Below are 56220 nucleotides of genomic sequence, written 5' to 3'. Positions count from 1 at the left end.
TTCTTGCGATCTTTAGCCGGAATGACGGATAAAGGATCGAAACCGTGTTGAGGATCGTCTTCAATGCCCTGTACCTGGCCTGCAACTTTGCACGGAATGTCTTCAATCATGGATTCAGGCAACCGACGCACCCCAGAATGCCCAGCGATGAGTGACTGCCAGACGTGCTGAACGCCGCAACCAAGGGGACTCACGATACCCATCCCCGTAACGACAATACGCCGCTTCAAATCATTCATATATCTCTCCTGATGTCGTCATGCTAACCATGATGGTTTCTGTTTTATGAGCGGAGTGAAGGTGTGTGAAAATACAGATAGTCCGCAAGACTAGCAGCCGGGGCTGAATTTCTGAGTGCTATCGCCCGCGTTTTTACGCTGTAGATATTCATGGCGATAGCGAATAAGAGGGGAGGCGGAAGGTCCAGGCACCATGACATACTTTTCTGGCGTGATAGGCTGCCCCGTGGCCTTATCAACCATTATCGGCTGCACCATTCGCTGGGTCTCTTTATCGACCAACTGAACCTGCCGGCCTTCAGGCGCAAAATGACGGTTACCCCATTCGGCCAGCGCCAGCATGACGGGGCGAAAATCACGGCCGCGTTCGGTCAGGTGATATTCATAACGTGGAGGGGCGCTGTTGTAACACACTTTTTCAAGCAGGCCATCTTCCACAAGCTGCTTGAGCCGGCGTGACAGAATATTTGGTGCAACGTTTGCGCTTTTCTGGAACTCATCAAAACGGGTAAAACCCGCCATAGCATCACGTAAAATCATCAGGCTCCAGCTGTCACCAATGCGCCCCAGGCTTCGGGCGATAGGACAGGGTGCTTCGCAAAGCGGCTGGTTCTTCATTCTTATCTCCAACATTATTTTGCAAAACACACTCGCATGGTAACTATCAAAATGCAAGTTACTGGTGGCGAAGTTGATTTTAAGCTGTAAAGGAATCAGACAAGCAGCATGGGATCAGTTAAGCGGTGAGCACAAAAGCTGTTCGCTGACGAAATCAATGAAGGCACGAATACGCGTACTGACCGCTCTGTCGCTGTAATAAACGGCGCTGAAAGGCATTTCGACAGGAAGACGTTTATCGGCAAGAACTTCAACCAGTTCGCCGCTTTTAAGTTCTTTATTGATCATGTAATCCGACAAACAGGCTATACCATTACCGCTCAGACAGAGCTGTTTTAGCGTTTCTCCACTGTTTGATGTTAACCCACATTCAGCCTCATATAACTGCCCATCACCGGATGCTATAGGCCAGGTATTTAATGACACCGGCTCAGTGAATCCCAGGCACACATGTTTTTCCAGGTCAGTCACCTTTCCTGGCTTACCGTTACGGGCAAGATAGTCTGGTGAGGCAATCATTTTACGATAGCTGCTGAACAGAGGGCGGGCGCGCAGACTGGAATCAGTCAATTTACCCACCCGGATAGCGACATCAACTTTTCGCTCAATCAAATTAATGAATGTTTCGCTGGAGACCAGTGATAGCGTAATTTCCGGGTAGCGCTCGCGAAAGGGCTTGATCATCGGCATCAGGAAATGGAGCATGACGGGCGTGGCAGCATCAATGCGCAGCATGCCTCGCGGCGTTAGTTTCGCTTCCATTACTTCAGTCTCTGCTGCCGCCATTTCCTGCAGCACCCCCTGAATCCGTCGAAAATAACGCTCACCCTCTTCAGTGAGGCTAAGCTGACGAGTAGTGCGGTTAAGAAGGTTAACGCCCAGTTTGCTCTCCAGTTTTTTTACCGCCCGACTGACGGCTGAGTTTGCCTGACCGAGTCGTTCAGCCGCGCGGCTAAAGCTACCGCTCTCGACGACGGCAACGAAAATAGTGAGTTCTTCAGAGCTGGCTTTCATTGTTGCACCTGTAGCAATAGTTAGCGCTTATTATAAATACCCTTGCATTTAATCACGCTCTGCCTGGTACAGCCACATTTCAAATGTTGATGAGCACTTACTTACTTGAAACTGGTTCTTTTCTGTCATTCAACGTTGAAACTCTGCGCTAAAATCCCTATAACTGAATGACTACTCCATGCGATGGAGGGTTCGTGAAGAGGTCAGAATCTGAAAGTGCCGAAGAATACCTATGCCATGCGATACGTTGCCGGACAGCCTGCGGAGCGCATTATGCCGCCCGGGTCGTTTGCGACTATCGGTAAGGCGTTGCCCGCTGGCGTACCTTTGAGCAGCGAAGACAAAATTCGCGTTCTGGTATGGAATATCTTCAAACAACAGCGGGCGGAGTGGCTGTCGGTACTGCAAAACTTTGGTAAAGATGCTCATCTCGTCTTGTTACAAGAAGCGCAAACGACGCCAGAACTGGTCAGGTTTGCGACCACTAACTATCTCGCTGCCGACCAGGTTCCCGCCTTTGTCTTGCCACAACATCCCTCGGGTGTCATGACGCTTTCCTCCGCCCATCCGGTCTATTGTTGCCCTTTGCGTGAGCGTGAGCCTATTTTACGTCTGGCAAAATCGGCGCTGGTAACGGTTTACCCCTTACCCGATATGCGCAATTTGATGGTGGTCAATGTACATGCGGTGAACTTCAGCCTTGGGGTGGATGTATACAGTAAACAGCTGCTGCCGATTGGTGACCAGATCCTGCGCCATAATGGCCCGGTTATCATGGCGGGTGACTTTAATGCCTGGAGTCGCCCACGTATGAATGCGCTGTTTCGCTTCTCACGCGAAATGTCTCTGCGGCAGGTACGTTTTACTGATGACAATCGCCGCCGGGCGTTTGGTCGTCCTCTGGATTTTGTTTTTTATCGCGGTCTGAACGTGCACGAAGCGTCAGTGCTGGTGACCCGCGCCTCCGATCATAATCCGCTACTCGTAGAATTCAGTCCCGGCAAGCCTGAGTAATAATGGTGTGTCAGGTCTGCCGTCGGGCAGGCCATATGCACTGGTGCTGCCCTTTCTTCTCACTCAATAAGGACAACACAATGACTACAGGTTCCCATCATGACAATGTCGAAAAACAGTTTGGCGATCGGGCCAATGCCTATTTAACCAGCGCTGTGCATGCTTCCGGGCGCGATTTACAGCGTCTGGCAGAGCGTCTCAGCGCATTTCCGCATGCGCATGTCCTGGATATGGGATGTGGCGCTGGGCATGCGAGCTTTGCTGCCGCAGGTCAGGCAGCACAGGTCACGGCTTACGATCTCTCCAGTCAAATGCTGGAGGTGGTAGCCGCTGCGGCAAAGGAGAAGGGGCTGAGCAATGTTATGACGCGTCAGGGATATGCTGAAGCTCTGCCGTTTGAGAACGAATCGTTCGACGTCGTAATCAGTCGCTATTCTGCACACCACTGGCACGATGTCGGGCAGGCGCTGCGGGAAGTGAGGCGTGTTCTGAAGCCCGGCGGCACGGTCATAATTATGGATATTATGTCCCCCGGCCACCCGGTGCGTGATATCTGGCTGCAGACCATTGAAGCGCTGCGCGATACTTCACATGTACGAAACTATTCCAGCGGTGAGTGGCTGACGTTGTTGAACGACGCCGGACTGGTCACCCGCAATCTCATTACCGATCGTCTGACGCTGGAGTTTAGCTCCTGGATTGCACGTATGCGTACGCCGAAAACGCTGAGCGATGCGATCAGAATGTATCAACAAAGTGCCTCTACGGAGGTGAAGAATTATTTTGAGCTGACCGGGGATGGGTCATTTGCCAGTGATACCATCATGGCGGAAGCAGTGAAAATCGCATAATAAAAAAGGCACCGGGGGAGCGGTGCCTTTTTTGCTTAAGCCTGTTTATCAGGAGTCCGGCGAACTGCTGTTGTTCACAAACAACGTCAGCTGATCGCCTGGCCGCAGATTCGCTGTATCACTGTTCCAACGCATCACGTCCTGGATATTAACGCCGTGACGCTTAGCGATACTGGAGAGCGAATCTCCTTTGCGTACGCGGTAAGTAATGCTGTCAGCATTGCTGGCAAGACGCTGCGCGCTTGTACCTGCACCTACTGTCAGATTCTGACCTACCTTCAGGTTTGCTCCGCGCAGACTGTTCCATTGCTGGAGGTCTTTCGCGGTGACACCCAGGCGTGAAGCAATGCCGGATAATGTATCACCTGAACGTACTTTATAGCTGCGGCTGCTCAATGGCGTATTGTCCGCAACTAACGTTGGCTGGACAGCAGCAATTTCACCGGATGCCAGAGACTCACGCAGTTGATCGGCGTGTTTCTGCGGCACCATAACGTATTGCGGCCCGCTTGCACCTAAGGTTGACCCCTTAACGCCAGCGTTAAAGGTCTTAAGTTTGCTTACCGAAATACCAGCCATATCCGCCAACTGACCAACCTCTACAGGGCTGCTCAATCTGACTCGCGCCAACGCACGACTTTCGTCTGACGAAGGCAGGCTTACACCGTACTGTTTGCTGTTTTTAAGTATGTCACTCAACGCCAGCATTTTTGGTACGTAAATTTTGGTTTCCTGTGGCAGTGAAAGCGACCAGAAATCCGTGGGTTTACCCCGCGCTTTATTCGCTTTCATTGCCTTCAGTACACGACCCTCACCGCTGTTATAAGCCGCGACGGTTAACAGCCAGTCGCCATCAAACATGCGATTTAAACGCTGCATCATGTCGAGCGCGGCGGTTGTAGAGGCCACAACGTCACGACGCGCATCGTAGCTGCGAGTCTGTTTTAAACCATAATTACGACCCGTGCTCGGTATGATCTGCCAAATGCCAGCGGCGTTACGACCAGACGTTGCGTGTGGGTCAAAAGCGCTCTCCACTATGGGTAGTAGTACCAGTTCCATGGGCATGTTACGTTTTTTAACTTGCCCTGCTATCCAGTACATATACGGCTCTGCCCGTAAAGTTACATCGTGGAGATAGCTCTTATTTCTCAAATACTTCTGTTTCTGCTCGCGAATCCGGGTATTTTCCGGAATTCCCATCTTTAGCTCGTCGCTTATGGAAGCCCACAAGTCCTGTTCCTGCCCGGAGAGTGTCCCATCGTCCATCCACCGTGCCTGACTTGTAAACTTCCCTGCTTCCCCTTGACCAGCTGCAGAAAGGCTCTGTGCGTGCTGTTGTACGGCGCCATCGTGGTTAGACGACTGGCACCCCACAAGCAGGACAGAGGCGAATAATATCGCTTTTGCCTTCATGTGTGTGTCAATAGTTGCTTAAAAGACGAGCGATCATAACGGCGAAGTTTTAAAAAGGCAACCCGCAATTGTCAGAAGTTATCTTTCTTTGACCTTAACCAGCCAAATCGCGCATTAGCTTGTTGCAACTTTGTTTCTTTATTTATTACATCAATTAAATCAGTATCTTGTGTGCGTAAAAATATATTAATTTCACGCTCTTTTTTCAGAGTTGTGGGGAGTGTTTTTTGGTTTTTTGCACGTAACTCATTAACTTTTCGATAATATTCGTTAAGGTCCCGATCGTGCGGAAGGAGGCTCAAAGCAAACTTAATATTCCCTAAAGTATATTCATGTGCGCAACAAATAAGCGTATCTTCGGGAAGCGCATCAATCTTACAAAATGAGTCAAACATCTGATCTGCTGTGCCTTCGAAGAGCCGTCCACAGCCGCCAGAAAACATCGTATCGCCACAGAAAAGATAAGGTGCGCTAAAGTAACAGATATGTCCTAAAGTGTGACCTGGCGTGTGAATGACGCTGAAACTCAGCCCCAGCACATCGAGTTGATCCCCTTCACCAACAATCTTGTTTGCCCCTTTATTTCGTGTTTCCGCCGGGCCATACACCGCCAGCTCCGGGAACGTCTTCAGGAGATCTTTTACCCCGCCGACATGATCGTTGTGATGATGAGTGAGCAGGATGGCCTGCGGTTTCCAGCCATTTTCTTCAATGGCTTGCAGCACCGGGGCGGATTCACCCGGGTCGACAATCAGGCATCGGCCCTCATCTTCACTCAACACCCAGATGTAGTTGTCCTGAAAAGCGGGAATACTGGTAAGATTCATAAATACCTCTCAAAGCGTAGCGGAAGGTTGTGATGAAACCGGCAAGGACTCCTCGTAAATATACAGCACCAACCCAATGGGCAGAGCTGCCTAAAGGAGTGCATTACCGCGAAGCACTGGAAAAGCAACTTAAGCCATGGTTTGCAAAAATGTATGGGTTTCATTTGCTTAAGATTGGCAATCTCAGCGCGGAAATCAATGCCGAAAGTTGCGCTATCTCCCATCAGGTCAATGTGTCACTGACCGGTGAACCGGCTCATGTTCGTGCCGATCCTTTGCATTTACCGTTTGCGGCGAAGTCAGTCGATGCATGCTTACTGGCGCACACGTTGCCCTGGTGCCCGGATCCCCATCGACTTTTGCAGGAAGTAGATCGTGTATTGATCGATGATGGTTGGCTTGTGATCAGCGGTTTTAACCCGGTGAGTCTGTTAGGAATCGGCAAAATGATCCCGGTGATTCGGCGTTCATCTTCGGTCAGAAGCCGCATGTTTACATTGATGCGCCAGTTGGACTGGCTTGCACTGCTCAATTTTGAAGTAATGCATTACAGCCGTTTTCATGTGCTTCCCTGGACGAAACAGGGCGGCAAGTTGCTTGGTACGCACTTGCCAGCACTTGGCTGTATGCAGTTGATTGTCGCCCGTAAGCGTACGATTCCGCTTACGCCCACGCCAATGAAGATGCGCCGGAGCAAATCCCAGGTACGGCAGACGGTGGGGGCAACCAGGCAGACGCGTCAGCCCTGATTTTCGGTCTGATAACCGACGTCGTCACGGGTCGGACTCATGGCGGCGGCGCGTGCCAGTTCATCGCAGCGTTCGTTCTCCGGGTGGCCCGCATGTCCTTTAACCCATTCCCATTTGATTTGGTGCTGTCCAAGCGCAGCATCAAGGCGTTTCCACAGATCGACATTTTTAACCGGTTTCTTTTCTGCCGTTTTCCAGCCGCGTTTTTTCCAGTTGTGGATCCACTGGGTTATCCCCTGGCGAACGTACTGGCTGTCGGTACTGAGGGTCACTTCGCAATGTTCTTTCAGCGCTTCAAGGGCAACGATGGCGGCCATCAGTTCCATGCGATTGTTAGTCGTAAGGTGGTACCCTGCGCTGAACAATTTTTCATTCCCGCGATAACGTAAAATCGCGCCATAGCCACCGGGCCCTGGATTACCCAGGCAAGAACCGTCGGTGAAAATTTCTACCTGCTTGAGCATCTCTGGTAGACTTCCTGTATTAGAAATCGATATGTAAAACGACAAGTCTGACATAAATGACCGCTATGAGCACTGCAATTACACGCCAGATCGTTCTTGATACCGAAACCACCGGTATGAACCAAATCGGCGCCCATTACGAAGGGCACAAAATCATTGAGATAGGTGCCGTCGAGGTGATTAACCGTCGACTGACCGGTAACAACTATCACATCTACCTCAAACCCGACCGCCTGGTTGATCCTGAAGCGTTTGGCGTACACGGTATTGCCGATGAGTTTTTGCTGGATAAACCGGTGTTTGGTGATATCGCTGATGACTTTATTGACTACATCCGTGGTGCCGAACTGGTCATTCATAACGCGTCGTTTGATATCGGCTTTCTGGACTATGAATTCAGTAAACTTAACCGCGATATTCCTAAGACCAGCAGCTTCTGTAAGGTCACGGACAGCCTTGCACTCGCCCGTAAGATGTTCCCTGGCAAGCGTAACAGTCTGGATGCACTCTGTTCACGCTACGAAATAGACAACAGTAAACGTACGCTGCACGGCGCATTACTCGATTCCCAGATTCTGGCTGATGTCTATCTGCTGATGACCGGCGGACAAACTCTGATGTCCTTTTCCACTGAGAGAGAAGGACAGCAGCAGGGAGATGTTGGTGGAATTCAACGTGTTGTTCGCAAGGCGAGCCAGTTAAAGGTAGTTTTAGCCAGTGATGAGGAGTTGCTGAACCACGAATCGCGTCTTGATCTGGTGCAAAAGAAGGGTGGAAGCTGCCTCTGGCGCGCGTAACGCCTTCACTTTTGTCGAGAAAACGGTCCGTTGGGTTGTTTTTGCAGCAAACGATACAAATCGTCAGAAAAAGCGTTGACGGCCCTGAACACAATACGTAATATGCGCCTCGTTCCCCAACGGGAACATCGCGGAGCGGTAGTTCAGTCGGTTAGAATACCTGCCTGTCACGCAGGGGGTCGCGGGTTCGAGTCCCGTCCGTTCCGCCAACATTTAATTCGGGTGTTTTTAACATCTGATAAGTAAAAAAACCGCAACGTTGCAAAACGGATGCGGTTTTTTTTCGTCTGCACGTCAGGTCATAAAAGAAAGCCCGAACTCAAGCCCGGGCTTTTTAACATTTACTCTTTCGCCGTTACGCGGCGTGGGGCAAATCCCTCGCTCACCCCTTCGCGATCGTGACGCGCAATCCAGCGGTAGCTCACGCCGCCGAGGAACACCCCGATAAACCAGCTGAAATTCGCCACCTCATGCAGTGATGGAATAAAGCTAATGACAAGACACACGGCGACGGAGGGAATCAGGGCCACCACCGCTTTGGGGTTAATGCCATTTTTGTACCAGTAGCGCCCGGTCGGAGAGACGGTAAACAGATCGTCGACAAACACTTTCCCGCGTTTAATCAGGTAAAAATCCGCCAGCAGAATACCGAACAACGGTCCGATAAAAGAGCCCAGCACGTCCAGGGTGTAATGGATCAATTCCGGTGACTGGAACAGATTCCATGGCGTCAGCAGCACGGAACCCACTGCGGCAATCATCCCACCGGTGCGGAAGCTGATCTTCTGCGGTGAGCAGTTAGAGAAGTCAAAAGCCGGAGAAACGAAGTTCGCCACGATGTTGATCCCAATAGTCGCAATGATCATAGTCAGCAGACCAATCGCCATGGCCAGACTGTTGCCAACATGGCTGACGGTTTCGATAGGATCGGTGATCATCTTGCCGAACAGCGACTGTGTACCTGAAACGATCACCACGGTGACAATAGAGAACAGCAGGAAGTTAAACGGCAGGCCCCAGCGGTTTCCCCGGCGGATTTCCTGCATGCTTTTTCCGTAACGGGAGAAGTCGCCAAAGTTCAGCAGCGGGCCGGAGAAGTAGGAGACCACCAGTGCGGTCGCGGTGATCATCTGCCAGGTCTGCTCCCCGGCGGTCAGCTCTTTACTGGCAAGCGTAAATGAGATGCCATCAAAGCCGGTTTGCGAGAGGATCCACCCCGCCAGCGCCAGCATCACCACGTAGACCGCAGGCCCTGCGACATCAATAAAGCGCTTAATGGCGCTCATCCCATGCCAGAACACCAGCGCCTGTAAAACCCACATAATCCCAAAGCAAATCCAACCTAAATGCGACAGGCCCAGAAAATGCCCTTCGGTCATCGGCGCTAACGATGGCCAGAATTTCAGCGCCACCAGCATCAGGGCGTTCGCTGCCAGGTAAGTTTGAATACCGTACCAGGCAAAAGCGATCAGGCCGCGAATGACCGCCGGAATGTTGGCGCCGAATACGCCAAAGGCCTGGCGGCAGATAACGGCATAAGGTACGCCTGCCATTTGGCTGGGTTTGGCGACCAGGTTGGCGCACAACTGCACTATGCAAATACCTAACAGCAGGCAGATCAGCACCTGCCAACTGGCGAGGCCGAGGGCGAAGAAGCTCGCAGCCACCACGTAACCGCCCATGCTGTGAACATCGGACATCCAGAAAGAGAAGATGTTGTACCACGTCCAGTTCTGATCCCGCGTAGGAGCCAGGTCGTCGTTGGTGAGCCGGGGGCTGTAGCTGTCTTTATAATTTGGTTCAAGGTTTGGCATGGAATCTGCTCCTCTGAATACAGATTGTGACGTTATGTCTGCCATCATGTGTTGCATGAACCAGGCCAGGTTTTAATTTTATGTATACAAAATACTTTAATGTCGTATACAAAATGATAAGTAAAACGCAACAAAGGAATTTCAGAATGAAGCCACAGACGGGGCTACAGACCCCAGCAGATCTGGAAGACAAAGAAAATGTCATCTGGCAGTCACTGATGACCGCCATCGTTGAACATCAGCTGCCGCCCGGCAGTAAATTACCGGAAGAGGCGCTGGCGGATGTGTTCGGCGTCAGCCGTACCGGGATTCGCAAGGTACTGACGCGCCTTGCAACGGTGCAAATGGTCACCATCGCGCCCAGACGTGGTGCATTCGTCGCAAAACCTGATATTGATGAATCAAAATCTATCTTCTCTACCCGCAAAATGATCGAGTGCGCCAACCTGCCGCAGGTGCTGGCGCATTTACAGCCGCCACATCTGGCGGGTCTGGAAAAAATCATTGCTCAGGAAGACGAGGCACATCAGGCGCATGACGGTGCCGCCGCCATCCGCCATTCCGCCGCGTTCCACATCCAGTTGCAGGCCATTTCTGGTAATGCGGTGGTGACCGACATTGTGACCACGCTTGCTCAGCGCTCTTCGCTGGTGATCGCCGCCTGGGGGGCGCCCTGGCAGCAGGGATGCCGCTGCGACGATCATGACAAACTGATCGAGTTACTGCGTAAGAAAGATCTCCCGGCGCTCAGCCATGCGCTATCGCATCACTTCGATCATATTGTCTCCAGTCTCAGTTTTGAGCGCGGGGGCGAGGTCCTTCCCGACTTTACGCGTCTGTTCGGCGCAGCAGGTACACAGTCATGACAGCAATTTGTATACAGGTCATCAATCCTAATACCAGCCCGGAGATGACCCACACCATCGCCAGCGCGGCCCGCAGCGTTGCCGCACCGGGCACCACCATTCTGGCGAGCTGCCCGAGCCAGGGCGTGGAATCCATAGAAGGGCACTTCGATGAGGCTATCGCTGCCATTGGCGTGCTGGAACAAATCAAGTACGGCCAGGCGCAGGGGGCCCAGGGGCACGTCATTGCCTGCTTTGGCGATCCGGGACTACTGGCCGCCCGCGAGCTGGCAAGCGGACCGGTGGTTGGGATTGCGGAAGCGGCAATGCACGTGGCAACGCTTGTCGCCACGCGCTTTTCCATTGTCACCACGCTGCCACGGACGGTAATCATCGCCCGTCATTTATTGCAGCAATACGGTTTTGAAAACCATTGCGCGGCGCTGCATGCGATCGATTTACCGGTGCTGGCGTTAGAAGATGGCACGGGTCTTGCTCAACAAAAGGTACGCGAGCGTTGTATACAAGCCAAACGGGAAGACCATAGCGGTGCAATTGTGCTCGGTTGCGGTGGAATGGCGAACCTGGCGCAGGAACTGACGCAGGAGCTGGGCATACCGGTGATTGACGGCGTTACGGCGGCGGTGAAGATGGTGGAATCCCTCGTCGGGCTGGGACTTGGCACCAGCAAATATGGCGATCTCGCGTATCCCAATAAAAAGCCGCTCTCAGGATGCTTCGAAATGTTGAACTGAGGGCGGCCCCAAAATGAGGTCTAATCAGCATGCATTCAGAGACGGACAAGCCTGTCTGGCACTTTACTGCCAACTACCCGCGCGATTTGGCGGGGTACGCTGGTCATCCTCCCCATGCGCAGTGGCCTGGCGGCGCGCGCATTGCCGTGCAGTTTGTCCTTAATTTCGAAGAGGGCGGTGAGAATCATGTGTTACATGGTGACGCAGGTTCTGAGCAGTTCCTGTCTGATATCATCGGCGCTGCCAGTTATCCGGCGGTCCATATGTCGATGGATTCGCTGTATGAATATGGCTCGCGCGCGGGTTTTTGGCGCATTCATAATGAATTTCAGAAACGTGGTTTGCCGCTGACGGTATTTGGCGTAGCGATGGCGCTGGCGCGTAACCCCGAGATTGTCGCAGCGATCAAAGCGGCAGATTACGATGTGGTCAGCCATGGCTGGCGCTGGATCCACTACCAGGATCTTGATATTCAGACCGAGCGTCAGCACATGCAGCAGGCGCTGGAGATCCTCACCACGCTATTTGGCAAAGCACCGCTCGGTTGGTACACCGGGCGCGACAGCCCGAATACCCGCAAGCTGGTGGTAGAGCAGGGGGGCCTGCTCTATGACAGCGACTACTACGGCGACGATCTCCCGTTCTGGACGACGGTCGATAAAAAGCCCCATCTGATTGTGCCCTATACCCTCGATGCTAACGATATGCGCTTTGCCACCGCGCAAGGGTTTAACACTGCCGAGCAGTTTTATACCTATCTGAAAGACAGTTTCGATGTGTTGTATGAAGAGGGGGCGACCGCGCCGAAGATGATGTCGATTGGCATGCACTGTCGGCTGCTGGGGCGACCCGGAAGATTCAGGGCGTTACAGCGTTTTCTTGATTATGTGCAGGGGCATGAAGGTGTATGGATTTGCCGCCGCCAGGAGATAGCCGAGCACTGGATGAAAGTGCATCCGTATACCACCGAGTGAGTTTTCACCCTCTCCCCTTGGGGTGAGGGATCCCCATAAAATAATACGAGCACGGACAGTTCCCTCGCCCCACCGGGGAGAGGGCCAGGGTGAGGGGAAACATGCGGCTCTGAGGGTCATTCCGTTCACCTTATGTTCCTTGCTTTTCTATCGCTCCAGAACCCGTGAACGTGCCAGGGTGGTTCACCGCCACCACCCTGGCGACCCGGGCTCCCGGCCAGGAAAATCGCCGCTGGCGCGGTCCACTCAGCGTATTCCTTCAGGCTTATCGGGGACGGGCGAAGGTAACGTCCGTGTAAAGTCGCCCTCGCCGCGCATCCCTGCGCGTCGCCCCGGCCTTACGGATACGCTTCGTCGATTTTCAGCCGGACCCAGTCATCGCGGTGACAGTTTTATTCTCATGGCACGATGTTATCGCTGCAAAAAGTAATATCTCTGAGGAGTCCTCAGCCCTGAAAGGGAGCAAACCATCCACCTCAACCCATCAAGCTCACATGTGCGGCCACAATCCGCCAGCCGTAGGGAAACTTCACCCAGGTCTGCATCTGGCGGCCCACGCGCTCGCTGTTCTCACGGGTAAACTCGGTGCTCGCCACCGCCATATCTTCGCCGTAAGTGGTGATTGTGGTATTGCGCAGTAGCCTGTCCAGCCCGGCAGACGGACGCGCATTGCGAAACGCACGAATGGCCTCTATGCCGTACAAATTTTCCGTTGCGCCATAACGCACCGTGCGGGAATCGGCCCAGAACAGCTCATCCAGCACCTGTACATCATTACCGATCAGCGCCTGCTCATAGCGGTAAAACGCGGCGGTAACCTCATTCAACACCGCCGGGCGGTCGATATGTTCTCTGTTCATCATGCATCCTGTGAGTAAAGAATACCGGCCTGCTCCAGTCGCCACGCGGCCTGTAAGCAGCGTGACTCTTGCCAGGGCGCGGCTATTAATTGTACGCCAATCGGTAATCCCGACGCCGTTCTTACCGGCACGGTGACTACCGGCAGTCCGAGAAACGAAACAGGCTGCGTCAGCATGCCCATACTGGCTTTGACCGGCAGATCCATATGGTTGATGTGCATCGTCTGGGCGCCAATCGGCGTCGCGCAGCATGGCGTAGCGGGGGCCAGCAACAGATCGACTCCCTCAAACAGCGGCAGGGTATTATCCCGAAACCAGGCGCGAAAACGCTGGGCCTGCATGTACCAGGCGGAGGGCGTCATGGCGCCTGCCAGTAAACGTTCACGGGAGTTGAGCTCAAACGCCTGCCAGTCGGTCCGCAGCGCGGGCAGATAGTGGTTTCCGCCTTCGGCGGCAGAAAGCAAAAAGGCGGCACTACGGGCCAGTTCCGCCTCCGGTAACACCACCGCCTGCTCCGCCTCCAGCGCCCGCGCCACCGTGGCAACGGCGTGACGTGCATCGTCGTCACACCAGGTGGTGAAATAGCCTTCCAGCACCGCACATCGTAAAGGCTCCCTGGCGCTAAGCGTGGGCAAAGCCGCGGTCGTTACGCGCTCAGACTGCCAGCGGTCTTCTACATCGTGCCCCTGGAGGGCGTCATACACGCAGGCCAGATCCTCCACGCCGCGCGCCAGCGGGCCAATGTGATCCAGGCTGGCGACAAACGGATGGCTGCCGGAACGGGACAAGCGCCCGAAGGTGGGTTTGAGCCCCAAAATTCCACACAACGAGGCGGGGACGCGAATAGAGCCGTTGGTGTCCGTGCCCAGCGAGAAGTTGACCATTCCGGCCGCCACGGCGGCGGCGGAACCACCGGACGAACCGCCCGCAACGCGGGAGGGATCGCGTGGATTGCGCGTTGCCCCGTAATAGCTGTTTTCAGTGGTAAAGCCATAGGCATAGGCGTCCATATTCAGCGTGCCTGCCAGCATCGCACCGGCCTGCTTCAGCTTGCGCAGGGCAAAGGCATCTTTCTCAGCAGGCGGCTGCGTGCTGAACAGCTTCGCGCCAGCCAGCGTCGTCACGCCGTCCACATCAAACAAATTCTTCACTGCGTAAGGCACGCCGGCGAGGGGCGGCAGTGTGTCACCGGCAGCCAGACGGGCGTCGATGTTTGCCGCTTCGTTTAACATGCGCGCGTCGGTGACGCCCGTAAACGCGTTAATCAGCGGGTTCGTCTGCTCAATATGCGTCAGTGATTGTTGCGCCAGTTCGCGGGCGCTGAAGGTTTTTGCCCGTAAGCCTTGCTGAATTTCCCGAATGGACAGATTCATAGCCGATACTCTCCTGCGCCTTCCTGACGGTGCGGGAGGGGAAAGGCCATCAGTGGTGCCGCCATCGCCGCGATGCGCGTCAGTTGCACTTCCAGCTCAGCACGGCGGGCATCATCCAGCGGTACCGCCAGCAGTTGCTCCATCAGCCGGATATAGGTCGGCCAGTCAAAGGTATTCTCCGTCATCATTGCTCCTTAAAAACCGGCGGCGCTGCCGTTACTGCGTGGATCGAATGCCCCTTCGAGCATCCCGTTAGGGTGGCGTACAATCGCGCCTGCATGCCCGGTGGCTTCGCTCAGGCCCGGCAGCCACTCCACCTCATGCCCGAGGTCGAGCAGCGCCTGCCAGGTTTCATCGCTAAAACCGCGTTCAAGTTTCAGGCTGTCGGAAGCCTGGCCCCAGGTACGGCCCAGCAGCCATCGCGGGGCGCATACTGCCGCCTGCAGAGGCATATTTTGCAGGATATGCCGGGTAAATATGGCCGCCTGGGTCTGCGGTTGACCGTCTCCCCCCATGGTGCCGTAGACCATAGTCCGGCCATCTTTCAGGCGTGCGGCGGCGGGGTTCAGCGTATGGAAAGGCTGTTTGCCCGGCACCAGTGTGAGCAGGTGATCGGGGTCGAGGCTGAACGCTGCCCCCCGGTTTTGCAGCAGTACGCCGCTTTCCGGCAGCACAACGCCGCTGCCAAACTCGTGGTAAATGCTCTGAATAAACGATACCGCCAGCCCGTTTTTATCCACTACGCCCATCCAGACGGTGTCGCCGGGGCCTTTACCTTTGCCCCAGGGCGCCGCACGGGATTCATCAATGCTGGCGGCCAGAGCTTCCAGTGGGGTCTGCTCCAGCAGGCTTTGCACCGGCAGGGTGACATGGCGAGGATCGGTAATGTAGCGGTCACGCAGGCCGAAGGCTTTTTTGGTGGCCTCCACGATGCGGTGGATGGTCTGGACTTCGGTTGCCTGCGCCATCTCCAGGTGGTCGGTGATGCCAAGGATCGCCAGCGAGACCAGCCCCTGCGTCGGCGGCGTCATATTGAAGACCTCGCCCTGGCTATGTGCCAGACGCAGCGGCACGCGGCGATGGGCACGATGGGCCGCCAAATCGGCAGCGGTCAGCGGTAAACCCAGTTCGTGCATCTCGCTGGCGATCTGTTCCGCCAGCGCCCCTCGATAAAAACTGTCCAGCCCTTCGGTCGCAAGGCGGGTCAGGGTACGGGCCAGACGCGGCTGGCAGAAACGGCTGCCCGCCAAAGGCACCTTGCCCTCCACCAAAAACGTCTCGGCGAAGCCGGAAACATCCACCAGTTCGGGGTATTTACTCTCGGTGGCACTGGCCTGAGATTGGGTGACAGGGATCCCGTCACTGGCGTAACGGATCGCATCCGCCAGCAGGCGTGACAGCGGCAATGATCCGCCGCCGAGGGAGGCGGAATAATTGAGCGCTTCATCCCAACCGCTCAGCGTCCCCGGTACGGTGAGGGCCGCCAGCGGGCCACGATGCGGAATGTGTGTGTGCCCGGCGTAAAAATCCAGCGTGGCCTTCTGCCCGGCGGAACCGCTGGCATCAATTGCCAGCGGTTCCCCTTCGGGGGGGACGATAAGCCAGAATCCGTCGCCGCCGATCCCGTTCATATGCGGATAAACCACCGCGATGGTAGAGGCGGCGGCCACCATCGCTTCAATGGCGTTGCCGCCGTGACGCAGCACCGACAATGCCGACTCGCTGGCAAGGTGGTGGGGCGTTACCGCCATCCCGGAAGGGGCCATATTACTTTGCATCGTCAGGCTCTCTTTTTTGATTCAGTCAGTGAGTTAAGCAAGAGCTGTTCCAGATTGACGATAAGCGATTCACTGTGTCAGCTTAGAGTGAAACAAAAGTTGCAGGAGGGGCTATGCAGCAGTTAGATACGCGCTTGCGTGAGTGCTACAGCGAATTATCGCCGCAGGAACAGCGGGTTGCTTCGTTCATCATGGATCATTTCGACGATCTGGTGAGCTATAACAGCGCCGAACTGGCGCGTCTGAGCGGGGTGTCCAAGGCCACCGTCAGCCGTCTGTTTAAGCGCCTTGGCTATGATCGTTTCAAAGAGATGCGCGACGAGCTACGCACCCTGCGCCAGAGCGGAATGCCGCTTACCGATAACCGCGACGCGGTACAGGGCAATACGCTGCTGGCGCGACACTACAAACAGGAAATGGCGAACCTGACCCAGTGGGTTAATACCCTCGATGCCGGACAGTTTGCCGACATAGTACAGGCCCTGGGCCAGGCGCAACGGGTCTATATTCTGGGCCTCAGAAACAGCGCGCCGGTGGCGCTACACCTGCGCCAACAGCTCATGCAAAGCCGTGGGCAGGTCTATGTGATGCCGCAGCCGGGCCAGACGCTGGCGGAAGAGCTGGTGGATATTACCCCGGCGGATCTGGTGGTGGTGGTCGCCTTTCGTCGTCGCCCCCGCGTGATCCGCCCGGTGCTTGAAGCGCTGCAAAAACAGGGAGTGCCAGCGGTTGCCATCAGTGAGCCACAGGCCGCAGGCATGACCACGCTGGCCCGCTGGCATCTGGGCGTGCCTCTCGACAGCGTTTCAGCGTTTGACAGCTACAGCGGGGCGATGAGCCTGGTTAATCTGCTCGCCAACGCCTTATTACATAACGCCCTGACCGAGGGTCGCCAGCGTATTCATCAGATAGCCTCTTTGTATACAGAGCTGGATGAACTGGAGCAGCGCTAGCGCACCGTCATGGTGCTTGTGCACCTTGATGGCGGTCGCTAATGGCGCAAATGATATCGCGTAGACAGCGCAAAAAAAGAGCGAATTCCACTGGTTCCTGAGCTGGCGTGAACTCTGCGTGTGTGGCACATTAGTTGCAGAAAATTATCTTAAGAATCTTTTGTTTCATCATTCCCGCTTTTGTATACCAAAGGACGCGCTTATGTTTGATTCTCAGCACTGTTTGCAAATCAACCCACCGCATCGCCTGCTCATGGGGCCTGGCCCGATTAATGCTGACCCGCGCGTCCTGCGCGCCATGGCGAGCCAACTGGTGGGCCAGTACGATCCGGTGATGACTGGCTACATGAATGAAGTGATGTCTCTCTACCGGGGGGTATTCCGCACTGAAAACCACTGGACTATGCTGGTGGATGGCACTTCCCGTGCCGGGATTGAAGCCGTGCTGGTCTCCGCGATTCGTCCGGGTGACAAGGTGCTGGTGCCGGTGTTTGGGCGCTTTGGGCATCTGCTGTGTGAGATTGCCCGTCGTTGCCGTGCAGAAGTTCACACCATCGAAGTACCGTGGGGCGAAGTCTTTACCCCAGATCGGATTGAAGATGCCATTAAGCAGGTGAAACCGCGCCTGTTGCTGACCGTGCAGGGCGACACCTCCACCACCTTGCTGCAGCCGCTGGAGCAGCTTGGCGATATTTGTCGTCGTCACGGGGTGCTGTTTTATACCGATGCGACCGCCTCGCTCGGTGGCAACGCGCTGGAAACCGATGCCTGGGGGCTGGATGCCGTCTCCGCCGGGCTGCAAAAATGCCTCGGCGGCCCGTCAGGTAGCTCGCCCATCACCCTCAGTCCACAAATGGAAGCGGTGATTCGTGCGCGTAAATGCGTGGAACAGGGGATCCGCACCGACACCCATCGCGATGGCGATGACGAGATGATCTACTCCAACTATTTCGATCTCGGTATGGTGATGGATTACTGGGGACCAGAGCGCTTGAACCACCACACTGAAGCTACCAGTATGCTGTTCGCCGCCCGCGAATGCGCCCGCATTATGCTCGAAGAGGGGATGGACGCGCTGATTGCCCGTCATGCACTGCACGGTCGCGCCATGCTGGCCGGCATTCAGGGCATGGGGCTGGACGTCTTTGGCGACATTCGCCACAAAATGAACAACGTGCTCGGCGTGGTTATCCCTGCTGCTGTTCACGGCGAAGAGGTGCGTAAGTGCCTGTTGGATGATTTCCACATCGAGATTGGCACCTCGTTTGGCCCGCTGCAGGGCAAAATCTGGCGTATCGGCACCATGGGCTACAACGCCCGCAAAGACTGCGTGCTGCAAACCCTGACCGCACTTGAAGCGGTGCTCAATCGCCTCGGCTTCCGAACCGTGCAGGGTGAGGGGATGCAGGCAGCATGGAACGTCTACGAAGGGGCGGTGTGATGATGACCGCCGATGAGGCTGACCGCGCCGCGCAGCGGGTGATGGCGCGTTGTGATGTGCTCGCAACGATCAGTGAGACGCCGGGCCAGCTTACCCGAGTCTATCTCTCCCCGGAGCATATGCGCGCCAACGCGCTAGTTGCTCAGTGGATGGAAGAGGCGGGCATGCTCACCTGGCAGGACGCGGTGGGAAATATTTGCGGACGCTACGACGCTGCCGGTGAAGGTGCGCCGGCAGTGTTACTGGGTTCACATCTCGATACGGTGCGTAATGCCGGGCGCTACGACGGTATGCTTGGCGTGCTGACCGCCATCGAGGTCGTCGACAGTTTGCATCGCCAGGGCCTTCACGGTGAACAGGCGGTGGAAATTATCGGCTTTGCTGATGAAGAGGGAACGCGGTTTAACATTACGCTCTTGGGGAGTCGTGGGCTGACCGGAACATGGCCTGCGGGCTGGCTTGAGTGCCAGGACGCACAGGGGGTGAGCGTGGCGCAGGCGATGGTCAACGTCGGGCTCGACCCATCTCGCATCTTGATGGCTGAGCGAGCAACCGAGGAATTCTCCGCTTACCTGGAGCTGCACATTGAGCAGGGCCCGGTGCTGGAGCAGGCGGATGTCCCCCTTGGTGTTGTCACTGCCATTAACGGTGCCCGCAGGCTCACCTGCTGCTTTACCGGAGAGGCTGGCCACGCGGGAACGGTGCCGATGGCTCATCGACATGACGCGCTAACCGCGGCCGCGCAGTGGATAGCCTTTGTAGAGCAAAAGACGCGGGAATCCGGCCCGGAGCAGGTGGCGACCGTGGGGACCTTGCAGTGTGAACCGGGTGCGGTGAACGTGATCCCCGGTGCCGTGACGCTGACCCTGGACATTCGTAGCCCTGATGACGATCGGCGCGAGATGTTGCTGAACGCCTTGCTGGACGAAGCCGAACGCATCGCGGCTCAGCGGGGGCTGTCGTTCAGCCATGACGTTTTCTATACCATCGCCGCCACCCCGTGCGATGCGAGGCTGCGTGAGGTGTTAGCCGGCGCGGTTAGCGAAGTGCAGGGCCGGGCGCTATGGCTGCCCAGCGGGGCCGGCCATGATGCGATAGCCGTTGCCGAACGCTGGCCGTCAGCGATGTTATTTGTGCGTTGCGACAAAGGAATCAGCCATCACCCGGCTGAACGTGTGCAGATGGAAGATGTTGCAAAAGCGCTACAGGCTTACAGCGCGGCGGTGAGCAAGCTGATTTAGTGCGGTGCAGCCAGTGACCCTCACCCTGTCCCTCTCCCTGAGGGCTGAGGGATCCCCACAAAATAATACGAGCACGGACAGTCCCCTCTCCCCGTGGGAGAGGGTTAGGGTGAGGGGAAACATGCGGCTCTGAGGGTCATTCCGTTCACCTTATGTTCCTTGCTTTTCTATAACGCCAGAACCGGTGAACGTGCCAGGGCGGTTCACCGCCACCGCCCTGGCGACCCGGGCTCCCGGCCAGGAAAATCGCCGCTGGCGCGGTTCACTACGCATATTCCTTCAGGCTTATCGGGGACGGGCGAAGGTAACGTCCGTGTAAAGTCGCCCTCGCCGCGCATCCCTGCGCGTCGCCCCGGCCTTGCGGATACGCTTCGCCGATTTTCAGCCGGACCCTGTCATCGCGGTGACTGTTTTATTCTCATTGGGCAATATTATCGCTGTAAAACGTAATATTATTGGGGATTCCTCAGCCCTAAAGCGGACAGGGTGAGGGGAACAGACAGATCCAGGGTGAAAAACTCACCCTAACGTAAACGGATCAGCGTCCTGCCAGGCGGGGAACTTCTCGCGGTACTCTTTCAGCGCGGTCAGCGACAGCTCGGCGTCAATACGCGTGGCCTGATGCGGCTCCGCCGTGGCAATCACTTCACCCTGCGGGTTAATGACACGGCTGTCGCCACGATAGTGATGCCCGTTACCGTCGGTTCCCACGCGATTGCACCCTGCCACATAAGCCTGGTTTTCGATCGCACGGGCCACCAGCAGTGACTGCCAGTGCAGCGAGCGCGGTGCGGGCCAGTTCGCCACATACAGGGCCAGATCGTAATCATCGCGATTGCGTGACCAGACCGGGAAACGTAGGTCGTAGCAGACCAGCGGCAGGATCCGCCAGCCACGCCATGCAAAGACCACCCGTTCGTTACCCGCTTCATAGTGATGATGCTCATCGGCCATACGGAACAGATGGCGTTTATCGTAAAAATGCACCTGGCCTTCCGGCTCCACCAGCAGGAAACGGTTCACCGGGCCGCGTTCGGTTTGCAGTGCGGCGCTACCGGCAATCAGGGCATTGGTCTGTTGCGCTTTGGTTTGCATCCAGAGAATGACATCGGCCTCGGGCAGCGACTGTTTTGCTGCTTCCATGGCAAAGCCCGTAGTGAACATCTCCGGCAGTACGATGACATCACGCCCGGTAATCTCTTCCAGTTGGCGATCGAAGTGGCGCAAGTTCGCTGGGCCATCCATCCAGACCAGCGGTTGTTGTAGCAACGTTAATTTTAAACCCGGCATGATTAAGCTCTCCTGAAACAGCATTTTTACACTGTAGCACGAGAAAATGAGACGCTGGGGGAATAAAAAACCCCGCACGAAGCGGGGTCAGAATCTCGTAAGGCGTAGATTAAGCGGCTTGTGGTTTACGTACTTTTTCTTCCGGCTTTACCGGCTGGGTCGCCAGTTCCTCCGGCTCGAAGTCATCCACGTTGATGCTACGCAGGCGGCTGATTTCGGCCTTATGCAGAATGTCGGCTTCATCCTGGTTAATAAGCCCACCGGCCAGCGCCTGCTTCGCCAGGGCATCCAGGCGAGTAAACGGCAGGTTTTTACCCAGCTCTTTGCAAATACGCTGATGAATCGGGTCGGCGGCCATCACATCCAGCAACGCTTCTTCCAACAGGCCCACCGGGTTATGTTCGCTCGGCGCCAGGTACTGACCACGACCAATACGTGAGCGGGTCGCGCAAGGCGTTTGCAGAATTTTCGCCACCTGATGATCAAGATGATCGGACGGGGCAAAGTAATGACGCCCGGTCGGGAAAATCACCACCCGCAGCAGGCCGGCCACGATGCGGTTCGGGAAGTTGGCCAGCAGGTCATCCATCGCCTGTTCCGCTTTGTAGAGCGCATCCTGCACGCCCCAGTGCACCAGCGGTAAGTCCATCTCATTGCGGCCTTCATCGTCATAGCGTTTCAGCGTCGCAGAGGCGAGGAAGGTCTGACTCAGAATGTCGCCCAGGCGCGCCGAGATGCGTTCGCGGCGTTTCAGGCTGCCGCCGAGCACCGCCATCGACACGTCCGACAGCAGCGCAAGGTTGGCGCTCAGGCGGTTGAGGTGCTGATAGTAGCGTTTGGTGGCGTCATGGGTTGGCGTCGCGCTGGTCAGCCCACGAGTCAGACCGAGCCAGAAGCTGCGCATTTCATTGCTACCAACGTGACCGATATGTTTGAACAGCAGTTTATCGAAGGCATCAACATCGTTGTTTTGCGCAGCCGCCATCTCTTCAAGCACATACGGATGGCAACGAATGGCCCCCTGACCAAAGATCATCATGCTGCGGGTCAGGATGTTCGCGCCTTCCACGGTGATGGCGATCGGTGACCCCTGGTAAGCACGCGCAAGGAAGTTACCTTCACCCAGCATAATGCCTTTACCGCCCGCGATATCCATTGCATCGATAATGGACTGCTGACCACGGTGGGTGCAGTGATACTTCACGATAGCGGAGAGCACCGCCGGTTTTTCACCGAGCATAATGCCGTAAGTGATAAGCGACGCAGCGGCGTCCATCACGTAGGCGTTACCCCCGATACGTGCCAGCGGCTCTTCGATGCCTTCCATCTTGCCGATAGCCACTTTGAACTGGCGGCGAATATGGGCGTAAGCACCAATTCCCAGTGCGACCGATTTCAGGCCGCCTGTAGAGTTAGAAGGCAGCGTAATGCCACGGCCAACGGAGAGGCACTCCACCAGCATACGCCAGCCCTGTCCGGCCATTTTCGGGCCACCGATGATGTAATCAATCGGCACAAAGATATCCTCGCCGCGCGTCGGGCCGTTCTGGAACGGTACGTTAAGCGGGAAGTGGCGGCGACCAATCTCTACGCCCGGCGTGTTGGTGGGAATGAGCGCACAGGTAATGCCGAGCTCTTCTTCACCGCCCAGCAGTTTGTTCGGGTCGGAAAGTTTAAAGGCCAGTCCCAACACCGTCGCGATAGGCGCCAGCGTAATGTAACGTTTGTTCCAGGTCAGGCGCATACCCAGCACCTGCTCGCCCTGCCAGTCGCCCATACAGACGACACCGGTATCGGGGATCGCACCGGCATCAGAACCGGCTTCCGGGCTGGTCAATGCAAAGCAGGGGATTTCCAGCCCACGCGCCAGGCGTGGCAGGTAATGATCTTTTTGCTCTTCCGTACCGTAGTGTTGCAGCAGTTCGCCCGGTCCTAAAGAGTTCGGTACGCCAACCGTGATGGCCAGAATGCCAGAGACGCCGGAGAGTTTTTGCAGTACGCGAGACTGCGCATAGGCAGAGAATTCCAGCCCACCGTACTCTTTCTTGATGATCATCGCGAAGAAGCGATGCTCTTTCAGGAAGGCCCACAGTTCCGGCGGCAGATCCGCCATCTCATGGGTGATCTGGAAGTCGTTTGCCATCCGGCAGGCTTCTTCCACCGGCCCGTCAATAAAGGCTTGCTCTTCCGCGGTCAGACGCGGTTGCGGGTAGTTGTGCAGTTTTTTCCAGTCCGGGTTACCGCGGAACAGATCGCCTTCCCACCAGGTGGTACCCGCGTCGATCGCTTCTTTCTCGGTGCGGGACATGGGCGGCATGACTTTACGAAAGCCGCGGAACACCGGGGCGGAAATCAGCGATTTGCGCATCGGTACTACGTTGAACGGCACAAGGATAATGGCCAGCGGCACCAATACCCAGATAGACCACAGGCCGGAAGCGCCGAGAAGGGCTGTCCATGCCAGCAGGATTGCGCTGCTGAGCAGTAAACTCACCCGGTGGTAAAACAGCACCCCGATAAGAACGACTGTTGCGATAAGACTCAAAATCATCATAGAGAAAAGCTCCCTGGCTTGTAGGAGGTCTGACCACTTGTGATGATAAGGTTTTAGTGGATGTTATTTCTTTTAGCAATGTGTTTACAAAATAATTACAACCTGGTTCACATTGTTGGGGTGAATTGTGGCACGAAAAACGAAAACACCGGGTGATATGTATGGCTTTGGCTTCTCGCTGATGATCCTATCCGGTAAACTGCGCTCGAGAATTTACATTCATACTGTTTACTGAAGGATATCCTCATGTACCAGGATTTGATTCGTAACGAATTAAACGAAGCCGCCGAAACCTTGGCTAACTTCCTTAAAGACGACGCCAATATTCATGCTATCCAGCGTGCTGCGGTTTTGCTGGCTGACAGTTTTAAAGCCGGTGGCAAAGTGCTCTCCTGCGGTAACGGCGGCTCCCATTGCGATGCGATGCACTTCGCGGAAGAACTCACCGGACGCTACCGTGAAAACCGCCCAGGCTACCCTGGCATTGCCATTTCCGACGTCAGTCATCTCTCCTGTGTGAGCAACGACTTCGGTTACGATCACGTCTTCTCTCGTTACGTGGAAGCGGTGGGTCGCTCGGGCGATGTCCTGCTGGGGATTTCCACTTCCGGTAACTCAGCGAACGTCATTAAAGCGATTGATGCTGCGCGCGCGCAGGGCATGAAAGTCATCACCCTGACCGGGAAAGATGGCGGCAAAATGGCAGGGACTGCGGATATCGAGATTCGTGTGCCGCATTTCGGTTATGCTGACCGTATTCAGGAAATTCACATTAAAGTGATTCACATCCTGATCCTGCTTATCGAAAAAGAGATGGAAAAAGCCTAAGAAGGCTATTTTATTTGCCGTTTTGAACCTGGGCAGTGCCCAAAATCCTCACGTACTCTGTGTACGCGCCGGTTTTTGCGCGCTGTCCGTGTCCAAACTGGCTGCAACAATTACGCCTTCTTTTTTTTCAGGCGTTGTGGAGGTGTTGTATGTGCGAACTGCTCGGGATGAGCGCTAATGTGCCGACCGATATCTGCTTTAGTTTCACCGGGCTGGTGCAGCGTGGTGGAGGAACCGGGCCGCATAAAGACGGCTGGGGTATCACCTTCTACGAAGGGAAAGGCTGTCGCACGTTCAAGGATCCACAACCCAGCTTCAACTCCCCGATTGCCAAACTGGTGCAGGATTATCCGATTAAATCTCACTCGGTGGTGGCCCATATTCGTCAGGCCAACCGTGGGGAAGTGGCGCTGGAAAATACCCATCCGTTTACCCGTGAGCTGTGGGGCCGCAACTGGACCTACGCCCATAACGGGCAGTTGACGGGTTATAAAACCCTGCAGACCGGCAACTTCCGCCCGGTTGGCGAGACCGACAGCGAAAAGGCGTTCTGCTGGCTGCTCGACAAGCTGACAACGCGCTACCCGCGCACGCCGGGCAATATGGAAGCGGTGTTTAAGTACATTGCGACACTGGCGACGCAACTGCGAGAGAAGGGCGTGTTTAACATGCTGCTGTCAGACGGGCGATATGTGATGGCGTTTTGCTCAACGAATCTATTCTGGATCACCCGACGCGCCCCCTTTGGCGTGGCGACGTTACTGGATCAGGATGTTGAAATTGATTTTCAGCGGGAAACCACACCGAACGATGTGGTTACCGTGATTGCCACGCAACCGCTGACGGGCAATGAAACCTGGCACAAGATTATGCCAGGCGAGTGGGCGTTATTTTGCCTCGGGGAGCGTGTAGTTTGACGCCAGCTGCGGGTGAACGACTTCGTGGCTCAGCGGTTTGCTGACCACGTAGTTTCCGTCGACAACGGATACCACCGGCGGCTTACGCGTCTGCTCGAAGAAGTCATAGCCTGGTTTAAGCTGCTGCCAGAATTTCGCGTAAGTCGAGTATTTATGGCGCTGCATATTCGCATCGGTCATCCGGAACGGGTAAATGCTTAACTGCACCGTCGGTTGCCCAAACACCAATGCGCCCGTCACGAACTGGAAGATCTCATCGATTTGTGAATCCGTCATCGCGTAACAACCGATTGAGACGCACGCGCCGTGGATCATCAGGTATTTCCCTTCATAACCATGGGCACGGTCAAAGGCGTTCGGAAAGCCGATATTAATGGCTTTATAGAAGCGACTATCCGGCTTGAGCTGGCTACGCTGAACGGAATAGAACCCTTCCGGACTCTTGAAATCACCCTGACGCTGTTTTGGCCCCAGGCCGCCCGAGTAATTACAAATTTTATAGCTGTTGAGGAGCTGGTACTGCTCGCCCATTTTGACGTAGAGATCAAGGGTGCGCTCTTCTTTGAAGATCTGGATGTAAACCGGCGACCCCATCAACTGCTGCTTGTATTCTTGGCTGATCGGCGTTGTTGAACTGTTACTGGATAAACCAGCAAACGAGACGCACGGCATCAGAAGCATCGCAAGAAAAAATGCGATTTTGCGCATACTGCTTGTTCCTTGATAAAGCGGATACCACATTGCCAGGACGGCAAAAAGAGGCCCAGAAAATCAGATTTATCTGCTTCGGGCGCGCCCACATTAGCATCACGGTAGTTTTTCGCAAGCCCGGATCGCGGAGTTTTCACATTCGTTTTTTCGCCCCGATCCCCCTGCGCCGTATTGTCAGATGAAAACCCCTGAAATAACAACACGACAGGCGATTTTTTACACAAATGTGCCTGCTTTTTTCAGTAACTTCTCGTTTCCAGTTATAATGCTGTATACTTATCCAGTAATGGTAAGGGTGAGCCTATGCGCAAAATCATACATGTCGATATGGACTGCTTTTTCGCAGCGGTAGAGATGCGCGATAACCCCGCCCTGCGCGATATTCCGATCGCCATCGGCGGCAGTCGGGTTAAGCGTGGCGTGATCAGCACGGCTAACTATCCGGCCCGAAAATTTGGCGTGCGCAGCGCCATGCCTACTGCGATGGCGTTAAAACTCTGCCCGCACCTCACGCTGTTACCCGGTCGTTTTGATGCGTATAAAGAGGCGTCTCATCAGATTCGCGACATCTTTTCCCGCTACACCTCACTGATTGAACCGCTATCGCTCGATGAAGCCTATCTTGATGTCACTGACAGCCCGCAATGCCACGGTTCTGCTACCTTGATGGCCGAAGAGATTCGGGCGACCATTTTCCGCGAGACACAGTTAACGGCGTCTGCGGGGATTGCGCCAATAAAGTTTCTCGCCAAAATCGCCTCGGATTTGAACAAGCCCAACGGGCAGTATGTGATCACGCCTGCCGATGTGCCGACGTTCATCCGCACTTTGCCGCTGAGCAAAATACCAGGGGTCGGGAAGGTATCGGCAGCAAAACTGGAAACGCTCGGTCTGCGTACCTGTGAGGACGTGCAAAACAGCGATTTGGCGATGTTACTTAAACGGTTTGGTAAGTTTGGTAGGGTGCTGTGGGAGCGCAGTCAGGGCATTGACGAGCGGCAAATCAGCAGCGAGCGGCTGCGTAAATCCGTGGGTGTGGAACGCACGTTACTGGACGATATCCACGAGTGGGAAGCGTGCGAAGCGATTATCGAGAACCTTTATGCTGAACTGGAGCGCCGTCTGCTCATCGTCAAACCCGATCTGCTGATTGCCCGCCAGGGCGTGAAGCTGAAATTTGCCGATTTTCAGCTCACCACCCAGGAGCATAACTGGCCGCGGCTGAACAAAGCCGACTTGCTGGCAACGGCGCGTAAAGCCTGGGATGAGCGCCGCAGCGGTCGGGGAGTACGTTTAGTGGGCCTGCACGTCACCCTGCTCGACCCCCAACTGGAGCGGCAATTGGTATTGGGATTATAAAATGCTGGAAATCAGAAAATATAAAGAAAGCGATTTTGACGCGCTGTGCGAAATATTTCTGCGCGCGGTTATTGAAACGGCCAGCCAGGATTATTCCCCGCGCCAGATTGCCGCCTGGGCACAAATAGATGCGTCGCGCTGGCAGGAAAAATTAACCCACTCCAGGGTACAGGTTGCGGTCATTAATAACCAGCCGGTAGGTTTTATCACGGCGATAGAACGCTATATTGACCTGCTGTTTGTCTCTCCTGAATTTATACGTCGCGGGGTCGCCAGTGCATTATTCGCGACGCTGGTTACCCGTCTTCCAGACGGCATGATCACCGTCGATGCCAGTATTACGGCGAAGCCCTTTTTCGAACGCCATGGCTTTCAGGTTATTCAGCAACAATCGGTAGAATCCCGTGGCGTGGCATTTGTGAATTACCACATGGCGCTGAAAAGGTAGAGAAAATAACCTTGCAATGAAAACGGAACCTGATTATTATACGCGCACTTTCCATACATCAGACTGCAAAGGGGGTTAATCATGACAACATATTTTAATAACTCATTTTGCAGACCTTTCCAGGATTAATCTCTTTTCGCCCTGACTGTGTCTGCCACATCCTTATTTAAATTTTTAAGATGGATTGGTATATGGGCACGAATGTTCATTATCTCTCTGACGCGGTTTCTTATATTGCGTCGGACGACTTATGGGTCGAGGGTTTAGCGACCCAACAATTACACACCACCGCAGATTTGCCCGGTATGCACCGTGTCGTCGGTATGCCGGATTTACACCCCGGACGGGGCTATCCCATTGGCGCCGCATTCTTTTCGCGTGGCCGTTTCTACCCGGCGCTTGTCGGAAATGACATTGGCTGCGGCATGGCGCTGTGGCAGACGGACATCCTGCGTCGCAAATATAATGCGGATAAATTTGAAAAACGGCTGACTGCGTTTGATGACCATGCCGATGAGGCCTGGCTGGACAATCATCTGCCTGAACATATGGCCGGGCATCGCTGGCGAAGCGCGCTGGGTTCCATTGGCGGCGGCAACCACTTTGCGGAGTTTCAGCAGGTCGATGAGGTTTTCAATGCCGACTGTTTTCAACAAGCCGGACTGAACGCGGATCGCCTTCAGCTTCTGGTTCACAGCGGGTCACGTGGACTGGGGCAGGCGATTTTGCAGCAGCACATCACAGCCTTTTCTCACGCGGGCCTGGCTGAAGAAAGTGAAGCAGCCGTGCGTTATCTGGCTGAACACCATGAGGCGCTGACGTTTGCGCGGGCGAATCGCCAATTGATTGCGAGGCGTATTTTGCAGCAGGTTCGTGGGGAAGGGGAAGCGGTGCTGGACGTTGCCCACAACTTCGTTGAGCCTTGCCGTATCAACGGTGAAAAAGGCTGGCTACACCGTAAGGGTGCAACGCCAGACAGTGAGGGGCTGGTGGTCATTCCGGGTTCGAGAGGCGATTACAGCTGGCTGGTGCAGCCTGTCGTCAGTGAAGAGACGTTACATTCACTGGCTCATGGCGCAGGGCGCAAATGGATGCGTACCGAGTGCAAGGGCCGACTCTCGGGAAAATTTAGCCCGCAGCAGCTGGCGCGCACCGAGCTTGGTAGTCGGGTGGTTTGCCGCGACAGGCAACTGATTTACGAAGAGGCACCTCAGGCCTATAAGTCCGCCGAAAGCGTGCTTAACTGTCTGATGGACGCCGGGCTGGTGAATCCAGTGGCCCGTTTGCGCCCGGTACTCACGCTGAAAACCAGCGGAGGAAAGTCAGCATGATTCTACTACAACTCTCTTCCGCGCAGGGGCCAGACGAATGCTGCCTGGCGGTGAAAAAAGCGCTGGATGCACTCATTCATGAAGCTCAGGCGCAGCAGGTTGCCTTAACGCTGCTGGAAACCGAAGAGGGGGCACGAACCGGTACCTTACGCTCTGCTCTGGTCTCGCTGGAGGGCGACAACGCGTGGGCGCTGAGTGCCCGCTGGCATGGCACCGTGCAGTGGATTTGTGCCAGCCCCTGGCGACCCCACCACGGACGGAAAAACTGGTATCTGGGCATTGGGCGTTTTGCTGCCGAGGAACAGGACGTATCAGGAGAGATTCGTTTCGAGACGTTACGCTCTTCCGGCCCGGGCGGGCAGCACGTCAATAAGACCGATTCAGCAGTGCGCGCGACCCATCTTGCCAGTGGTATTAGCGTAAAGGTGCAGTCGGAACGGAGCCAGCATGCTAATAAACGGCTGGCAAAGGTGTTGATTGCCTGGCGGCTTGAACAGCTGCGTCAGGAGAGTTATGCGGCCTCAAAGGCGGAGAGAAGGATGTTCCATCATCAGATTGAACGCGGAAATCCGGTGCGAACGTTCACAGGAATGGCATTCAGAGAAAGGTAGTCAGCAGTAATAAATTCTTATCCGACCTACGTGTCACAGTGTAGGCCGGATAAGCGAAGCGCCATCCGGCGATTCAGCGTATTACTTCGCCGGAATGGCTTTCAGCAGTTCGGTCAGAAGCTGCCAGTACTGGCCGACGCTTTCAATATGAACCTGCTCATCCGGAGAGTGCGGCCCGGTGATGGTTGGCCCAATCGACACCATGTCCATGTCCGGGTAAGGTTTTTTGAACAGACCACATTCCAGACCGGCGTGAATGATCTGAATGTTTGGCGTCTTATTAAACAGACGCTGATAGGTCTTACGCACCAGATGCATCACCGGTGAATTGGCGTCCGGCTGCCAGCCAGGATAACCGCCTTTCGGTGCGGTTTTCGCGCCCGCCAGGTGCCCCAGCGACTCCAGCATGCTCACCACATAATCTTTGCCGCTGTCGATAAGCGAACGGATCAGGCAGATGATTTCAACGTTGTCGTCCTGCATGGTGACAACGCCGACGTTCAGAGAGGTTTCCACTACGCCTTTCGCCACGTCAGAGTTGCGGATAACCCCGTTTGGCGTCGCGTTAAGCAACTGAATGAAGCTGTCGCGCGAGGCAGAGGTCAGCGCCTGTTTGTCGCTGGACACGCTCTCCAGCAGAACCACCAGGTTCTTCTCTTTAATTTCCAGTTCGTTTTTCAGGATATCCTGATAGGTCGCCGCCAGCGATTTCAGCTGTTCAGCTTTGTCTGCCGGCACAGCAACGGTAGCGAAGGCTTCACGCGGGATAGCGTTACGCAGCGTTCCGCCATTGAAGTCCACCAGTTGCAGGTTCAGCTCTGCAGCATGCCCTACGAGGAAGCGGGCCAGCAGTTTGTTGGCATTGCCAAGACCCAGGTGAATATCGCCACCTGAGTGGCCACCTTTCAGCCCTTTCAGGGTCAGCTTGAAGGTCTGGGAACCCGTTGCAATGGCTTCGCGTGAGAGCGGCAGGGTGGTGATAAAATCAATCCCACCGGCGCAACCCATGTAGATCTCGCCCTCTTCCTCGGAGTCCGTGTTGATCAGGATATCGGCCTGCAACCAGTTCGCCTGAAGGCCAAATGCGCCGTCCATCCCCGCTTCTTCGGTCATGGTCAGCAGCACTTCCAGCGGACCGTGCTCAACGCTGTCGTCAGCGAGAACTGCCAGCGCGGAGGCCATACCGATGCCGTTATCCGCACCCAGCGTGGTGCCACGGGCTTTAACCCATTCGCCATCAATGTACGGCTGAATCGGATCTTTGGTGAAGTCGTGTACGGTGTCGTTATTTTTCTGCGGCACCATATCAAGGTGGGCCTGCAGCACCACCGGTTTACGGTTTTCCATCCCTGCGGTTGCCGGTTTGCGCAGCAAAATATTGCCGACCTGATCGCGCTCTGCATGCAAGCCTTTTTCTTTCGCCCAGCTCATCACATGTTCTGCAAGCTGCTCTTCATGGTAAGACGGGTGGGGAATAGAACAAATTTTGGCAAAAATATCCCACAGCGGCTGTGGCGACAATTGAGACAATTCAGACACGATGAGTCTCCTTTAAGAGACCTGCGAAACACACCTTACAGGTCATAGGGTTAAATAAACGGACATCACAAGACGGGCTTGCGAGATGGCCCTGAGAATACCACTTTATTCCCCTCCTGTTAGTACGCGTCGCGTAAAAAGCCAGAGTGATGCCGGGTAGCACTGGTTTTTAGCGCGTCAGATCTCTATAATCTCGCGCAACCTATTTCCCCGTAGAACACTTTTTAAGCCGTAGATACACAGGCTGGGACACTTCACATGAGCGAAAAATACGTCGTCACCTGGGACATGTTGCAGATTCATGCACGCAAACTGGCAAATCGCCTGATGCCGTCTGAGCAATGGAAAGGCATTATTGCCGTTAGCCGTGGCGGTCTGGTACCGGGGGCGTTACTGGCTCGCGAATTGGGTATTCGTCATGTTGATACCGTTTGCATCTCCAGCTATGACCACGACAATCAGCGTGAGATGAAAATCCTTAAACGCGCCGAAGGCGACGGTGAAGGTTTTATTGTGATTGACGATCTGGTGGATACCGGTGGTACGGCGGTGGCAATCCGTGAAATGTACCCCAAAGCGCATTTCGTGACCATTTTTGCAAAACCGGCAGGTCGCCCACTGGTTGACGATTATGTGATTGATATTCCGCAAGATACCTGGATTGAACAACCGTGGGACATGGGCGTGGTCTTCGTACCGCCAATTTCTTCACGTTAATCATCTCCTTGCCGTTCCCCAACGCCTGGCTTTGCCGGGCGTTGTTCATTTTAGCGCGCAGCAGGTTACAATAGTCTCAGTGACGTCATCATGGAGGCTGCGTACATGGCTCAAGCTAACCTCAGCGAAACTTTGTTTAAACCCCGGTTCAAGCATCCGGAAACCTCTACTTTGGTGCGCCGATTTAATCCGGGCACGCAACCGCATATCGATTCCACCCTGGATGGCAGCAACGCGCCGCAGTGGTATCGCATGATCAACCGCCTGATGTGGGTCTGGCGTGGCGTGGATCCGCGCGAGATCATGGATGTGCAATCCCGCATTGTCATGAGCGATGCCGAACGCACCAGCCCGGATCTTTACGACACGGTCGTGGGTTATCGCGGCGGGAATTGGATCTATGAATGGTCAACTCAGGCGATGCTCTGGCAGCAGAAAGCGAGCCAGGAGCAGGATACGGCCCTGAGCGGTCGCCACTGGCTGCACGCCTCGAATCTCTACAGCATTGCGGCCTACCCACATATTAAAGGCGATGCGCTGGCCGATCAGGCCCAGGCGCTGGCGAACCGCGCCTATGAAGAAGCGGCGCAGCGTCTGCCGGGTAAAATGCGCGAAATGGAGTTCGCTATTCCTGGTGGCTCGCCGGTGATTGGCTTCTTGCATATGCCCGAAGGGGAGGGGCCGTTCCCGACCATCCTGATGTGCGGCGGGCTGGATCATCTGCAAATCGATTACTACACGTTGTATGAGCGCTATTTTGCCCCACAAGGCATCGCCATGCTGACGCTGGATATGCCTTCTGTCGGTTTTTCATCAAAGTGGAAGCTGACCCAGGACTCCAGTCTGCTGCATCAGCACGTATTACAAGCGCTGCCCAACATCCCGTGGATCGATCATACTCGCGTGGCCGCTTTTGGCTTCCGCTTTGGGGCAAACGTGGCGGTGCGCCTCGGCTACCTTGAATCACCCAGGCTTAAGGCTGTCGCCTGTCTGGGGCCGGTTGTGCATGCACTGATGACCAATCCTCAGCAACTCGGCCGCATTCCAGAGATGTACATGGATGTGCTGGCCAGCCGGCTTGGGATGCACGATGCTTCGGACGACGCGCTGCATGTTGAACTGAACCGCTACTCGCTCAAAACGCAGGGGCTGCTCGGTCGTCGTTGTCCGACGCCGATGCTCTCGGGTTTCTGGAAAGATGATCCGTTCAGCCCGGAAGAAGAGTCACGTTTAATTACCTCGTCATCTGCGGACGGTAAACTGCTTGAGATCCCGTTTAATCCGGTTTATCGCAATTTTGATAAAGCGCTACGTGATATCACGGCGTGGATCAGTAATCGATTACGTTAATAGATTGCTAATTTCTATTTGTTTGGTAAAACAGTTGCATCACAAAAGGAGAGATCGCAATGACGTTACCGAGTGGACATCCGAAGAGCAGACTCATTAAAAAGTTTACCGCGCTTGGCCCCTATATTAGGGAAGAGCAGTGCGTAGATAATCGCTTTTTTTTCGATTGCCTGGCCGTATGCGTCAATGTAAAGCCTGCACCGGAGAAGCGTGAATTCTGGGGCTGGTGGATGGAGATGGAAGCGCAGGAAGACCGCTTTACCTACAGCTATCATTTTGGGCTGTTTGATAAAGAAGGGGACTGGAAGCCAACGGCGATTAAAGACGCAGAAGTGACGGATCGACTGGAACACACGCTGCGGGATTTTCATGGGCGTGCCCGTGACCTGCTGGCCACCCTGGATCTGAAGCTGGAGCCTGCGGACAACTTTTCTGACGAGATCAAGCTGACCGCCTGATGCGTTGAGTCAGGTAAAACAAAAAACGCCCTTCAATGAAGGGCGTTTTTTTATGCCGGCAGCAATTAGAACTGGTAAGTCACGCCCACGGCAACCACGTCGTCGGTGCTGATACCCACCAGACGGGTGAAGGCATCTTCGTCGATCTGGTTGATTTTGTAGTCAACCATGGCGGAGAAGTTTTTGTTGAAGTAGTAAGTTGCGCCCACATCGATGTATTTAACCAGATCCTGGTCACCGTAACCTTCGATGTCATGGCCTTTGGTCTGAACATAGCCCACGGACGGACGCAGACCGAAGTCGAACTGGTATTGCGCAACCACTTCGAAGTTGTCAGCAGTGTTGGCAAAGCCACGGCTGCCGATCGGCGTCATGTTTTTAGACACGCCGTACATTGCAGCCAGGTAAACGTTGTTGGCGTCAAATTTCACACCCGTTGCCCATGCTTCAGCATTTTCGCTACCGAAGGCGAACTGCTGTGCTTCCTGAGCCACGGTACGGTCAGACTTCGCGTAAGCACCCACTACGGTGAACGGGCTGCCGCCGAAGTTGTAAGACAGAGAACCACCGAAGCCGTCGCCATTCTGTTTAGACGCAGCACGACCCGATTCGTTTTTACCCTGGTACTGCAGGCCGAGGTTCAGGCCGTCAACCGCACCGAAGAAGTCGGTGTTACGGTAGGTTGCAACGCCAGTCGTACGTTTGGTCATGAAGTTGTCGGTACGGGTCAGAGAGTCGCCGCCGAATTCAGGGAACATATCGGTAACGGCTGCTGCGTCGTACAGGATACCCAGGTTACGACCGTAGTCGACAGAACCCAGAGTTTTCACTTTCAGGCCAGCAAAGGCCAGACGGGTTTTCTGAGTGGAGTTACTTTCATCCGCGTTGCCTGCGAATTCCGTTTCCCAGCGACCAAAGCCGGTCATCTGATCGTTGATCTGAGTTTCGCCTTTGAAGCCCAGACGTGCATAGGTTTTGTCACCGTTCTGAGAGGCATCGTCGCTCATGTAGTGCTGAGCTTTGATTTTGCCGTACAGATCCAGTTTGTTACCGTTCTTGTTGTAGATTTCCGCGGCTTGTGAAGATGCAGAAACAACACCAACGCCAATCATCATTAATGCCAAAGTAGTTTTTTTCATTATGTTTCCTGATTTATTTTTAATTAACGCGCTTCGATTCACCGAGCGTCGCCGCTCACTTGAAAAATTCAGGTGAGTTTTTAACGTCTGCGAATTAAAGTTTTATGACAATTCTTATTTATTTTTTAGAAATCGTGTTTTACATCCCTTGTAATAAAAACGTCAAGTTTTGTAAGTACAGTTTCTGATTGGCTTCAAGGATTTTCTTACGTTGTGAAAACTCACAGTTGGAAGTTGCTGCCGATCCTGTTACAAAGGCGGTTTACTTTTTTTCTTACACGTTGACGGCAGAGAATCATGAGTGACAGCCAGACGCTGGTGGTGAAACTAGGCACCAGTGTGTTAACCGGGGGCTCACGCCGCCTGAATCGCGCCCACATTGTTGAACTGGTCCGCCAGTGCGCACAACAACACGCCGCTGGGCACCGCATTGTTATTGTTACTTCTGGCGCTATCGCCGCCGGTCGCGAGCACCTGGGTTACCCGGAACTGCCCGCCACCATCGCCTCAAAACAGCTGCTGGCTGCCGTGGGCCAAAGCCGCCTGATTCAACTGTGGGAACAGCTTTTCTCTATTTACGGTATCCATATTGGGCAAATGCTGCTCACCCGCGCGGATATGGAAGACAGAGAGCGTTTTCTCAACGCCCGCGACACTTTGCGTGCGCTTCTCGACAACAATATTGTTCCTGTCATTAATGAAAATGACGCCGTTGCCACGGCGGAAATCAAAGTCGGCGATAACGACAATCTTTCCGCTCTGGCTGCAATCCTGGCCGGAGCGGACAAACTGCTGTTGTTGACCGATCAGCAAGGTCTCTTCACCGCCGATCCGCGTAATAACCCGAACGCTGAGCTCATTAAAGACGTTTACGGCATCGACGATGCCCTGCGTGCCATTGCAGGCGACAGCGTCTCCGGGCTCGGCACTGGCGGGATGGGAACCAAATTGCAGGCCGCCGATGTTGCCTGCCGTGCGGGTATCGAAACGGTGATCGCCGCGGGCAGCAAACCTGGCGTGATTGCCGATGTGATGGACGGAACCCCGGTTGGCACCCGTTTCCATCCTCAGGCTTCTCCGCTGGAGAACCGTAAGCGCTGGATCTTCGGTGCGCCACCGGCCGGTGAAATCACCGTCGACGAAGGAGCAACGGCAGCGATTCTGGAACGCGGAAGCTCATTATTACCAAAAGGGATTAAAAACGTGACAGGCAACTTCTCCCGTGGTGAAGTTATCCGTATCCGTAATCTCGAAGGCCGCGATATCGCTCACGGCGTCACCCGTTATAACAGTGATGCACTGCGCCGTGTTGCGGGTCATCACTCGCAGCAAATCGACGCCATTCTCGGCTATGAGTATGGCCCGGTGGCCGTGCACCGTGATGACATGATCATCCGTTAAGGAGCAGAAGTATGCTGGAACAAATGGGCATGGCTGCCAAAGCCGCCTCGTACAAACTGGCGTTGCTCTCCAGCCGCGAAAAAAATCGCGTTCTGGAAAAAATAGCTGACTCTCTGGAAGCCCAGACCGAAGAAATCCTGCTGGCGAATGAGCAGGACGTACTGGAAGCGCGCCGTAATGGTTTGAGCGACGCGATGCTCGACCGCCTGGCCCTGACGCCGGCTCGTTTAAAAGCGATTGCTGATGACGTACGTCAGGTCTGTCAACTGGCTGACCCGGTCGGGCAGGTGATCGACGGGGGGCTGCTGGACAGCGGGCTGCGCATCGAACGTCGCCGTGTACCGTTGGGCGTGATCGGCGTGATTTATGAAGCGCGCCCGAACGTCACCGTTGATGTCGCCTCGCTGTGCCTGAAAACGGGCAACGCCGCGATTCTGCGCGGTGGGAAAGAGACCTGGCGGACCAACGCCGCGACGGTCAAAGTGATTCAGCAAGCACTTGAAGAGTGTGGTCTGCCCGCCGGGGCGGTGCAGGCGATTGAAAGCCCGGATCGCGCTCTGGTCAACGAAATGCTGCGCATGGACAAGTATATCGACATGCTGATCCCGCGCGGCGGCGCTGGCCTGCACAAGCTGTGTCGCGAGCAGTCCACCATTCCGGTGATCACCGGGGGGATCGGCGTGTGTCATATCTTTGTTGATAACACCGCAGAAATTGCCCCGGCGCTGAAGATTATCGTCAATGCGAAGACCCAGCGCCCAAGCACCTGTAACACCGTAGAAACGCTGCTGGTGCATCAAGGCATTGCCAGTACCTTCCTGCCTGCCCTGAGCAAGCAGATGGCTGACAGCGGCGTGACGCTTCATGCTGACGCGCAATCACTGGCGGCGCTGCAATCCGGCCCGGCTACGGTTGTGCCCGTAAAAGCAGAAGAGTATGACGATGAGTTTTTGTCGCTGGATCTGAACGTGAAGATAGTGGCCGACTTCAACGATGCTATCGCCCACATCCGCGAGCATGGCACTCAGCACTCTGACGCCATCCTGACGCGTACGCTCAGCAACGCGAATCGCTTTATTAATGAAGTGGATTCTTCTGCCGTTTACGTTAACGCCTCTACGCGCTTTACCGATGGCGGCCAGTTTGGCCTGGGGGCGGAAGTGGCGGTGAGTACGCAGAAGCTGCACGCACGTGGTCCGATGGGGCTTGAAGCGCTGACCACTTATAAGTGGATCGGCTTTGGTGACGATACCATTCGTGCCTAAATAACCGCAGGGTGATGCAAAAGTAGCCGTTTGATTCGCAAGGGCATTGACGCATCACCCCGTTAGATCTAACCTTTTGCCCCGTGGTTCACAACGTGAATCCCGTCCCTCTCAGGGCCGATATAGCTCAGTTGGTAGAGCAGCGCATTCGTAATGCGAAGGTCGTAGGTTCGACTCCTATTATCGGCACCATTTCAAACTCTTCTCAAGTCTACCGAAATCAACTTAAAGCCCGTATCCTGTGGTTTCTAGCCCGTATTTTATCTCCTGCTATCAACTGGACTCAACCGGAATCAAGTTACAGTTGGGGGCATAAGTGGGGGCATTCTGTGTTCGGTCCAGGGAGATGCCCCCAATGAAGCTAAATGCGCGACAGGTAGATGCAGCTAAACCCAGAAAGAAAGCCTATAAGCTGGCAGATGGTGCTGGTTTGTATCTTGAAGTCGTTCCCTCTGGTTCCCGATACTGGCGGATGAAATATCGCTTCAATGGAAAAGAGAAGCGTATGGCTTTTGGTGTTTATCCAGCAGTGTCTCTTGCACAAGAGAGGGCATTACGTGATGAAGCCAAGAAAAAGCTGGCCGAGGGTATCGATCCGTCTTTCGCAAAGAAAGAAGAAAAGCTGGTTCGCGATGTGCAGCTCAATAATACGTTCCAGTCTGTGGCGCTTGAGTGGCACGGTACGAAGGTGAGCAGATGGTCAGAAGGGTATGCTTCTGACATTCTGGAGGCCTTTAATAAAGATATCTTCCCATATATCGGTCAGCAGCCAGTCAACGAAATTAAGCCTCTTGTTCTGCTGAATGTACTGCGTCGAATGGAAAGCCGTGGTGCGACAGAGAAGGCCAAGAAGGTTCGCCAGCGCTGCAGCGAAGTCTTTCGCTACGCCATCGTTACTGGTCGTGCGGAATACAATCCGGCTGCGGATCTAACCAGCGCGATGTCAGGGCATGAATCGAAGCATTATCCCTTCCTTACCGTTGAGGAGTTACCAGACTTCTTTAAAGCTCTTTCTGGCTATACAGGCAGCCCGCTGGTTGTTCTTGCCGCACGTTTGCTGATCCTTACGGGAGTTCGCACCGGTGAGCTTCGGGGTGCTTTCTGGAGTGAGTTTGATCTTGAGAAAGCGGTGTGGGAAATTCCTGCCGACCGAATGAAGATGAAACGGCCTCATCTGGTGCCCCTCTCTACCCAAGCGCTGGAGATCGTACAGCAGCTCAAAGTGATGTCTGGGCAATATCCTCTGGTGTTTCCAGGAAGGAATGACCCCCGTAAAACGATGAGCGAAGCGAGTATAAATCAGGTGTTCAAGCGGATTGGATACACGGGGAAGGTAACGGGGCATGGTTTCCGTCACACGATGAGTACGATTTTGCATGAGGAAGGGTTCAATACGGCGTGGATTGAAACCCAGCTTGCGCATGTCGATAAGAATGCGATCCGTGGGACGTACAACCATGCGTTGTATCTGGAAGGCAGGAGAGAGATGATGCAATGGTATGGAGATTATGTGGATGGGTTTGAACATAGCGTGACTTCTATTCTGAAAGAAATAGTTTCAGGCGTATAAGGGGGGATTTAGGCCGGTTTTATCCCGGCCTTCATGTAAATAGATTCTAAGTATTTTTTCTCTTTTCTCTAAAACCTTTAACAAAGGAATGTTTTATTTTAATGTGTTATAAATGCAAGGCGGGTGGCCAGCAAGTACCAAGCGTAGGCTTTTAGTTACTAATTTCAATACAATCATTACAAATTACAGAATTGATATTTAAATAAGTTATGAGGTGTTATTTTACCCATAACAAATTATACTAACCATACTATCAACAATTTAAGATCAAGAGGAACATAATGAGTTTCGAAGATTTTTTTAAGATCTGGGATAAGTTGTCATCCATTAAGCCCGACTTTATTTTATTTATAGGGTTTATTTTTCTCGTATTTAAATTTAAGGATGTAATAGATTGTTATCATAAAATCAAACGTCATCATTCTGAGCAGTTAAAAGAAGCAAAGTTATTATTAGAATTATCAGAGCATTCAAACTCTCATGACATGGACATTATCAACAACCGCCTTCGTGGTGCTGCATTACCTTTAGCAACAAACGGTGTAAAAGATAGATATAGAGCACTATGTTACTATTTAATGCATCTATCGGTTAAAGAGGAGTTGTATGTCGATGATTCAATATTCAAATGTATTCGTTTCATTGAGATCGATGAAAGCAAACTAGTATTTAATAAAAAAGCTTACGAGTCATGGCTACGTATGTGCATATGTATATTTGTTGCAGGTGGTTTCGTTTTGTTATTGTTAGGAAATAATGGATGGGGTTATACTACTGGTCAGTTTAATATCGCATGATTAATGAATGTCATAACAACGTTGTTTATGGTTTTATCAGGATACGTCTTTTTATTTTTAAAACCGGATTCTAGTGATATAAAGCAAGTTAATGTATTACTATCTAAATCATCCGCCTCTCATTTTTATGAATTTAAGAAAGATCAGTGTATTTCTGCAAAATAATCTTTATAATTTAATAAATTAAAGCATACGGATATGTAGCTAAAATAGAGGATTATAATGAAATTAGGATGAAAATTTATACACATCATCAGGAATAATATCCAACAAAAAATTAACTAATATAAATTAATCTTCTATCTGTTTATGTTAATAAAACTCCATCGCATTTAGTTGTGAAAATACTCGATGGTAAAATTATAGGATTGAATGATTGGAAGTTTGATCTAAATCAATTAAATGATAATTCTTCATGGTAAATGCAAAATTTTTTCTGATTAGCTTAATAGTACAACGATTGTAAAGTTGCAAGATCATCAACACCGCTTTAGCATATCAGTAAGAGCTTTGGCGTGTTCGTAAACGAACATATATAAACAACGAAACCAACAAGTTGATTGAATTGACATAAATATGACACGGCAAGAACTTTTACAACGATCAATCTCTCTACTGGGGCGTTTTGCTCACGAGGTGAAGGTCTCAAATGCAATGGGTTTATTTGATATAAACACTCTCGCGGAAGATTTTCTAATTCCAGTATTCTCAGTAGCTTATGATTGCCCTGATTTGTGCAATCAAAACCGCATTCAAATGAATTTTCCAGCAGTAGACTTAGGTTGTAAAACAAGCAGAACATCAATTCAAATAACATCGGATCCGTCAAGTAGTAAGGTATGCGAAACACTTAAAAAATTTGATTCCCACAACCTACATAGCGATTTTGACAAGCTCTACATGTATGTCATTTCTGAGAAGCAAAGTTCTTATACTTCTAAAGGCTTGGCATCAGTGGTGAGTCAACTCTCAATTGATTTTGATACTTCTTACAACATTCTCGACTTTCGAGACTTGGCGAAGAAATTTGAAGAACTCACTAACGGCGAAATTAAAAAAATTAATGATTATCTTGAAGAAGGGTTCCTAACAGCCGATTCTAAATTAAAATTTCACGCCAATTTAGTTGAATTTCTTGAGGTTAGCCAGAAAAAAATAGAAGATGAAAAACTGACAAAAAAATATATTCCTTCTGTCTTTGTTGAAACGTCAGATACAAAGGAAGAAATGCGGTATTTCGCAAATCCAATGTTTTTTTATAGAAAAATTGATGATGATATTCGAAAAATCAATATAGCTAAATTTAATGAGTTATTGAGAATGGCAAAGATAACGCCCATTACCGATGACTTATATAAAATATTAAACCTAAGCAAGCCTACAAATCTATTTGATATTAGAACACGTTTGATAGAACAATACGATGTAATCGATGCAATTCAAAAAGTTGTATCTCAATTTTCATGGTATGGTGAAAAGGCTGAAAGGTATGAATCTAGTGAGGATTCAAGTGATTATTGGGAAGTCTTTAGATTAGGAATCCAGTCTGGCGGAAGTGGCATATATAGCTCACTTGAAAAAATATTGAAAAAAATAATTATTGCTCAGGCGAAAATTTTTTTGATTACCGGCATGGCAGGGCAAGGAAAAACAAACTTCATTTGTGACTTAGTTGAGCATCAGTTTAGAGCATTTGAAATTCCCACGATCTTCATTCCGGCACGCTCATTGAATGACTATACTGGCCCCAATCGGATTTTATCATATATAACAAATAATCGATTCGCTCCAAGTATTTCACATCTACACGATCTTTTTACTTTGCTTAATAGTGTTGCTGAAGAGTGTAAAAAACCTTTTATAATAGCTATCGATGGAATAAATGAAGTTGGAGATTTAAACGGCTTTGTTGCTGAATTAAGAATATTTTTGGAAGGGTTAGTTCAGTATGATTTTGTAAAAGTATTAATAACTTGTAGAAATGAATTTTTTGATCACAAATTTTCTGATGTTTTTGAACCACAATTTTCCACGTATCTTTATCGAGTTAAGAATCTTCGAAAGGAAATGTCAGAAAATAATAAGGCGAGATTACTAAAGTCTTATATTGAACATTTTAAAATCAAATCTAAATTTTCCGGTCATGCAAAAGATTTTTTGAAAAATGATCTTATCTTGCTGCGAATTTTTTGCGAGATTAACCAAGGGAAAAATATTGGTTATGTGTCTGATATCTATAAAGGGGATATGTTTGAGCAGTATTTGATTATGAAGCTTAAAGAATTCCCAAATGTTTCGCAGCAAAAAGCTTTAAGGTCAATATATAAAATTTGCTCTCATATGCTGAATAATAAAAACTTTTCCCAGGTATCGATAGAAAGCTTTGATGAATCGGAAAAACAAATTGTTGAAAAATTAATAGGGGAAGACATTATTCTACGCAGAGAAGTCCCTTCTATCGGACTCTCATCCATCGGGGTTGAAAATATCTCGTTTACATATGATGAATTGCGGGATTTTTTATTGGCTTACTATGTTGTTTCAGAGTTGGCAGTATCACATGCAGAAAAAGTAAATGAAATAATGGGGGAAGTATCAGGTTGGCCTATCTATGAAGGTTTTTTCCGTTATGTCTATTTATTGGCAAGGAAGCAAAAAAATGAATGTATTCAATCTGCTTGTGAAAAATTTGATGATTTCAAAACTCATTATTTAAATAACCTTCATCTTCTATCGGCAGATATTCAGACGCATCAGGATGTAGCGCGGTTGGAAGCTGTATTAATGGGCGAGTCTACAGATAGAGAGCTTCGGCAGGTTTTCTGGTTTCTTTTCAAAAAAAGAGATGAATCTGAGTGTTTGAATGTAAGTATATTACTTAACTACCTTAACAGGCTAAATGAATCAGAGTCAGGGGTTTTCATTAAATCAGTATTCTCGGGTTCTTTTGGTTATAGTAGTGAAAGTTGGCGAAGTCGCGTTAGTGGTTTACTCTCTAGTTTTCTAAAACTAAGTGTAGAAAAAAAACTGCAGTTGGGAGCTCCATCTCTGGCACTTGTATTATTTTTCTTACCACATGCACTTTGGTCTGAAAGCGAGACGGTAACTAATTTTTTCGTGAGGTTTAAAAATGAAAAAGAGGTTATCGCTGCTATGAATACGTGTACAAATGCAGTATCAGTTAAAGTACAGAACTGTTTGAAAGAAATATTTAAAGGAGAGTCAGGCTATGAAGGATGAGGTAAAATTAGTCCTTCCTACTTCGTGGAAGCCCGATCTAAAAGATTTCCTTTCAGCATTGGGAGTGACTAATGGCGGGCTTGGCGAACAGTTATTCGGCCCCGTCTATGATGCTTTATTCCTATCATCTATTGAAGTCAAAGACGAGTTCCATCGATACTATTCTGTAGAATATGCACATTTAGCTGATTATGTGGAAATCCGTTACGGTGAAGTTTTGAGCGAACATGATATAGACGCTGACCGAATATTCATTGTGACTTGGCTTCCGCAGGTCATTGACAAAGCATATGAAGATAACAAGTTAGATGCTGTAATTGAATGTATTACAAAACTAGGAGGAGAACAAAGTGAAGCTTAAACTTGACTTCGTTTCGAATAGCTCATCAACGTCATTTGTATACATTTCGGACGATGAATTGACTGAAGAAGTTTTTCTTCGCGCTGCAGGTGTAGATAGAGATGGTCCTGTGGGGGATTTATTTAGTCAGATGTTTTACGAAATAAGTACGTCGCTCCAACAATATGGGGAGCAGCTTACGACTAAAATTGCAGCTGATAAATTTTCAGGGTCGCATGAGTTCACCCCAGAAGTTATTGAAAAAATGAAGGTTGCAATTGATCAGGGAAAGCGCGTCATCACTTCAACGTTAAGCAGCGATGGCTCTTTAGCGGAATCAGTTCTATGCATGGCTATGTTTGAGATCGATTCAGACCATTTCTATATCAATGCTTACAATAATTATTGGTAGCCATATGCTAAAAGCCATTCAATACAAATCATTGGGATATGCAACTTTTTTTAATCCAGATACTGGATTCTTCGCTCGTGTGCCTGAAAAGGGCAAACCCGAGCCATTCTGGTCTCCTCACGGACCAGAGTTGATGGATATATCTATAACCAACTGGTGCGATAAAGGATGCTCTTTTTGTTATAAATCATCGACTATTCGTGGTGAGCATATGGAGGTTTTTGACTACAAGAAGATAATTGACCAAGCTGCAGCAATGGGAACCTTTCAAGTAGCTTTAGGTGGAGGTAATCCAAATCAACACCCTGATTTCATCGAGATACTCGAATATACAGTATCCAAGGGAGTTGTCCCAAACTTCACAACTAATGGACGTGGATTGAGTGATGAAATACTTGAGGCAACGCGAAAGTTCTGTGGCGCGGTAGCTGTTTCAGCATATCCTCCCTATCACGAGGCTGCTAAAACGATCGCTAAACTTGTTGCAAAAAAAATCAAAGTCAACGTACATTTTATTTTAGACGCAACAAGCATTAATACTGCGATTGAATGGCTCACCGAACCACCAGAATTTCTTTATAATATAAATGCTATCATTTTTTTAAATTACAAACCATCTGGCCGAAAAATATTTGAAAAAAGAATGTTACGTAATAGTTCGAGATTAGATGAGTTTTTTAAATTAGCGACATCTTCACGGAGGAAACTTAAGGTTGGTTTTGATGCTTGTTGTGTAAGTGGTGTATTTGCAAGAACAAATGTTAACTCATCAATGGTGGACGCGTGTGATGCAGGCCGGTTCTCTATGTATGTTTCTGAGGATCTTAGGGTATATCCTTGCTCTTTTCAGAGTGGTTTGGCCGCCGGGGATTCATTTAATAATGAATCTTCACTTTTGGATATTTGGACGAAGTCTCAGAATATGCAAGCGTTTCGCAATTATTTTAGTTCAGAACGTTGTGGTCCATGCGGTCATAAATCGACATGCATGAATGGCTGTCCATTATTTGACGAAGTTGTTGTTTGTGGATCTCGATGAATTGGTTTCTATAATTATAGCTTAATTGGCCCTGCTCCCTAATATGTTCTCGTTAGGGGGGAGGTCAGATTAAGCCTGAGTTAATCAATATTGGTCTCAATAAGCACCTCTGCTGCAAGACTAAGTTTCATATCTCTTATATATTTATCACGTCAAATTTCTTTAAAGTATATAAAAATCCGCATGAAGATTCCACCTGGAGTATCCTGCCCTCGGAGCAACATCCCCTATCTTCAGCGGGTTATGCAAGTTTGAATCAATCCATTGAGTTATCTCATCGATGATGTCTTCTGTTCTGAACATAGATCGACGCTCACTATAAGAGGGCTGTGGCACATCCTTTTTGGGATGCATCTGATTTACTTATAGATTTCAGCAACCCCGTGTAGCCGGTTATTCCCCGTGGTTGACAGAATTTTGAACGATGTTGCTCCTTGCTCATCAGCCTTACGAGAGAGCGCATCCGATAACTCATCAAGCGTATAGGCATTGCTGGCTGAGACTACACCTATCTTTTCTTTCCCATCTGCACGATTAATTTCCTGGGCGGCAGAGGCGGCACTCACGGAAATAAATCCCATAACCAATGTAGTAATAAGTATTGCTTTCATATCTAGTACCTCTATAACAATATGCTTGAAACTGGTCTTGTATCAGGAGTAACTTCCCCCACCTGTGTATTCAAATATACAGACCCAAGCTGTCATGAGGCTGACCGCTATATGACAAAATTGTCAGGCTTGTAGATTAGTTAATTTTTAGAATACAAATTCAGCTCGTTAACAATACACTCCGGTTCTTCCCTGAGAGGCATATTGTCTATGTCTAAAATCCCATCAATTTTTTGTAGATCATCAGCCAGCAGATCTGCAAACAGTGGGGTAAGATCCTGCTGTGCTTCACCTCGTTCAGCCACCAGCTCGAACGTTTTATTTTTTGCCTCGTCGTGGGTCAGGGCACTGATCAGAACCTGGGCGATTTGCTCCCGGGATATCACACCATCTTCCGGTGTTCCTGCATGGCGACGATCTCCCTGAAGCATAACGATTCGGTGTTCATCATCATTGTTGTAATCAAACCAGCCGGGCCTGACGATGGTATAGGGGTGACCACTGGCCCTGACTAGACGCTCGGCACGCCTTTTCCAGTCATGAACCTCAGTGCGTTGATTCCAGGTGCTGAGCCGTTCAGTTACGCCAATCGTAGTCATTAAGCCGATGCGAACAGGCGTATCCCTGAATATTCGTAGAATATTGCGCACTCCGCCGTAATCTATCGCCCTGGCACCAATATGACCCTGACCATCGGAACCGAGCGTGAAGATGATGGCATCAATATCTTTCGGCAAATCGGTGAGGGTTTCAGGCACTGAAACATCGCCGTAAAAAACATCCGTTCCACGAGGAAGCAATTTCACTTTGCGTTTATTTCTGACCAGCGCCACGGGCTGATGGCCCATTTCAATAGCGCTATTCACGACATGAAGACCAATACTTCCTGTTGCCCCTGCAACGAGTATTCTCATGATAAACTTACTGATAATTCAGACTTATTTTCGATACGGTCAGAATATCAATTATCATTATTGTCAGTAACAGGGCTAAAATGATTGTGTCTATGAACACCCTTCATAAGTGTGCGATGAAGGGAATGCCTCCATAAGGAAATCGCCGATGCTCAAAGAAAACTTCAACGAACTGCAAATCTTTCTTGTGGTGGCAAGGGAGCGAAGTTTTACCAAAGCGGCGGGCAAACTGGGCGTTTCTCAGTCTGCACTCAGCCATGCGATGAAGGCGCTGGAGGAGAGGCTAAATATCCGCCTTCTGACCCGTACGACCCGAAGCGTAGCCCCTACAGAGGCCGGTGAGAGAATCATTGCCTGCCTTGAACCGCGTATTGCCGATCTCGAGCAGGAACTGGAATCGCTGGTTCAGCTGAACGGCACTGCCTCCGGTAATATCCGTTTATCTGCCGGGGAGCATGCCGTGCGAAGTCTGGTATGGCCGAAGCTAAAACCCTTCCTCAGGGAATACCCGGAAATCAATGTTGAACTGGTCGTTGATAACGGCTTTGTCGATATTGTTGAGGGGCGTTTTGATGCCGGGATCCGTCTGGGGGAAAGCGTGGATAAGGACATGATTGCGGTAAGAATTGGGCCAGACATGAGAATGGCCGTAGTGGGTGCACCGTCTTATTTCGCTACAAACCCTGCCCCTGAAACGCCGCACGAGCTACAAAACCATCGCTGTATCAATATGCGCCTGCCGACTGTCGGTGGACTTTACCACTGGGAGTTTGAGAAGGATGGGAAACCGTTACGGGTCAGAGTGGAAGGGCAGGTGACGTTTAATCTGCAAGCGGAAAGGATTGATGCTGCTTTATCCGGTTTTGGCATCGCCTGTATACCTGAAGACAGGCTGCAGGATTATATAAAGTCAGGAGAGCTTATTCAGGTTTTGCAGGACTGGTGCCCATCTTTCCCCGGATATTACCTCTACTACCCGAGCCGTAAGCAGCATCCGCCCGCTTTTGCGCTGATGATCGATGCACTTCGCTACCAGGAATAACGGGTCCGCCAATTGCAGCGGACCCGTCCGGGTATTAACGGCCTACGCGAGCCTGGTGCTCAGGGGAGTAACGTTCGCCGACGATTTTAATCGTTTCAAGCGCCTGGGTTATCCGTCGCGAGTCATCCTGAGAAAGGATGATGTCGGCGGCCCCCAGGTTTTCCTCCAGCCGGTGCAGTTTCGTGGTACCAGGGATAGGAACAATCCACGGCTTTTGTGCCAGCAGCCATGCCAGCGCGATTTGTGCAGACGTCACGCCTTTCTCTGCCGCCAGTTCACCCAGCAATAAGACCAGCTTTTCATTGGCTTCAATCGCCTGCCCGGCGAAACGCGGCACGGTGCTGCGGTAATCATCCTTGCCAAAAGTGGTTCCTGGCTTAATCGATCCCGTCAGGAATCCTTTGCCTAATGGGCTGAAGGGCACAAAACCAATACCCAGTTCCTCCAGTAACGGCAGGATCTCCTGCTCAGGCTCGCGCCACCACATTGAGTATTCGCTTTGTAGGGCCGTGACAGGTTGTACGGCATGCGCACGACGAATGGTTTGCGCACCCGCTTCGGACAGACCGAAATGTTTAACTTTGCCTTCAGCTATCAGGTCTTTTACCGTACCCGCAACATCTTCAATCGGGACATCCGGATCGACACGGTGTTGATACAGCAGGTCAATGACATCAGTCTTAAGACGGCGTAATGATCCTTCCACAGCTTCACGGATATGCTCCGGACGGCTGTTTAAAATCTGCTGCTTGTTGTCGTCGCCAAAAGTAAAACCAAACTTAGTGGCAATGACCACACGGTCACGAAACGGTTTTAAGGCTTCGCCGACAACTTCTTCATTGAGGAAGGGGCCATACACTTCAGCGGTATCGAAGAAGGTGACGCCACGTTCAACCGCTGCGCGAATGAGCTCGATAGCCTGACGAGTATCGGTCGCCGGACCATAGCCGTGGCTTAAGCCCATGCAACCGAGCCCAAGCGCGGAGACTTCGAGTCGGGATTTACCCAGATAACGTTTTAGCATTGAATGAATACCTCTTTTATCGCGACTTAAACATCAAGTTTGCGGCCCGTCAGCCATTCCACCATCGCCGGGTCGCGGTGAGAGAAGAAGGCGCTGGTTGCAGTGTCGAGGGCAGCAATCTGCAGCATATCTTCAGAGCTGAGTTCAAAATCGAGAATGTTGATGTTCTCAGCCATGCGTTCTTTGCGCACCGATTTCGCCAGCGAAACGATGCCTCGCTGGAAGATCCAACGCAGCACAACCTGACCCACGCTTTTGCCGTACTTCTGGCCAATCGCCGTTAACACGGGATGCTGGAACAGGCCATTTTTACCCTCAGCAAACGGTGCCCAGGCTTCCGGCTGAATGCCATGGCTTTGATTCCATGGAACGGCATGCAGCTGCTGGTTGAAGGGGTTAACTTCAATCTGGTTCACCGCAGGGACCACTTTGTTGAAGGCAATAAGGTCGGCCAGTCGGTCAGGATGGAAATTGCTGACACCAATGGCGCGAATTTTGCCTGCCTGCTGCAGTTCTTCCATAGCACGCCATGCCCCATGGACATCGCCATAAGGCTGGTGAATCAGATACAGGTCAACGTAATCCAACTGCAGCCGATTCAGGGAGCGTTCGAACTGGGCTTTAGCGCCTTCGTAATTGGTATCCTGCAGCCAAAGTTTGGTCGTTACAAAGAGTTCGTTGCGGGCGATACCGCTCTGTTTAAGCGCGTTCCCAACCTGGGTTTCATTCTGGTAAGACGCGGCGGTATCGATCAGGCGGTATCCCGTATCGATGGCATCAATAACGGCTCTTTCGCATTCAACGGGATCAGACATCTGAAACACACCAAAGCCCAGCAGGGGCATTTCAATACCATTGTTCAGTTTTACAGTTTGCATGACCTTATCCTTCAGCTGTTGTGTTGGAAAAGCATAACGCAAACTGATTTATTCGATTAGATGGGGTAATTAGCTAGGGTTTATTAGATGTGTTCATTAATTTTTTGGGAGGGGGGAAGGTCGGCTTTGTGCCAGGAGCGGACATTACTGACATCAAAATGTGTTAATCAACTGGGAACGGTCAAACCTTCAGTTCACGTTAACAGTGGATGAGGATATTTCGTTGCCCGCACCAAATTATGTTGGCGTTCCCACAGTCGTGACACGACGCTGAATGTTCCCAAACACACAGGAAACAGAAAATGAACGTGAATACTGAGATTTTGAAACTCTGGCAATCCAGGGGCGAAAATGAGCGCACCGGATCCGATGCGGAGAGGGTTGCAGATATTGCCTGGGAGCAGGGATTACAACTTCACCGCAACCGGCAGGAACATTACCAGCGAGTGATGTACCTCATAGGCCATCGCAATATCGGCTAACTCATACAGGCCGCGCATGCGGCCTTTTTAGTCTGGATACTGAACATCTACTTCATTTTTTCTAATCTCTGATGAGATTTTTGAGCACGCTTTTATTAATTCATCCAAGACCATAGCGAGTTTGGCAAAATCATAATTGCTAAAATCCTTATTTCCTGGTTTTAGTTTCATGAATTTTTTCGTGTAATAGTCTTTGTTTTCCAGCGCTCCTTGATAAGCATCACTTTCCTTTTTGTAATTTGACCACCGGATTTTCGCTTCATCATAATCAGAAAATCTTAGATCCAGATAGCATTCAATCGCTACAGCCCGGCCATTGATGTTTTCATAGGTAACGCCGTGAGGACCAATAGCTGGAAATTGATTGAAATGAGGAAGATCAGGAAGATGAATGCAGCTAATATTGTGAGGCAATGCGAGCTTGCGGATTTTGTCATATGCTTCAATCCCTTCGCAATCATTATCTAACACGAAAACAATCAAGTTTTGAATGTCGATTTTTACGAGCCCAGCAGCGAACTTAACCAGATTTCCTGAACCAGTGAACGGGTACCCTTCACTCATGTCGATAAAGTGAAAAAAATCTTCTATATCAGGCCGTAAGAGGTGCAATGCGTATTTGATGACATTGGAGTCGGTGCTTCCCTCGGTGGCAATCAGGAACTTGTCACGTCTGCGAGCATTTACCTGAATATCTTTTATATTCGCATAACCAGCAGAAACTAGATCTCCGTAATCCCAAGTGACGAATTCATTATGATTATTTGGGTTTTCGGCCAAAAGTCGCATCACTGAGTATGGATGTAGTATGCTAACTAAAGTCCCAAAAGCAGATTTTTCAGACCATGCATTATCAAAGGTATTGTCGTATTGAGGTATCCTGCTTAATAATTCATCATTATTAAATCGGCCCATGATAAGCTCGCGTTCCTTTTTCCTATCTTTTAAGCTAATATAATCATCGTTTAGCTCGCTAATATTTACGCTCTTGATGAAGTTAACGAATTCATCAAAGCTCATCATGTTACTAATCGGCTTTGCATATTCCGGGCAGGATTCGTTAAATTCCTCTTGGTATTCAATTGAATCTTTAGCCATGAGTTCGTACTCATAGCGTATATTTTCAAGTGTGAAACCCAATAATTCCAATCGGTAGGCAACTTGCCCCAAAGGCTTACGCAGCACAGTACGACATAGGATGCCATCAGGAGTGTCGAAGTCCTCTCCTTCCTCTATTTGATCTTCATTTAGTGGTTTGACGTGATGATCGGCACTTTGAAACAGGCCTCCATGATCTATACCCAGCGAGTTCTTACTCCAATCTAGCCCCATTCCTGACACTTCAAGAGAAATTACAGTACCCATAGTTCAACCTTTGAATGGCATTTTCCGTTGTACCGGAATACTACCAATACGCCGATTGGCCATCCATGATTTGAACTGGCTTCTATACTCTGTTTTTAGCAAATTGGACTTACGCCACCTCGGTTGCGTTCACTTCTCGCTCACAAGGAGCCTTCAGCAACGCTACTCGTCCGCGCCGTGCCAGAAGCGGACAAACGCCGTCCGGTATAGCTTTACAGTGTCCCCAAAATCTTCAAAATCATTGGCAAAAAAACAGCAGATGACAATGAATTTATTTTCGAATAACTGGCGAAAAGATAGTACGGATTTTGCCGGGATTGTTTTCTCGGCTTGAGTAAACAACCGGTTGAAAAATAGGTAGTTCGGTATTAATTTAGGTTGAGAATAAATCACGAAAGAAGGCAGAAAGAGCAACGGACCGCAAAACCTGTTACTTAAATTACTGGCGTAATTCTGTACCAGATTCTACTGCCACTATGGCCAGCATTAAGCAATCGAGAAAAATATGAATTTCCCCAAATATAACCAAACTAATTCTCAAGAAAGATTAGGTGTAAATGCTGTCGCAGAGGCTATAGCAAAAATTGGCCAGATTTGGCGTGAAACTCCAATGGCTGACGTTGGAATTGATGGCCAGATTGAGTATGTTAGTCCCGAGGGGTTTGCCACGGGAAGGATGATAGCTGTTCAAATAAAGTCAGGGCCATCCTTTTTTAAGGAAAGTAAAGGAGATTGGGTTTTCCACCCAGAAGAAAAGCACCGATTCTACTGGGAAAGATTTCCGTTGCCTGTACTCATAATTATTCACAACCCAGATACTAATTTAAGTTATTGGCAAGATGCTCGCCAAGTGTTAAGAGTTGCCAAGCCAACAGATGCAAAGGGTATTACCATACCCAAATTAAATGTCTTACAATCTACCAGTGCTAAAACACTCTTTGAAGGGTTTGCGGTCATAGATCAAGACTTCATGTCGGTCGAAGAGGTTCTTGACTATTTGATCAAGGCTAAAAGTAACAATGCTTCATTTCCTGTATCATATTTCAATCTATTCTGCTCCGGCCTAACTAATATCTGTCGCTCTTTATATTTTGGTATGGATGTAGCAATGACCGTGGCAGACGTTGAATTGCAAAATCAAAATTCACCTTTTGGTGTCGGAGTGGGCGACTCAGAACATAATTTTCTGTTTGAGTATATAAAGTTCATCGTACACCAGCGTATAGCTGATGTTGATTTCTCTGACTGTATGATTGACTGGTATGATCGTGCGATGCAGCCATCTTTTATGGCACCACTGACCTCTAGAGGTAAAGAATTATTACGGCTCATCCATGAATTAGAATGTAGGTTAAAGGCGGAAGACAAAATAGAAGATACTGGGCTTTTACACGCCGCACAAGAGGGTTTTGTGCAGTTGCTATTTACTACAAGCGAGATACAGAGGATTGAACTTACCAATAAAATTCAGCGAGAGTACTTAAAAAGTGCCTAACAAGCATGTTGTCGGACTGGTTTTCTGCTGCGATCTAAACTAGCCGAAAATGTGAGCGTTATGTCCGCAATTTGCTCAAAGCAAACCGTCACGTTCCCATTTTATTTTGTTTGGTAAAACTGATGTTTATATTGAGCCTTCAATAATGAAGGCTCAATACGACTTCTTTCTACTGCAGATTTTTTTCTTTCAGGAACTGACTCACCAAATCAGCAATCTGCACATTATTTAAATCAGAGAACGGGAAGTGGGTATTCCCTTTGATTCCCACTTCAGGCAGATGCGTCACCGTCACATCCCCGCCATGCTTGTTCACCACGTCACGCCACTCACGAGCCATCGCCAGTCTTACACGCCAGCTGTCCTGCGCGGGCATGATGACGGGCTTATCCGGTATGTTATCCCCGTAAATAATCAGAATAGGGATTTTGGTTAGCGCCATAAACTGCGCCATTGGCACAGGTTCACCCTTCAGCGTGTCGAACGCGCTTGGCATAGGGGCTGGGAGTTCTTTTTCCGGGAAGACAAAGCTGCTGCCGGGCTCGAAGGCGACAATGGCTTTGACCTTGTCATTTTTCATCGCCGTGTACCAGCCTGGCCCGCCACCCTGAGAGTGGGTGAAGAGGATAGCGGGGCCGGATTTATCCACGACGGCGGACATTGCATCAGAGATGACATTGATATCAAACGGTCCGGTATTCGGGGTCATCTGACGGAAATACTGATTCAGTGCTTCTTTGTCGTGAGAGAACTGAACGCCCTTAAAATACTCTGGCCACACGCCAACGCGGAACTGATTGAACCACATTTGTTCATCCGGTTTTGGCGTAACAGTACCTTCTACAGTCGTGCGTCCGGCGCTGCCCCGACGCGGCTGATCGACAAGATAAGTTGAGAACCCGCGACGCAGGAATATATTCTGGAACCCTTCGCGCCCATCCGGGGTACTTTCCCAGGTACGGGAGAACTGACCTGCGCCGTGCAGCATGACGATAGGGTATTTATGCGGATTCTCCGGGATTTGGTAGAACACTGAGGCATGATCGCCATGATAGGTTTGGCCAGCAGAGTCCAGCGGCTTTTTCGCGTCAAATTTTCCTGGTGCGGTGATGATGGTGCCACCAGCAGAAAAGCTTCCCTGTTCCTGAATGACCAGCGGCTCGGCATAGACCGACTGAGCCACCAGACCACCCGCCATTACGCAGATGGCCAGCGTTTTTAAGATTGTCTTCAAGATTACATCCTCTGTTATGTTTGCCGTTCAATCATATCTGAGTTGTCAGCGTTAATTATTTAGTACCCCTGATTGCCCTTATTTGGCAGACTCATGAATGCGGACGATTAAATGCGTATTGTCTCTAACCAGCTGGTGACCGTTTCAGTGGTTCTTCGCTCTTGGTCGCATTCAATGACCAGCGGTTTTTCCCGACGTGCAGTCGGAGCAAGACGGGTAAGGATGTCGTCGCTGTCTCCTTTACCGTAGCCACCGTGAGTAATGAAGGGGATGAGTAATTTGCCCGCAAGGTTGTGGCTGCTGAGAAATGCTTGCACAACAGGCGGCACGCTGGTCCCCCAGATCGGAAAGCCTAAATACAGGGTCTCGTAGCGTGAAATATCTGCGACGCTATTTTTCAATGCGGGTTTGACTCCCCGCTCACGCTCATTTTTCGCCTGTTCAACGGTCTGAAAATAGTCTTCCGGATAAGGCGTAGCCGGTTCGATTTCAAACAGATCGGTATTCAGGCTGCGGTGAATGACGCCCGCAATCACCCGTGTATTTCCGCTGCGGGAAAAGTACGCCACCAGAACACGGCTTTTACCCTGCACGTTTGCGGTTCCGGTCGCAGCTGAGGCAAAAGCAACGTTCGCCAGCGTCAGCCCGGCAAGTGCGGCGATTAACATTCTGCGGTTGGGATCATGCTCCATAACCCACTCCTAATTGTTTGCGAGCGCCTGCTGCAGCGCCTTTTCAGCTCGCGTTGCTGCATCACTTTCGCCATGTTCACGCAGAACCTGTGCCAGCTGGCGCAGCTGCGACGCCGTCAGGCCGACCCGTATGCTTGCTCGCGTATGCGACAGCAGTTGTGATTCGACGCCCGGCGTGGCCGCTAATGCGCCAACCGTTGCCAGCTCGCGGCTTTGCCAGCCAATGTTATCGCGGGCGAAAATGTCGCCGAAAAGATGCGTTTGCAGAAACTGGTTAATGACCGGGGCAAAATCAAATAGCGGACCCTGCACGGGAGCTCCTGAGATTTTTGTCTGGTTTGCGGTACCGACACGGCGAAGTTCATCCCCGACAGGGATTGGGGCAACGGGTTCTTTACCCTCAACATCTTTGATACCACGTTGTTTACGTGCTTCGACGACCTTCATCAGTTCACTAAGTGCATTCAGGCTACGCGGGAAGCCCGTATAGGCATAAAGCTGGACGAGAATCTCTTTGGCTTCGTTTATCGTGAGTCCGGCGTCAAGACCCTGATTCAGGGCGGCATTCAGCTTATCCATCTGGCTGCTGGCCATCGATGCCGCAATCAACGGGATGGCCTGTTGGCTGGCTGACAGCGTATCTGAAACCCTTTGTTCGTGGTTCATTTCTGAGGCTCCTTTATTGACGGGCGCAGCATGTGCCGCGAGACCAAAACCAAAGGTCAGCAGTACCGCTGCCGCTAATGCTTTAATGGGCGTGGTATTGTTCATCTGTCACTAACTCCTTCCAGTTAACGCTTTTGCCATCCACAATCCCGGTTATCGCCAGATGTGTCATCGCGCTGCCGGGTGCCGCCCCGTGCCAGTGTTTGACGCCCGCCGGGCAAGAGACAATGTCACCGGCGCGGATAACCTGCACCGGCTGGCCTTCTTGCTGGGTGAGCCCAACACCTGAGGTCACAATCAGCCGCTGACCTGCCGGATGCGTATGCCAGGCGGAACGAGCGCCGGGTTCAAACGTGACATAAGCCCCGGAAGCACTGATGTCGTTATCCGGTTTGAAGAGAGGATCAACCCTGACACGACCGGTAAAGTTCTCGGCTGGCCCGAACACCGCATTCTGACTTCCTGCAGGGGCGATATG

Annotated in this window: 55 protein-coding genes and 2 tRNA genes (2 of these 57 cut by a window edge); 32 read left to right on the top strand and 25 right to left on the bottom strand. The window is 51.5% G+C overall.

Annotation, left to right across the window (positions count from 1 at the left end):
* The 3 genes from fabF to yafC form a co-directional block, all read right to left on the bottom strand.
* Positions 1–239 carry the 5' end (the start) of a beta-ketoacyl-ACP synthase II gene (fabF, locus tag ACUY4Q_RS19670; protein WP_458044378.1) on the bottom strand. It extends 1039 nt beyond the left edge of the window, so the window shows 239 of its 1278 coding nt (coding positions 1–239); its start codon is at positions 237–239; the stop codon falls past the left edge of the window.
* Between the two features lie 90 nt (positions 240–329).
* A complete protein-coding gene (locus tag ACUY4Q_RS19665) occupies positions 330–857 on the bottom strand; it encodes a winged helix-turn-helix transcriptional regulator (RefSeq protein WP_458044377.1) in 528 nt (175 codons plus the stop codon).
* 114 nt (positions 858–971) lie between these two features.
* Complete coding sequence (yafC, locus tag ACUY4Q_RS19660; RefSeq protein ID WP_458044376.1) at positions 972–1871, bottom strand: DNA-binding transcriptional regulator YafC; 900 nt, start codon at positions 1869–1871, stop codon at positions 972–974.
* Between the two features lie 216 nt (positions 1872–2087).
* On the opposite strand from yafC, the gene ACUY4Q_RS19655 reads away from it, so the two are divergent.
* Positions 2088–2885, top strand: coding sequence for an endonuclease/exonuclease/phosphatase family protein (locus ACUY4Q_RS19655; RefSeq protein ID WP_458044375.1), 798 nt, complete (start codon positions 2088–2090; stop codon positions 2883–2885).
* A gap of 80 nt (positions 2886–2965) precedes the next feature.
* Positions 2966–3736 carry a class I SAM-dependent methyltransferase gene (locus ACUY4Q_RS19650; RefSeq protein ID WP_458044374.1) on the top strand — a complete coding sequence of 257 codons (771 nt, stop codon included), beginning with the start codon at positions 2966–2968 and terminating at the stop codon, positions 3734–3736.
* 48 nt (positions 3737–3784) lie between these two features.
* On the opposite strand, the gene mltD is transcribed toward ACUY4Q_RS19650, so the two are convergent.
* Complete coding sequence (gene mltD, locus ACUY4Q_RS19645) at positions 3785–5152, bottom strand: murein transglycosylase D (RefSeq protein WP_458044373.1); 1368 nt, start codon at positions 5150–5152, stop codon at positions 3785–3787.
* A gap of 71 nt (positions 5153–5223) precedes the next feature.
* A complete protein-coding gene (gloB, locus tag ACUY4Q_RS19640; RefSeq protein ID WP_458044372.1) occupies positions 5224–5979 on the bottom strand; it encodes a hydroxyacylglutathione hydrolase in 756 nt (251 codons plus the stop codon).
* Between the two features lie 32 nt (positions 5980–6011).
* Here gloB and ACUY4Q_RS19635 point away from each other — a divergent pair, with 32 nt between their 5' ends.
* Positions 6012–6728 (top strand): class I SAM-dependent methyltransferase, encoded by a 717-nt coding sequence (locus ACUY4Q_RS19635; protein ID WP_458044371.1) that lies wholly within the window; start codon positions 6012–6014, stop codon positions 6726–6728.
* On the opposite strand, the gene rnhA is transcribed toward ACUY4Q_RS19635, so the two are convergent.
* Positions 6719–7192: a ribonuclease HI gene (rnhA, locus tag ACUY4Q_RS19630; RefSeq protein WP_458044370.1), complete on the bottom strand. Its 474-nt coding sequence runs from the start codon at positions 7190–7192 to the stop codon at positions 6719–6721. The genes ACUY4Q_RS19635 and rnhA overlap by 10 nt on opposite strands.
* A 65-nt stretch (positions 7193–7257) precedes the next feature.
* Between rnhA and dnaQ the strand changes: the two genes are divergently transcribed.
* Both dnaQ and ACUY4Q_RS19620 read left to right on the top strand, forming a co-directional pair.
* On the top strand, positions 7258–7989 hold the full coding sequence (gene dnaQ, locus ACUY4Q_RS19625) for a DNA polymerase III subunit epsilon (protein ID WP_458044369.1): 732 nt from the start codon (positions 7258–7260) through the stop codon (positions 7987–7989).
* 132 nt (positions 7990–8121) lie between these two features.
* A tRNA-Asp gene (locus ACUY4Q_RS19620) sits at positions 8122–8198 on the top strand.
* 132 nt (positions 8199–8330) lie between these two features.
* Here ACUY4Q_RS19620 and ACUY4Q_RS19615 read toward each other — a convergent pair.
* Complete coding sequence (locus ACUY4Q_RS19615) at positions 8331–9803, bottom strand: NCS1 family nucleobase:cation symporter-1 (RefSeq protein ID WP_458044368.1); 1473 nt, start codon at positions 9801–9803, stop codon at positions 8331–8333.
* Positions 9804–9949: 146 nt separating this feature from the next.
* On the opposite strand from ACUY4Q_RS19615, the gene ACUY4Q_RS19610 reads away from it, so the two are divergent.
* Genes ACUY4Q_RS19610 through puuE form a run of 3 tightly spaced genes read left to right on the top strand, consistent with a single transcriptional unit; the run spans position 9950 to position 12377 of the window.
* Entirely contained in the window at positions 9950–10669 is a 720-nt protein-coding gene (locus ACUY4Q_RS19610) for a GntR family transcriptional regulator (protein ID WP_458044367.1), read from the top strand.
* Positions 10666–11403: an aspartate/glutamate racemase family protein gene (locus ACUY4Q_RS19605; protein WP_458044366.1), complete on the top strand. Its 738-nt coding sequence runs from the start codon at positions 10666–10668 to the stop codon at positions 11401–11403. Before ACUY4Q_RS19610 ends, ACUY4Q_RS19605 begins: the two co-directional genes overlap by 4 nt.
* A gap of 29 nt (positions 11404–11432) precedes the next feature.
* The gene (gene puuE / locus ACUY4Q_RS19600) at positions 11433–12377 is read left to right on the top strand and encodes an allantoinase PuuE (protein ID WP_458044365.1); all 945 of its coding nucleotides are present in this window, start codon (positions 11433–11435) and stop codon (positions 12375–12377) included.
* A 476-nt stretch (positions 12378–12853) separates the two neighbouring features.
* On the opposite strand, the gene hpxZ is transcribed toward puuE, so the two are convergent.
* Genes hpxZ through ACUY4Q_RS19580 form a run of 4 tightly spaced genes read right to left on the bottom strand, consistent with a single transcriptional unit; the run spans position 12854 to position 16388 of the window.
* On the bottom strand, positions 12854–13237 hold the full coding sequence (gene hpxZ, locus ACUY4Q_RS19595) for an oxalurate catabolism protein HpxZ (protein WP_458047396.1): 384 nt from the start codon (positions 13235–13237) through the stop codon (positions 12854–12856).
* Positions 13237–14610, bottom strand: coding sequence for an AtzE family amidohydrolase (locus tag ACUY4Q_RS19590; RefSeq protein ID WP_458044364.1), 1374 nt, complete (start codon positions 14608–14610; stop codon positions 13237–13239). The genes hpxZ and ACUY4Q_RS19590 overlap by 1 nt, the downstream gene beginning before the upstream one ends.
* On the bottom strand, positions 14607–14795 hold the full coding sequence (hpxX, locus tag ACUY4Q_RS19585; RefSeq protein WP_458047395.1) for an oxalurate catabolism protein HpxX: 189 nt from the start codon (positions 14793–14795) through the stop codon (positions 14607–14609). Before hpxX ends, ACUY4Q_RS19590 begins: the two co-directional genes overlap by 4 nt.
* 9 nt (positions 14796–14804) lie before the next feature.
* Positions 14805–16388 (bottom strand): gamma-glutamyltransferase family protein, encoded by a 1584-nt coding sequence (locus ACUY4Q_RS19580; RefSeq protein ID WP_458044363.1) that lies wholly within the window; start codon positions 16386–16388, stop codon positions 14805–14807.
* A 113-nt stretch (positions 16389–16501) separates the two neighbouring features.
* Here ACUY4Q_RS19580 and ACUY4Q_RS19575 point away from each other — a divergent pair, with 113 nt between their 5' ends.
* The 3 genes from ACUY4Q_RS19575 (at position 16502) to hpxK (ending at position 20023) form a co-directional block, all read left to right on the top strand.
* Positions 16502–17341, top strand: a complete 840-nt coding sequence (locus ACUY4Q_RS19575; protein WP_458044362.1) for a MurR/RpiR family transcriptional regulator — start codon at positions 16502–16504, stop codon at positions 17339–17341.
* A gap of 202 nt (positions 17342–17543) precedes the next feature.
* Positions 17544–18782, top strand: coding sequence for a pyridoxal-phosphate-dependent aminotransferase family protein (locus tag ACUY4Q_RS19570; protein ID WP_458044361.1), 1239 nt, complete (start codon positions 17544–17546; stop codon positions 18780–18782).
* Entirely contained in the window at positions 18782–20023 is a 1242-nt protein-coding gene (gene hpxK / locus ACUY4Q_RS19565) for an allantoate amidohydrolase (RefSeq protein WP_458047394.1), read from the top strand. Before ACUY4Q_RS19570 ends, hpxK begins: the two co-directional genes overlap by 1 nt.
* Before the next feature lie 519 nt (positions 20024–20542).
* Here hpxK and ACUY4Q_RS19560 read toward each other — a convergent pair.
* The gene (locus ACUY4Q_RS19560; protein ID WP_458044360.1) at positions 20543–21313 is read right to left on the bottom strand and encodes an amidohydrolase; all 771 of its coding nucleotides are present in this window, start codon (positions 21311–21313) and stop codon (positions 20543–20545) included.
* 109 nt (positions 21314–21422) lie between these two features.
* Positions 21423–23867 carry an acyl-CoA dehydrogenase FadE gene (gene fadE, locus ACUY4Q_RS19555; protein ID WP_458044359.1) on the bottom strand — a complete coding sequence of 815 codons (2445 nt, stop codon included), beginning with the start codon at positions 23865–23867 and terminating at the stop codon, positions 21423–21425.
* 246 nt (positions 23868–24113) lie between these two features.
* Between fadE and lpcA the strand changes: the two genes are divergently transcribed.
* Both lpcA and ACUY4Q_RS19545 read left to right on the top strand, forming a co-directional pair.
* Complete coding sequence (gene lpcA, locus ACUY4Q_RS19550; protein WP_458044358.1) at positions 24114–24695, top strand: D-sedoheptulose 7-phosphate isomerase; 582 nt, start codon at positions 24114–24116, stop codon at positions 24693–24695.
* Positions 24696–24844: 149 nt separating this feature from the next.
* Positions 24845–25612: a class II glutamine amidotransferase gene (locus ACUY4Q_RS19545; protein ID WP_458044357.1), complete on the top strand. Its 768-nt coding sequence runs from the start codon at positions 24845–24847 to the stop codon at positions 25610–25612.
* Here the strand turns inward: ACUY4Q_RS19545 and dpaA are convergent.
* Positions 25583–26320, bottom strand: coding sequence for a peptidoglycan meso-diaminopimelic acid protein amidase (gene dpaA / locus ACUY4Q_RS19540; RefSeq protein ID WP_458044356.1), 738 nt, complete (start codon positions 26318–26320; stop codon positions 25583–25585). The genes ACUY4Q_RS19545 and dpaA overlap by 30 nt on opposite strands.
* A 306-nt stretch (positions 26321–26626) precedes the next feature.
* On the opposite strand from dpaA, the gene dinB reads away from it, so the two are divergent.
* From dinB to prfH, 4 genes are all read left to right on the top strand, one after another.
* Positions 26627–27682, top strand: a complete 1056-nt coding sequence (dinB, locus tag ACUY4Q_RS19535) for a DNA polymerase IV (RefSeq protein ID WP_458044355.1) — start codon at positions 26627–26629, stop codon at positions 27680–27682.
* Position 27683: 1 nt separating this feature from the next.
* A complete protein-coding gene (locus ACUY4Q_RS19530) occupies positions 27684–28130 on the top strand; it encodes a GNAT family N-acetyltransferase (RefSeq protein WP_458044354.1) in 447 nt (148 codons plus the stop codon).
* Between the two features lie 191 nt (positions 28131–28321).
* Positions 28322–29461 (top strand): RNA ligase RtcB family protein, encoded by a 1140-nt coding sequence (locus ACUY4Q_RS19525; protein WP_461824426.1) that lies wholly within the window; start codon positions 28322–28324, stop codon positions 29459–29461.
* Positions 29458–30072, top strand: a complete 615-nt coding sequence (gene prfH, locus ACUY4Q_RS19520) for a peptide chain release factor H (protein WP_458044352.1) — start codon at positions 29458–29460, stop codon at positions 30070–30072. Before ACUY4Q_RS19525 ends, prfH begins: the two co-directional genes overlap by 4 nt.
* A gap of 81 nt (positions 30073–30153) precedes the next feature.
* On the opposite strand, the gene pepD is transcribed toward prfH, so the two are convergent.
* The gene (gene pepD / locus ACUY4Q_RS19515; RefSeq protein ID WP_458044351.1) at positions 30154–31611 is read right to left on the bottom strand and encodes a cytosol nonspecific dipeptidase; all 1458 of its coding nucleotides are present in this window, start codon (positions 31609–31611) and stop codon (positions 30154–30156) included.
* Between the two features lie 258 nt (positions 31612–31869).
* Between pepD and gpt the strand changes: the two genes are divergently transcribed.
* The 3 genes from gpt (at position 31870) to crl (ending at position 34136) form a co-directional block, all read left to right on the top strand.
* Positions 31870–32328, top strand: coding sequence for a xanthine phosphoribosyltransferase (gene gpt / locus ACUY4Q_RS19510; RefSeq protein ID WP_437433158.1), 459 nt, complete (start codon positions 31870–31872; stop codon positions 32326–32328).
* 105 nt (positions 32329–32433) lie between these two features.
* A complete protein-coding gene (frsA, locus tag ACUY4Q_RS19505) occupies positions 32434–33678 on the top strand; it encodes an esterase FrsA (protein ID WP_458044350.1) in 1245 nt (414 codons plus the stop codon).
* Positions 33679–33737: 59 nt separating this feature from the next.
* Entirely contained in the window at positions 33738–34136 is a 399-nt protein-coding gene (gene crl, locus ACUY4Q_RS19500) for a sigma factor-binding protein Crl (RefSeq protein WP_458044349.1), read from the top strand.
* A 65-nt stretch (positions 34137–34201) separates the two neighbouring features.
* Here crl and ACUY4Q_RS19495 read toward each other — a convergent pair whose 3' ends face one another.
* Complete coding sequence (locus tag ACUY4Q_RS19495) at positions 34202–35275, bottom strand: porin (RefSeq protein ID WP_458044348.1); 1074 nt, start codon at positions 35273–35275, stop codon at positions 34202–34204.
* Between the two features lie 297 nt (positions 35276–35572).
* On the opposite strand from ACUY4Q_RS19495, the gene proB reads away from it, so the two are divergent.
* From proB to ACUY4Q_RS19450, 9 genes are all read left to right on the top strand, one after another.
* Entirely contained in the window at positions 35573–36676 is a 1104-nt protein-coding gene (proB, locus tag ACUY4Q_RS19490) for a glutamate 5-kinase (protein WP_458044347.1), read from the top strand.
* Between the two features lie 11 nt (positions 36677–36687).
* The gene (gene proA, locus ACUY4Q_RS19485; protein WP_458044346.1) at positions 36688–37941 is read left to right on the top strand and encodes a glutamate-5-semialdehyde dehydrogenase; all 1254 of its coding nucleotides are present in this window, start codon (positions 36688–36690) and stop codon (positions 37939–37941) included.
* A gap of 116 nt (positions 37942–38057) precedes the next feature.
* Positions 38058–38133 (top strand) — tRNA-Thr (locus ACUY4Q_RS19480).
* Positions 38134–38296: 163 nt separating this feature from the next.
* Complete coding sequence (locus ACUY4Q_RS19475; protein ID WP_458044345.1) at positions 38297–39511, top strand: tyrosine-type recombinase/integrase; 1215 nt, start codon at positions 38297–38299, stop codon at positions 39509–39511.
* A gap of 281 nt (positions 39512–39792) precedes the next feature.
* Positions 39793–40308, top strand: a complete 516-nt coding sequence (locus tag ACUY4Q_RS19470) for a hypothetical protein (RefSeq protein ID WP_458044344.1) — start codon at positions 39793–39795, stop codon at positions 40306–40308.
* A gap of 576 nt (positions 40309–40884) precedes the next feature.
* Positions 40885–43548 (top strand): SMEK domain-containing protein, encoded by a 2664-nt coding sequence (locus ACUY4Q_RS19465; RefSeq protein ID WP_458044343.1) that lies wholly within the window; start codon positions 40885–40887, stop codon positions 43546–43548.
* Positions 43538–43909 carry a hypothetical protein gene (locus ACUY4Q_RS19460; RefSeq protein WP_458044342.1) on the top strand — a complete coding sequence of 124 codons (372 nt, stop codon included), beginning with the start codon at positions 43538–43540 and terminating at the stop codon, positions 43907–43909. The genes ACUY4Q_RS19465 and ACUY4Q_RS19460 overlap by 11 nt, the downstream gene beginning before the upstream one ends.
* Positions 43899–44300: a hypothetical protein gene (locus ACUY4Q_RS19455; RefSeq protein ID WP_004110880.1), complete on the top strand. Its 402-nt coding sequence runs from the start codon at positions 43899–43901 to the stop codon at positions 44298–44300. Before ACUY4Q_RS19460 ends, ACUY4Q_RS19455 begins: the two co-directional genes overlap by 11 nt.
* Positions 44301–44304: 4 nt before the next feature.
* On the top strand, positions 44305–45339 hold the full coding sequence (locus ACUY4Q_RS19450) for a radical SAM protein (protein WP_458044341.1): 1035 nt from the start codon (positions 44305–44307) through the stop codon (positions 45337–45339).
* 359 nt (positions 45340–45698) lie between these two features.
* On the opposite strand, the gene ACUY4Q_RS19445 is transcribed toward ACUY4Q_RS19450, so the two are convergent.
* Positions 45699–45950, bottom strand: a complete 252-nt coding sequence (locus ACUY4Q_RS19445) for a YdgH/BhsA/McbA family protein (protein ID WP_458044340.1) — start codon at positions 45948–45950, stop codon at positions 45699–45701.
* A 140-nt stretch (positions 45951–46090) separates the two neighbouring features.
* Positions 46091–46864, bottom strand: coding sequence for an SDR family oxidoreductase (locus ACUY4Q_RS19440; protein WP_458044339.1), 774 nt, complete (start codon positions 46862–46864; stop codon positions 46091–46093).
* A 148-nt stretch (positions 46865–47012) separates the two neighbouring features.
* On the opposite strand from ACUY4Q_RS19440, the gene ACUY4Q_RS19435 reads away from it, so the two are divergent.
* Complete coding sequence (locus ACUY4Q_RS19435) at positions 47013–47906, top strand: LysR family transcriptional regulator (protein WP_458044338.1); 894 nt, start codon at positions 47013–47015, stop codon at positions 47904–47906.
* A gap of 34 nt (positions 47907–47940) precedes the next feature.
* Here the strand turns inward: ACUY4Q_RS19435 and ACUY4Q_RS19430 are convergent, their stop codons facing one another.
* The gene (locus tag ACUY4Q_RS19430) at positions 47941–48930 is read right to left on the bottom strand and encodes an aldo/keto reductase (RefSeq protein WP_458044337.1); all 990 of its coding nucleotides are present in this window, start codon (positions 48928–48930) and stop codon (positions 47941–47943) included.
* Between the two features lie 26 nt (positions 48931–48956).
* Positions 48957–49808 (bottom strand): aldo/keto reductase, encoded by an 852-nt coding sequence (locus ACUY4Q_RS19425; protein ID WP_458044336.1) that lies wholly within the window; start codon positions 49806–49808, stop codon positions 48957–48959.
* A 302-nt stretch (positions 49809–50110) separates the two neighbouring features.
* Between ACUY4Q_RS19425 and ACUY4Q_RS19420 the strand changes: the two genes are divergently transcribed.
* The gene (locus ACUY4Q_RS19420) at positions 50111–50290 is read left to right on the top strand and encodes a hypothetical protein (protein ID WP_015696789.1); all 180 of its coding nucleotides are present in this window, start codon (positions 50111–50113) and stop codon (positions 50288–50290) included.
* 27 nt (positions 50291–50317) lie between these two features.
* On the opposite strand, the gene ACUY4Q_RS19415 is transcribed toward ACUY4Q_RS19420, so the two are convergent.
* Positions 50318–51655, bottom strand: coding sequence for a HEPN/Toprim-associated domain-containing protein (locus ACUY4Q_RS19415; protein WP_458044335.1), 1338 nt, complete (start codon positions 51653–51655; stop codon positions 50318–50320).
* Between the two features lie 505 nt (positions 51656–52160).
* On the opposite strand from ACUY4Q_RS19415, the gene ACUY4Q_RS19410 reads away from it, so the two are divergent.
* Positions 52161–53150, top strand: coding sequence for a DUF4365 domain-containing protein (locus ACUY4Q_RS19410; protein WP_352412305.1), 990 nt, complete (start codon positions 52161–52163; stop codon positions 53148–53150).
* 169 nt (positions 53151–53319) lie between these two features.
* Here ACUY4Q_RS19410 and ACUY4Q_RS19405 read toward each other — a convergent pair whose 3' ends face one another.
* The 4 genes from ACUY4Q_RS19405 to ACUY4Q_RS19390 form a co-directional block, all read right to left on the bottom strand.
* The gene (locus ACUY4Q_RS19405; protein ID WP_458044334.1) at positions 53320–54384 is read right to left on the bottom strand and encodes an alpha/beta hydrolase; all 1065 of its coding nucleotides are present in this window, start codon (positions 54382–54384) and stop codon (positions 53320–53322) included.
* Between the two features lie 107 nt (positions 54385–54491).
* On the bottom strand, positions 54492–55076 hold the full coding sequence (locus ACUY4Q_RS19400; RefSeq protein WP_458044333.1) for a flavodoxin: 585 nt from the start codon (positions 55074–55076) through the stop codon (positions 54492–54494).
* Between the two features lie 9 nt (positions 55077–55085).
* Positions 55086–55847, bottom strand: coding sequence for a carboxymuconolactone decarboxylase family protein (locus ACUY4Q_RS19395; RefSeq protein WP_458044332.1), 762 nt, complete (start codon positions 55845–55847; stop codon positions 55086–55088).
* Positions 55825–56220, bottom strand: the 3' portion of a protein-coding gene (locus ACUY4Q_RS19390; protein ID WP_038423563.1) for a (R)-mandelonitrile lyase. The gene runs 81 nt beyond the window's last position; only the last 396 of its 477 coding nucleotides appear in the window; its start codon lies off the right edge, out of view; the stop codon is at positions 55825–55827. Before ACUY4Q_RS19390 ends, ACUY4Q_RS19395 begins: the two co-directional genes overlap by 23 nt.

The organism is Phytobacter cepae, assembly GCF_054165735.1.
The sequence above is the reverse complement of the archived record's forward strand: the minus strand, read 5'-3'. Positions and strand labels throughout refer to the sequence as shown.

Excerpts from the sequence above, each read along its gene's own strand:
- ACUY4Q_RS19665 (WP_458044377.1), bottom strand. The coding sequence starts at position 857 with ATGAAGAACCAGCCGCTTTGCGAAGCACCCTGTCCTATCGCCCGAAGC.
- yafC (WP_458044376.1), bottom strand. The coding sequence starts at position 1,871 with ATGAAAGCCAGCTCTGAAGAACTCACTATTTTCGTTGCCGTCGTCGAG.
- ACUY4Q_RS19650 (WP_458044374.1), top strand. The coding sequence starts at position 2,966 with ATGACTACAGGTTCCCATCATGACAATGTCGAAAAACAGTTTGGCGAT.
- mltD (WP_458044373.1), bottom strand. The coding sequence starts at position 5,152 with ATGAAGGCAAAAGCGATATTATTCGCCTCTGTCCTGCTTGTGGGGTGC.
- gloB (WP_458044372.1), bottom strand. The coding sequence starts at position 5,979 with ATGAATCTTACCAGTATTCCCGCTTTTCAGGACAACTACATCTGGGTG.
- ACUY4Q_RS19635 (WP_458044371.1), top strand. The coding sequence starts at position 6,012 with ATGAAACCGGCAAGGACTCCTCGTAAATATACAGCACCAACCCAATGG.
- rnhA (WP_458044370.1), bottom strand. The coding sequence starts at position 7,192 with ATGCTCAAGCAGGTAGAAATTTTCACCGACGGTTCTTGCCTGGGTAAT.
- dnaQ (WP_458044369.1), top strand. The coding sequence starts at position 7,258 with ATGAGCACTGCAATTACACGCCAGATCGTTCTTGATACCGAAACCACC.
- ACUY4Q_RS19615 (WP_458044368.1), bottom strand. The coding sequence starts at position 9,803 with ATGCCAAACCTTGAACCAAATTATAAAGACAGCTACAGCCCCCGGCTC.
- ACUY4Q_RS19610 (WP_458044367.1), top strand. The coding sequence starts at position 9,950 with ATGAAGCCACAGACGGGGCTACAGACCCCAGCAGATCTGGAAGACAAA.
- ACUY4Q_RS19605 (WP_458044366.1), top strand. The coding sequence starts at position 10,666 with ATGACAGCAATTTGTATACAGGTCATCAATCCTAATACCAGCCCGGAG.
- puuE (WP_458044365.1), top strand. The coding sequence starts at position 11,433 with ATGCATTCAGAGACGGACAAGCCTGTCTGGCACTTTACTGCCAACTAC.
- hpxZ (WP_458047396.1), bottom strand. The coding sequence starts at position 13,237 with ATGAACAGAGAACATATCGACCGCCCGGCGGTGTTGAATGAGGTTACC.
- ACUY4Q_RS19590 (WP_458044364.1), bottom strand. The coding sequence starts at position 14,610 with ATGAATCTGTCCATTCGGGAAATTCAGCAAGGCTTACGGGCAAAAACC.
- hpxX (WP_458047395.1), bottom strand. The coding sequence starts at position 14,795 with ATGACGGAGAATACCTTTGACTGGCCGACCTATATCCGGCTGATGGAG.
- ACUY4Q_RS19580 (WP_458044363.1), bottom strand. The coding sequence starts at position 16,388 with ATGCAAAGTAATATGGCCCCTTCCGGGATGGCGGTAACGCCCCACCAC.
- ACUY4Q_RS19575 (WP_458044362.1), top strand. The coding sequence starts at position 16,502 with ATGCAGCAGTTAGATACGCGCTTGCGTGAGTGCTACAGCGAATTATCG.
- ACUY4Q_RS19570 (WP_458044361.1), top strand. The coding sequence starts at position 17,544 with ATGTTTGATTCTCAGCACTGTTTGCAAATCAACCCACCGCATCGCCTG.
- hpxK (WP_458047394.1), top strand. The coding sequence starts at position 18,782 with ATGATGACCGCCGATGAGGCTGACCGCGCCGCGCAGCGGGTGATGGCG.
- ACUY4Q_RS19560 (WP_458044360.1), bottom strand. The coding sequence starts at position 21,313 with ATGCCGGGTTTAAAATTAACGTTGCTACAACAACCGCTGGTCTGGATG.
- fadE (WP_458044359.1), bottom strand. The coding sequence starts at position 23,867 with ATGATGATTTTGAGTCTTATCGCAACAGTCGTTCTTATCGGGGTGCTG.
- lpcA (WP_458044358.1), top strand. The coding sequence starts at position 24,114 with ATGTACCAGGATTTGATTCGTAACGAATTAAACGAAGCCGCCGAAACC.
- ACUY4Q_RS19545 (WP_458044357.1), top strand. The coding sequence starts at position 24,845 with ATGTGCGAACTGCTCGGGATGAGCGCTAATGTGCCGACCGATATCTGC.
- dpaA (WP_458044356.1), bottom strand. The coding sequence starts at position 26,320 with ATGCGCAAAATCGCATTTTTTCTTGCGATGCTTCTGATGCCGTGCGTC.
- dinB (WP_458044355.1), top strand. The coding sequence starts at position 26,627 with ATGCGCAAAATCATACATGTCGATATGGACTGCTTTTTCGCAGCGGTA.
- ACUY4Q_RS19530 (WP_458044354.1), top strand. The coding sequence starts at position 27,684 with ATGCTGGAAATCAGAAAATATAAAGAAAGCGATTTTGACGCGCTGTGC.
- ACUY4Q_RS19525 (WP_461824426.1), top strand. The coding sequence starts at position 28,322 with ATGGGCACGAATGTTCATTATCTCTCTGACGCGGTTTCTTATATTGCG.
- prfH (WP_458044352.1), top strand. The coding sequence starts at position 29,458 with ATGATTCTACTACAACTCTCTTCCGCGCAGGGGCCAGACGAATGCTGC.
- gpt (WP_437433158.1), top strand. The coding sequence starts at position 31,870 with ATGAGCGAAAAATACGTCGTCACCTGGGACATGTTGCAGATTCATGCA.
- frsA (WP_458044350.1), top strand. The coding sequence starts at position 32,434 with ATGGCTCAAGCTAACCTCAGCGAAACTTTGTTTAAACCCCGGTTCAAG.
- crl (WP_458044349.1), top strand. The coding sequence starts at position 33,738 with ATGACGTTACCGAGTGGACATCCGAAGAGCAGACTCATTAAAAAGTTT.
- ACUY4Q_RS19495 (WP_458044348.1), bottom strand. The coding sequence starts at position 35,275 with ATGAAAAAAACTACTTTGGCATTAATGATGATTGGCGTTGGTGTTGTT.
- proB (WP_458044347.1), top strand. The coding sequence starts at position 35,573 with ATGAGTGACAGCCAGACGCTGGTGGTGAAACTAGGCACCAGTGTGTTA.
- proA (WP_458044346.1), top strand. The coding sequence starts at position 36,688 with ATGCTGGAACAAATGGGCATGGCTGCCAAAGCCGCCTCGTACAAACTG.
- ACUY4Q_RS19475 (WP_458044345.1), top strand. The coding sequence starts at position 38,297 with ATGAAGCTAAATGCGCGACAGGTAGATGCAGCTAAACCCAGAAAGAAA.
- ACUY4Q_RS19470 (WP_458044344.1), top strand. The coding sequence starts at position 39,793 with ATGAGTTTCGAAGATTTTTTTAAGATCTGGGATAAGTTGTCATCCATT.
- ACUY4Q_RS19465 (WP_458044343.1), top strand. The coding sequence starts at position 40,885 with ATGACACGGCAAGAACTTTTACAACGATCAATCTCTCTACTGGGGCGT.
- ACUY4Q_RS19460 (WP_458044342.1), top strand. The coding sequence starts at position 43,538 with ATGAAGGATGAGGTAAAATTAGTCCTTCCTACTTCGTGGAAGCCCGAT.
- ACUY4Q_RS19450 (WP_458044341.1), top strand. The coding sequence starts at position 44,305 with ATGCTAAAAGCCATTCAATACAAATCATTGGGATATGCAACTTTTTTT.
- ACUY4Q_RS19445 (WP_458044340.1), bottom strand. The coding sequence starts at position 45,950 with ATGAAAGCAATACTTATTACTACATTGGTTATGGGATTTATTTCCGTG.
- ACUY4Q_RS19440 (WP_458044339.1), bottom strand. The coding sequence starts at position 46,864 with ATGAGAATACTCGTTGCAGGGGCAACAGGAAGTATTGGTCTTCATGTC.
- ACUY4Q_RS19435 (WP_458044338.1), top strand. The coding sequence starts at position 47,013 with ATGCTCAAAGAAAACTTCAACGAACTGCAAATCTTTCTTGTGGTGGCA.
- ACUY4Q_RS19430 (WP_458044337.1), bottom strand. The coding sequence starts at position 48,930 with ATGCTAAAACGTTATCTGGGTAAATCCCGACTCGAAGTCTCCGCGCTT.
- ACUY4Q_RS19425 (WP_458044336.1), bottom strand. The coding sequence starts at position 49,808 with ATGCAAACTGTAAAACTGAACAATGGTATTGAAATGCCCCTGCTGGGC.
- ACUY4Q_RS19420 (WP_015696789.1), top strand. The coding sequence starts at position 50,111 with ATGAACGTGAATACTGAGATTTTGAAACTCTGGCAATCCAGGGGCGAA.
- ACUY4Q_RS19415 (WP_458044335.1), bottom strand. The coding sequence starts at position 51,655 with ATGGGTACTGTAATTTCTCTTGAAGTGTCAGGAATGGGGCTAGATTGG.
- ACUY4Q_RS19410 (WP_352412305.1), top strand. The coding sequence starts at position 52,161 with ATGAATTTCCCCAAATATAACCAAACTAATTCTCAAGAAAGATTAGGT.
- ACUY4Q_RS19400 (WP_458044333.1), bottom strand. The coding sequence starts at position 55,076 with ATGGAGCATGATCCCAACCGCAGAATGTTAATCGCCGCACTTGCCGGG.
- ACUY4Q_RS19395 (WP_458044332.1), bottom strand. The coding sequence starts at position 55,847 with ATGAACAATACCACGCCCATTAAAGCATTAGCGGCAGCGGTACTGCTG.